We start from the raw sequence: 49,755 nt of genomic DNA, 5'->3' as shown, positions 1-49,755 counted from the left end.
GTCAGTTGACCTGACGCTCCCGCCCCTCCCAGTACGGCGCGCGCAGCTTGAACTTCTGCAGCTTGCCCGTCGCCGTCCGGGCCAGCTCGTCGCGGAACTCCACCGAGGTCGGCGCCTTGAACCCGGCAGCCCGCTCCTTGCACCAGGCGATGAGCTCGGCCTCCGAGACCGACTCGCCGGGCGCGAGGACGACGAGCGCCTTGATCGTCTCGCCCCACTTCTCGTCGGGGACGCCGATGACGGCGACCTCGGTGACCGCCGGATGGCTGAAGATGACGTCCTCGACCTCGATCGAGGACACGTTCTCGCCGCCGGTGATGATGACGTCCTTCTTGCGGTCCGAGATCGTCAGGTAGCCGTCGTCGCCGATGCTCCCGCCGTCGCCGGTGTGGAACCAGCCGTCCTCGAGGGCGCGCGCCGACTCCTCGGGCTGCTCCCAGTACCCCTCGAGGACGACGTTGGAGCGCGCCAGCACCTCGTGGTCCGGAGACAGCGAGAGGGTCACCCCGAGCGCGGGCGCCCCGGCCCGCACGAGCTTCTCGGCCCGCTCCTCCACCGAGAGACCGTCCCACTCCGCGCGCCGCCGGTTGATGGTGAGCAGCGGCGAGGTCTCGGTCAGCCCGTAGATCTGGATGAACTCCCAGCCGAGCTCGGCCTCCACCCGGGCGACGGTCTTGGTCGGGGGCGGCGCGCCGGCGACGATGATGCGCACCCGGTCGCGGCCGGGGACCTCGCCCTCCCACGACTGCGCGGCCTCGAGCACCGCGTTGACGACGGCCGGGGCCGCGCACAGGTAGGTCACGCCGTGGTCACGCACCCGCCGGAGGATCTCGGCGCCGTCGACCTTGCGCAGGACGACCTGCTTGACGCCGAGGCCGGTGGCCACGAACGGCATCCCCCAGCCGTTGGCGTGGAACATCGGCAGCGTGTGCAGGTAGACGTCGCGGTCGGAGACCCCGGCGTGGAGTCCGAAGGTCAGGGCGTTGGTCCAGATGTTGCGGTGGGTGATCTGCACGCCCTTCGGCCGCGCGGTCGTCCCGGAGGTGTAGTTGATGGTCGCCGTCGCGTTCTCGTCCGGCTCCCACGGCCGCGGCGTCGAGCCTTCGGGGGCGTACAGCGCGTCGTCGTCGCCGAGGACGATGCGGTGCTCGGCCGGCACGGACGCCAGCGACGCGTCGACCTCCGGGTCGACGAGGAGGACCCGCGCCCCCGAGTGCTCGACGATGTAGCGGACCTCGTCCGGGCGCAGCCGGAAGTTCACCGGGACGAGCACCCGTCCGGAGCCGCAGACGCCGAAGAACGAGACGAGCATCCGGGCCGCGTTGTGCGAGACGATCGCCACCCGGTCGCCCACCGCGATGCCGAGCTCGTCGAGCCGCGCCGCCTGGCGCTCCGCCAACGTCGCCACCTCGGCGTAGGTGAGGTCCGGCAGCGGGTCGGCCACCTGGCTCGGCTCGTCGACGACGCCCACCCGGTCGCCGTAGACCGTCCTCGCGCGGTCGATGAAGTCGGTCACGGTCATCGGGACGAGCATCGGCGGGCCTCTTTCGTCGTCGGAGGAGTGCTGGGCTCAGTCTCGGTGATCGACGGGGCGATCACCACCGTCTGGTCAGCCGGCGGTCGGCCAGAGGTCCGTCGGGGGCGGTGGGCGGCCGGCCACGCTCGGGTCCGGTGCTTGACCCGCCCGGTGATACTCGGTATACATACCCGGTCGAGCACGCAATACCCGGTATCCGCCCGGGGAGAGAGGGGGGCACCGATGTCGGTCCGGCTCGGGCTCATGGCCCTGCTCGCCGAGGGCGAGTCCTACGGGGCCCGGCTGCGGGGCGAGTTCGAGCAGCGCACCGGCGGCACCTGGCCGCTCAACGTCGGGCAGGTCTACACGACCCTCGACCGGCTGGTCCGCGACGGGCTCGTCGCCCAGGCCGGCGACCCGGACGCCGAGGGACGCATCGCCTACCGGCTCACCGAGGCCGGGCGCGCCGAGCTCGCGTCGTGGTGGACCACGCCGGTCGACCGCACGAGCACCCCGCGGGACGAGCTGACCATCAAGCTCGCCCTCGCGGTGACGGCCCCGGGGGTCGACGTGCACCGCGTGGTCCAGGGCCAGCGCACCGCGACCCTGCGCCACCTGCGCGACCTCACCCGGCTCAAGCGGGACGCCCTCGACCGTGCGGAGGGGACGGCCGAGGGCGCCCGCAGGGCCACGTCCGAGGAGGCGGCGCACGCCGAGCACGGTCTCGCCTGGCTGCTCGTCCTCGAGAACCTCGTCTTCGCCGCCGAGGCGGAGGTCCGCTGGCTGGACCACGTCGAGTCGGTGCTGGCCCGCCATGCCCGGACCAGCACTCCACGCACCACCGCAGCACCGCAGCACGTCGCCGGCGAGGTGCCGGCCCACCGGGAGGGGACCCCCGCATGACCACCGCACCGCACGTCGTCATCTCCGACGTCACCCGCGTCCACGGCCACGACGAGACCCGCGTCGTCGCCCTCGACCACGTCTCGCTCGAGATCCACCCCGGCGAGCTCGTCGCGGTGATGGGCCCGAGCGGATCGGGCAAGTCCACCCTGCTCAACGTCGCCGGCGGCCTCGACAGCCCGACCTCGGGCACCGTGAGCATCGGCGGCGAGACCCTCGGCAGCCTCGCCCCCCGCGACCTCGCGCGGCTGCGCCGCCGCCGGATGGGCTTCGTCTTCCAGGACTACAACCTCATCCCGAGCCTCACCGCGGCCGAGAACGTCGCCCTCCCCCTCGAGCTCGACGGGGTGCGCGCCCGGCAGGCTCGCCGGCAGGCCCGGCACACGCTCGGCCTGATGGACCTCATGCCCCTCTCCGACCGCTATCCCGACCAGATGTCCGGCGGGCAGCAGCAGCGCGTCGCCATCGCCCGCGCGCTCGTCGGCAGCCGGCGGTTCGTCCTCGCCGACGAGCCGACCGGCGCCCTCGACAGCCACACCGGCGAGGAGGTGCTCCGCGTCCTGCGGGAGCGCTGCGACGAAGGCGTGGCCGGACTGCTCGTCACGCACGAGGCGCGGCACGCCGCCTGGGCCGACCGCGTGGTCTTCCTCCGCGACGGCCGGGTCGTCGACTCCACCGGCGACTCCGACCGCGCCGAGGACCTGCTGGCCGCCGGCGGCCCCGCGTGAGCACCATCGCACCCCCGCGGCCCGAGGCCCCGGAGTCCCGTTCCGACGCAGGCGAACCCGGCGCCGGGTCGCGACTCGCGCAGTGGCGGTCGTCGTGGTCGGTGGCCCTGCGGATGGCCCGCCGCGACGTGCGCCGCCATCGGGGACGCAGCGCCCTCGTCGTCGTCATGGTGCTCCTGCCCACCCTGCTCCTGTCGGCCGTCGTCACCATCGCGTACACGAGCCAGGTCTCCGGGGTCGAACGCATCCCCGGCACGATGGGCACCGGACAGGCCTACCTCGAGGGGCCGGACACCAACCGGGTTCTGCAGGGCCCCGACCTCGACACCGGCCAGGGCACGGCTGACGACGCCGCGACGCCGGTCCCGGGCCTCGACCGCGACGGGTCGGCGTTCGCGAACGCCGACGCCGTGGCCCGGCTGGTCGGCGCCGACGTCGCACCGCTCGAGCACTTCAGCGCCCGGTTGACCGACGGCGACCGCCGGCTCACCGTCGAGGGGCTCGCCCTCGACGGCAGCCTCGGCCTCGGCGACAAGCTGCGGCTCACCTCCGGGCACTGGCCGGCGCCGCCGCCCTCCGACACCGGTCGGCCCGCCGAGGCGCTGGTCACCCGCGCGTGGACCGACCGGGGCCTGCCGGACCGCGGCACGGTCGAGGTCACCGTGCGCAGCACCGCGCGCACCCTGCAGCTCGTCGGCACCGCCGACGCGCTCGACGGGTGGTCCACGCCCGGCCTCGTCACCGCCGGACCGGTCGCCGAGGGCGTCCCCGGCGACGGCGGCTGGATCGTCCTCGGCCACGACCCGGTCACCTGGCCCGAGGTGCTCGACCTCAACCGCTCCGGGTTCCGGGTCACCTCGGCCGACGTGCTCCAGCACCCGCCGCCGGCCTCAGCCGTCCCCGCCGAGGTCGCCGAGCGCACCTCGGGCGACCTCCAGCGCACGGGGCTGATGGTCGGGCTCGCCGCGGTGATGCTCCTCGTGTCGACGACGCTCCTCGTCGGGCCGGCCTTCGCGGTGAGCGCGGCCCGGCAGCGGCGCACGCTGGCCCTCGCCGCCACGAACGGGGCGCACACGCCGGTCCTCCGCCGGACCGTGCTCGCCCAGGCCGTCGTGCTCGGCGCCGCCTCGGCGCTCCTCGGGGTCGTCGCGGGGGTCGGCACGGCCTGGCTCGTCATGCGCCTCACCCCGCTGGCCGGCAACCCGCTCTTCACGACCGCGTTCGACGTCCGCTACGGCGTGCTCGCGGCGATCGCGGTGTGCGCCACCGGGTCCACCTTCGTGGCGGCGCTCATCCCGGCTCGCCGGCTCGGCCGCCTCGACATCGTCGGGGTGATGCGGGGCCAGAGCGTGTCGCCCCGGCCGAGCCTCCTCGTCCTCGGCCTGGGAGCCGTGCTCGCCGTGGTCGGTGCGGTGCTCACCCTCGGCGGGACCGGGGTCGTCGACCTCCACGCGATGCTGCCCGGGGAGCTCCAGGCCACCCCCGAGTACCTCGTCGTCGTCGGCGCGGTCGTCCTCATCGTCGGGTCGCTGCTCCTCGTCCCCGTCGTCCTGGCCGGTGTGGGCCGGCTCGGGCGGCACCTCCCGACGTCGCTGCGGATGGCCGCCCGCGACCTCGCCCGGCACCGGGCCCGCAGCGCGCCCTCCGTCGCCGCGGTCCTCGCCGTCGTCGCCGGGCTCACCTTCGGGCTCACCGGGCTCGAGAGCGACACCGAGCAGCGCCGCACGGAGTACCTGCCGACGACGCTGCCCGGGGAGGTCGTCGTCAGCTCGTGGTCGCAGAGCGGGCTGACCGACGACGACGTCGCCGCGGCGGCGCCCGGCCTCACGGTGACCCCGAACGACGCCTTCGCCGGCGACCCCGCGATGACCGAGCCGCAGCCGCCGACCCAGCCGTACGACGCCCACTTCGTCAGCGTCGTGCCGCAGGGGTGCTCGGTCGAGGACACCCTGCCCTGGATCACCGCCTCGCCCCGGGCCGAGCAGTGCGCGACGCACGGCTCGATGAGCAACGGCTCCGGCACCGTCCTCGTCCTGCCCGCCGACGAGCTGCTGCGACGCACCGGGCTGACCGGCGCCGACGCGACCCGGGTGAGGGACGGCGCCGCGGTCCTCCTCGGCGGCCGCGGCGACACGGTCCGGGTCGCCACGGGCACCTACCGGGTCGACCCGGCCGCGGAGGTGCCGGTGCCGCCCGAGGTCGCGGTCACCTCCGACACGGCCGTCCCGGCCGTGCACCTGCCGCTGACCAAGGACTCCGCCGGACGCCTGCTGGGCGGCAACCTCGCCTTCGCCGCCGGCACGCCGCTGACGAAGGACTGGCCGACCCGGGTGCTCTCGTGGACGGTCCGGGACCCCGACGGCGCCGCGGTCTCCGACGCCGTCCGCGACCGGATGTCCGAGCGACTCGGCGACGAGGTCGGCGTGCAGCGCGAGGACGGCTTCCAGCGCGACGACCGGCTCTTCGTCGCGATCCTCCTCGGGGTCTTCGCCGTCCTCATCCTCGTCGTCGTCCTCACCTCGACCGCGCTCACCCTCGCCGAGCAGCAGACCGACCAGGCCACCCTCGCCGCGCTCGGCGCGACCCGGGGCACCCGGCGGGTCATGGCGGCGGCCCAGGCCTTCGTCCTCGCTGCGGTCGGCTGCGTCCTCGGCGTCGCGGTGGGGCTGGTCCCGGGTGTCGCCATCGCCCGCCCGCTGACCGCGCAGGGGTGGGACCCCCTGACCAGCACCTCGCTCGACGGGCAGAGCATCCTCGTCATCCCGTGGGCCGACCTCGCGACGGTCGGGGTGCTCGTGCCGGTCCTCGCGGCGGTGCTCGCGGCGGCGGGTATCCGCCGGGCCCCTCAGGTCACCCGCCGGGCGACCTGAGGGTCCGGGCGGCCGGGGCACCCGCGTGGAGCCGGTAGACTGGGCGGACGCACAGGGTCTTCCGTGCGCCGTGTGAGGTGGGGACGGCGCACACCCGCTCCGCCCTACCCCTTCTCGGGAGGGCGCCCGACCCGAAGGCCCAACCCCCGTGTCACCGATCGCCAGCTACCGGCGGCTGTTCTCCCTCGCCGGTCCCCTCTACGTCCTCGTCGCGTTCATAGGCCGCCTGCCGCTCGCGATGAGCCAGATGGGCACCCTCCTCCTCGTCTCCGGCACGACCGGCTCGTACGGCCTCGGCGGGGCCGCGGCCGGCGCGCTCGCCGTCGCCAACGCGGCCGGGGCCCCGGTGGCCGGTGGCGTCGCCGACCGGGTGGGCCAGCGCCCGGTCGTCCTGGTCCAGTCGGTCGCCGGCGGCCTCGGGCTGCTCGCCCTCGTCGCGCTCGCCCGGGGTGGGGCGGTTCCGGCGGTCGTCGTCGCGGCGGCCGCGATCGCCGGCGCGCTGATGCCGCAGGTCGGGCCGCTGGCCCGGGTGCGGTGGCGGCCGATGACCCGCCACCAGGGCGAGCACCAGCCGCGGCTGATGGAGACCGCGTTCTCGTACGAGGGCGCGGCCGACGAGGCGTCCTTCGTCATGGGTCCGGCCCTGGTCGGCGTCCTCGCCGTCCTCGTGAGCCCGGCGCTGGCGGTGGCGATCGCGGCGGTCGTCCTCCTCGGCTTCGGCACCGCGTTCGCCGTGCACCCGACGGCGCGGCTGGCCCACGCGCACCGCCCGTCGGCGCAGGCCGGCGGGCGCATCCTCACCGCGACCTTCGCCGTCCTCCTCGGCGCCCAGCTGCTCATGGGCGTGATCTTCGGGTCGGTGCAGACCGGGACGACGGTGCTGACCACCCTCGCCGGGCAGGCCGGCCTCGCGGGCATCGTGCACGCGACGCTCGGCGTCGGGTCGGTCGTCGCCGGGCTCGCGATCGCCGGGCTGCCCGCGCGCTTCACGGTGCCCTCGCGGGTCCTCGTCGCGGCGACCGGGCTCGCCGTGCTCTCGGCGCCGCTCCTGCTCACCGACACCGTGCCGCGGCTCTTCCTCGTCGTGCTCGTCCTCGGCTTCGTCGTCGCGCCGTACATGATCAGCGTCTTCGTCCTCGGCGAGCGGGCCGTGCCGCCGGCGCGGGTCGGGACGGCGATGACGCTGCTGGCGTCGGTCACCGGGCTCGGCTACGCCGTCGGGTCGGCGGTCGCCGGGCGCATCGCCGACGGGCACGGGCACACCGGCGCCTTCGCCGTCACCGTCACCGCCGGGGTCGCCGCGGCGGTGCTCGCCCTCGTCGGCCAGCCGCTGCTCCGCCGGCCCGCCCCTTCACCCGACGTCCCTGCGCTTCACCCGGGAACGGTTCCGGGGTGAAGCGCGGCCGTATCGGGTGACCCGATACGCGTGAGGTGCGGGGGCCCGGCGCTGGGCGGTCGGACCGGGTCAGGCGGTCGGCTCGACGGTCAGCACGTCGCCGGGCTGGCAGCCGAGGACGTCGCACACCGCCGTCAGCGTGCTGAACCGGATGGCCTTCGCCCGGTCGTTCTTGAGGACCGAGAGGTTGACGACCGTCACGCCCACCGCCTCGGCGAGGGCCGCGAGGGTCATCCCGCGCTCCTCGAGCAGCCGGTCGAGGTGGCAGACGACGCGGTGCGGCTCGTCGACCGGCATCAGACGAGGCCCGCGACGTCGTCGCGCAGCCGCCCACCGAGCTTGAACGCCTCGGCGAGGAGGGCCACGACGGTGCCCGCGAGGACCGGCACCCACGGCAGGTCGAGGACGAGGACGACGAGGTCCGGCCCGAGCCGGGTCAGGGCCGCCGCGTCGACCGAGGCCCGGCCGAACCACACCGCCGGCAGCGCGATGGCGACGAGGCCGGCGAGCACCCGCAGGCGGGTGACGTTGACCGGGCGGAACGGGTCGCCGGCCGCGACGTCACGCATGACCCGCAGGACGAGCCATCCGGCCCCGAGGACGACCGCGCTGAGCGCGAGCCCGAGGAGGAGGTCGACGACGCGCACGGTCGTCCCGGGGTCGGGGACCAGGGCGGTGACGGACCCGTCCTCGTGCCGCACCCCGAGCGCGTCCAGCGCGGGCACACGGACCCGGCCGGCGTACCCGACCGGCATCGGGTCGCCACCGACCCACCGCGCGGCCGGTTGCACGACCTGGACGACGACGGTGACGACTCCCACGAGGCCGACGAGCAGGGCCAGCCCCCACCGGTCGGACCGCCCGAAGGCGAACAGGTCGCGGCGGTGGTGGGTGGTGGCGCTCATGGCGTCCTCCTCGTATCGAGAGTCGATGTGTTATCGACAGACGATATGCATATCGACTGTCGATGTCAACGCACGGACCGGCGTCGCGCGGGGCAGGATGGGGGCATGAGCGACCAGCCCCGCACCGACCGCGACCCCGCCGACGACGACGCGGGCCGGGCCGTCCCCGCCACCGTCGTCGGCGACCCCGACCGCGTCGTCGTCGTGACCCCCGAGGGGATGGGTGTCGCGCCGCGACCGGCGGAGGGCGAGGAGCACGAGCACGACGAGGCCGCCCGCAACCCCGCCGACCTCGTCGAGCAGCCGGCCAAGGTGATGCGCATCGGGTCGATGGTCAAGCAGCTGCTCGAGGAGGTCCGCAGCGCCCCCCTCGACGAACGCGGCCGGGCCCGCCTCGCCGCCATCCACGACCGTTCGATCGCCGAGCTCAAGGACGGCCTCGCCCCTGAGCTCGTCGCCGAGCTGGAACGGATCGCTTTGCCGTTCAAGGACGCCGAGCCGTCGGACGCCGAGCTGCGCATCGCCCAGGCCCAGCTCGTCGGCTGGCTCGAGGGCCTCTTCCACGGCATCCAGACCGCGCTCGTCGCCCAGCAGATGGCCGCCCAGGCCCAGCTGCAGCAGATGCGCGCCCTGCCGCCCGGGATGCAGCCCGGGCGCGGGCACGGCCCGGCCGGGCCCGGTGGGATGCCGGTGCCGCAGCAGCACCCGGGGGAGCCGGGTCACGCCGAGGGCACCGGCCAGTACCTCTAGGCCGGGTCCTCGCGGCGCGGCAGCCGCAGCGCGAGCCACAGCCCCGGCAGGGCCGCCAGGGCGACCACACCGAGCGCGAGGCGGGGCATCCCGACGAACGGCTGGACCGCGAGGACGAGCAGCACCCCGCCGAGGTTGCCGGCGAGGAGGAGGAACGCCGTCGCTGTGCCGGAGCGGGCGACCCCCACGTGCGCCTCGGACCACTCGAGCGCCACCGGGAGCCCGGCGAGGAGGACGAACCCGAGCACGGCGAGCAACACCCCCGCGACGACGGGCGTGTTCAGGAACACGAGCAGGACGAACACCACACCGGTGCAGGCGGTCGCGACGGCGAGGAGGGTCCGCCGGTGTCCGCGTGCGGCGGCCGGCCCGGGGAGCACGGCCGCCCCGAGGATGCCGGCGACCGTGGTGACGGCGATCAGCGGGCCGCCCACCCCCGGGTGCCCCAGGCCGGCCATCACCGGGTCGAGCCAGGTGGCGACGGCGTTGAAGACCCCGACGCCGACGAGGAGGAGCCCGGCGAGCCGCCAGAGCAGCGGTTCGTGCCGGAGCCAACGCAGCCCGTGGGCGTCGCGGTGCGCCACCGGGGCGACGACGGCGACCCGCAGCATGACGAGGAGGAGGACCGAGCCGACGACCGCGAGGACGGCGTGGGCGGTGAGCAGCCGCGGCAGCCCGCCGGCCGCGACGAGGGGGGCGCCGCCGAGGGCGCCGACGAGCACCCCGACGAACTGTGCCGCGCTGCCGACGGCGATGGCCACGGTGCGCTCGCGCGGCGGGAAGCAGCGGGCGGCGAGCGTCGTCGTCGCCGTGAGGACGAGCGGCTGGGCCACCGAGGCGAGGAGCTGACCGGCCAGCTGCCACCCGTACGACGAGGTGTCGACGAGCCGGACGAGGGCGCCGGCGACGGTGCACAGGGCACCGGCGGTGAGCGTCGCGTGCAGGCCGCGGTCGACGAACCGCCCTGCTGGGAGGGCGAGCACGACGAAGAGCAGCGGGTTGACGACGGCGAGGTCGCCGACGAGGCCCTCCGACACCCCGAGCGCGCGGGCCGACTCGACGGTCACCGGCGCGAAGGTCAGCCAGAGCACCTGGGTCGTGGCGACGACGAGCGAGAACGCGGCGAGCAGCCCCCACCGGCTCGCCGTGAAGCGGGTCGGCACGGCGTCGACGACCTCGACCTCGGTCACGTCGGGTCCTCCTCGGGGTGCGGGTCCGCGCCCAGCGTCCGGAGCGGGGAGAGCCAGCCGAAGCCCGCGGCGAGCACCCCGACCGACACCACGCCGACGATGGCTCCGCGGGTGCCGACGAGGGCCGCGAGCGCACCGGCACCCAGCGCGCCGACCGTCCACCCGACGCCGAACGAGAGCATCCGCCCGGCCGTGTTGACCCGTCCGAGCAGCGGCTCGGGCGTGGCCATCTGCCGGTAGGTCATCGAGGTGAGGAGGACCGACTGGTAGCCGATGCCCCACAGCACCATCGCGACGACCGACACCGTCCAGGACGCGGTCGTGGCCACGACGAGCCCCGCGGCCGCCGCCAGCGGGAGGGCGAGCAGGGTCGCCCGGCTCGTCGAGACCCGACGGTGGAGGCGTGGCGTGAGCGTCGCGGCGAGGATCCCGCCGATCCCCCAGGCGGCGAAGACGGCACCGAACCGCCATCCGCTCGTGCCGACCCCGAGGAGCCGGTCGGCGTACGGCACCGAGAGGGCCATGAACCCGGCGCCGGAGAGCGAGAGGAGGAAGCCGACGACGGTCTGCGAGCGCACGCCCGCGTGCGCGACGAGGAACCGCAGCCCGGTGGCCACCTCGTCGACGAGGGCGCGGGGCCGCAGCGGCGGCAGGTCGCGGGCGGCGCTCAGCCGGGTGGCGATGCCGACGACGGCGGCTGCCGAGGCGAGGAAGCTCAGGGCGTCGACCCCGAGCAGCATCGCCGGGTGCACCGCCGCGAGGAGGACGCCGGCGAGCATCGGCATCCCGAGGTCCAGCAGCGAGCCGAAGCCCCAGATCGCCGCGTTCGCCGCGCCGAGCCGCGAGCGGCCGACGATGGCCGGCAACGCACCGAACGCCGCGCCCTCGAAGAAGACGAAGCTCGCCTGGGCGAGGAAGCCGGCGACGAGCGCGTGCCAGACGGTGAGCACACCGAGCTCGTGCGCGACCGGCACCGAGCCGATGGCGAGGGCGCTGACGACGTCGGCGGCGACCATGACCCGGCGCCGGTCGAGCCGGTCGGCGAGCGCTCCGGCGAAGAGGCCGAGGAGGAGGTACGGCAGGCCCTCGACGAGGGTGACGAGGGCGGTGAGCGACGCACTGCCACTCAGCCGGTAGACGAGGACCGGCAGGGCGACCGCGGTGACGAGGGTGCCGGCGACGGAGACCTGTCGCGCGAGCCAGAAGCGGCGGAAGTCGGTGTGCCGGTGGAGAGGGCGCCCGACCTCGGCCGGGATGCGGGTCGTCGGCGGCACCCGGCGAGTCTAACGAGGCGTGGGCGGGGCCTGTCGTCGGTCGGTCCGGTCCGCTAGGAAGGTGAATGTGTCCGATGCCGCGCCCGCTCCCGGTTCCCCCGCCGCCACCGCCGCCACCGACGCCACGATGCGGGCGGTCGTCTACGACGCGCCGCGGTCGCTCACCGTCCGCGAGGTGCCGCGACCGGTCGCCGGGCCGGGCGAGGTGGTCGTCGACGTCGACCTCGCGGGGGTCTGCGGCACCGACCTGCACCTGCACGAGGGCGGCTTCTTCGCCGCCTTCCCGCTGACGCCCGGGCACGAGGCGACGGGCACGGTGCGCGCGGTCGGCGCGGGCGTGACGCACGTCGAGCCCGGGCAGCGGGTCGCCGTCGACAACGCGTCGGCGTGCGGGCGCTGCCCCGAGTGCTCCCGCGGGAACCACCTGTTCTGCGAGCACTTCCACTCGCTCGGGGTCAACGCGCCCGGTGGCTTCGCCGAGTCGCTGCTCAGCCCCGCGCACAAGGTCTACCCGGCGGACGACCTGCCACCGGAGGTCGCCGTGCTCGCCGAGCCCCTCGCGTGCGCCGTGCACGGGATGGACGTCCTCGGGCTGCGTCCCGGGGCCGACGTCCTCGTCGTCGGGGCGGGGACGACGGGGCTGCTCCTCGCGCAGCTGCTGCTCCACGGCGGCGCCGGCCGGGTGACGGTCGCCGCCCCGACCCGCTTCAAGCTGGACCTCGCGACGGCCTACGGCGTCGACCGCGTCGTCGAGGTGACCCGGGAGGCCGCCGAGACGGCACGGACGCTGCGCGACCTCCAGCCGGGCGGCTTCGACGTGACCGTCGACGTCACCGGCGCCGCGTCGGTCGTCGAGACCCTCCCGTGGCTCACCGCGACGAACGGCACGGTCTTCGTCTACGGGATGTGCCGCGAGGACGCCCGCATCCCGCTCAGCCCCTACGACGTGTTCCGGCGGCAGCTGACCGTCAAGGGCTCCTTCGCGCAGGTCGACTGCCTCGACCGGTCGCTGGCCCTGCTGCGGTCCGGGCGGGTGCGGACCGACGGGCTCGTCACCCACCGGTTCGGGCTGTCCGAGTACGCGCAGGCGCTCGAGACGCTGCGCTCGGACCCGACGAGCCTCAAGGTCCTGCTCGAGCCGGGCCGCTGAGTCAGAGTGCGGCGGCGATGGCTCGTCCGGCCTGCCGGCCGCTGAAGAGGCAGCCCCCGACGAAGGTGCCCTCGAGCGCGCGGTACCCGTGCACCCCACCGCCGCCGAAGCCCGACACCTCCCCCGCCGCGTACAGCCCCGGCACCGGCGTCCCGTCCGCGCCGAGGACCCGACCACCGAGGTCGGTGTGCAGGCCGCCGAGCGTCTTGCGGGACAGGACCCGCAGCCGGACGGCCACGAGGGGTCCGTGCCTCGGGTCGAGGATGCGGTGGGGCGGGAAGGCGCGCTTGGTCAGCCGGTCCCCGCGGTAGCGGCGCGCGACGCGGATGGCCGCGACCTGGGCGTCCTTGGTGAACGGGTTGTCGACCTGGCGGTCACGCTCGACGACCTGCCGCTCGAGGTGCGCCGGGTCGATGGGGGTGTCCGGCTCGAGCTCGTTCATCCGCGCGACGAGCCCGCCGATGGTGTCGGCGGTCAGCCAGTCCTCGCCGTGGTCGAGGAACGCCTGCACGGCCGGCGGCACCGCCGTGACCGGGCGCCGCAGGACGTCGCGGTACCGACGCTCGGTGAGGTCGAGGTTCTGCTCCGACCCCGACAACGCGAACTCCTTGCCGACGAGCGAGCGGTTGAGGACGAACCACGAGTGGTCGAACCCGGTGTGCCGCAGGTGGTCCAGCGTGCCGAGGGTGTCGAAGCCGGGCAGGTAGGGGCTGGGCAGCCGGTCGCCGCGGGCGTCGAACCAGAGCGAGCTCGGGCCGGGGAGGATACGGATGGCGTGCCCCGGCCACACCGGGTCCCAGTTGCGCACGCCCTCGACGTAGTGCCACATCCGGTCGCGGTTCACGACCGTGCCCCCGGCCGCCTCGGTGATGCCGAGCATCCGGCCGTCGACGTACGCGGGGACGCCGGTGAGCATCGTCGCCGGCGGCGTGCCGAGCCGCTCCGGCCAGTTCGCACGCACCAGGTCGTGGTTGCCGCCGATGCCTCCGGAGGCCACGAGCACGGCCTGCGCGCCGTACTCGAACGGCCCGACGACCTCCCGGCTGCTCGCCACTCCTCGAGGCGAGTCGTCCTCGGCGAGAACGGAACCGCCCACGCCGCTGACGACGCCGCCGGTCGTGACCAGCTCGTCGACCCGGTGCCGCGGCAGGTAGACGACGCGGCCGCCGGCCATGTGCTCGCGGATCCGCCGCTCGAACGGTGCGACGACCCCCGTGCCGGTGCCCCACGGGATGTGGAACCGCGGGACGGAGTTGCCGTGGCCCCCGCTCGTCCCGTCGCCCCGCTCGGCCCAGCCGACGACCGGGAAGAACGAGACGCCCTGCGCCCGGAGCCAGTCGCGTTTCTCGCCGGCCGCCCAGTCGACGTAGCTGCGGGCCCACTCGCGCCCCCAGTGGTCCGGACCGGGCCCGCCGTCGGGGGCGGTCAGCCGGTCCCAGCCGGCGGTGCCCTGCCAGTCCTGCCACGCGAGGTCGACCGAGTCGCGGATCCCCATCCGCCGCTGCTCGGGCGAGTCGACGAGGAACAGCCCGCCGAAGCTCCACCACGCCTGACCGCCGAGGTCGGCCTCCGACTCCTGGTCGAGGAGCACGACCGCACCACCCCGGTCGGCGACCTCGCACGCGGCGACGAGGCCGGCCAGCCCGGCTCCCACGACCACGACGTCGGCATCCACGAGGTGCACCCTAGGCGGTGGGCGGCCCACCCGGGGAGGTCCCGGCGGCGCCGGTGAGACGGGCCTGCCCTCCGGAGAGGTCGACCCGCAGGTCGGCGACCGAGCTGACGACGAGGTCCGCGACCTCCGCGAGGTCGGCGCGGTCGGTCGTCGTCGTGACGGCGACGAGGCCACCACACCCCGCGTCACGGGCCGCCCGCAGCCCCGCCACGGCGTCCTCGACGACGAGGCAGTCGGCCGGGGCGACCCCGAGCCGCTCGGCCCCGAGCAGCCACGGGTCGGGGAAGGGCTTGCCGCGCACGACGTCGTCGGCGGTCACGACGACCTCCGGGTGCGGCAGCGCGGTGGCGCCGAGCCGGGCCTCGGCCAGCGGGCCGCTCGAGGAGGTGACGATGGCCGTCGGCACGCCGGCGTCGCGGAGGGCGACGAGCAGGTCGTGCGCGCCCGGCAGGAGGGTCGTGCCCTCGACGTCCTCGACCTCGAGCCGCTCGATCCGCCGGAAGGCCTCCTCGCCCTGCTCGGCCGGCAGCAGCCCGGCGATGAGGTTGCGCGCGGTGACGCCGTGCTGGCCGGCCAGCCGGGCCGGGTCGACGCCGTACTCCTCGCACCAGCGCAGCCACGAGCGGACGACCGAGGGCGTGGAGTCGACGAGGGTGCCGTCCATGTCGAGCAGCACCGCGGCGAACGGGCGGGCGAGGACGTCCGGGAGCGAAGGGGTGCCGGGCACACTGCCACCCTAGGTCGTGGGACCCGGCCCGGGCCCGCAGGTGCCCGACCTAGGGTGGTCGCCATGGCCCGCCCCGCCGGACACCCCCGGACCGCCGTCGCCAGCGCCGCCGCGACGCTGGTCGCGCTGGTCGGCGGGTGGAGCTGGGCGGCGAACCTCGTCGGGCCGGGCTTCGACGAGCGGGCCGAGTCGATCAGCGCGCTCGCCTCGCTCGCCACGCCGCACCGCTGGGTGATGACCACCGCGCTCGTCCTCACCGGGGTCGGCCACCTCGTCACCGCCTGGGCGCTCGGGGCGGCCCGCCGGTGGGGTCGGGTCGCCCTCGGCCTCGGCGGCCTGGCCACCGTGGCCGTCGCCTGCGTCCCGCTGCCGTCCCGCGACGAGTCCTCGCTCGTGCACACGGCCGTCGCGTCGCTCTCCTTCCTCCTCCTCGCGGTGTGGCCGGCCCTCGCCGCCGGGCCGGACCGGCCCCCGGTCCTCCGCCCGCGCGTCGCGTGGCCTGCCGCCGCCGTGCTGCTCGCCGCCGTCGCCTCGCTCGGCGTCGGGATCGGGGGGAGCGCGTTCGGGCTCCACGAGCGGCTCGTCGCCGGGGCCACCGCCCTCTGGCCGCTCGTCACCGCGGTCGGGCTCTGGTGGAGCGCCGGCCACCGCATCGGGTCGCACCGCCTGCGCCACGCCCTCGGCACCGTGCTGCTCGTCGGGGCCTGCTTCGCCGCGGGCATCGCCGCCACGACCGTCGCCCCCGCCACCGCCGAGACGCGCACCTACCGGGCCTCCGTCACCCTCGACGCCGCCCCCGCCCGGCTCGGCGAGCTCGCCGCCGAGACGACCTTCGGCGACGTGCGGGTCACGTTCTCGGGCCTCGCCCCCGGGGTGCGCACGGTGCCCCAGGTCAAGGCGAGCATCACCGACGTCCTCTCGCGTCCGACGGTGAGCCTCGCGAGCCTGCGCCCCGGGCCCGAGGAGCTGAACTCGGCCATCCGCGACGTCGCCCTCGACGTCGTCCTGCGCTTCGGGATCGGCGCCCTGGTCCTCGTCCTGCTCGTCCTCGGGGTCTACGTGATGGCCCGCCGCCGCCGGCCACCGCACGTGCTCGTCGTCGCGTCGGTGGTGGCCTGGACCGTCGCCACGGTCGGCACCGCCGCCTCGCTGTGGACGACCTACCAGCCGAGCCGGCAGACCTCGCTGCGCGCCACCGACGTCCTCGGCACCTTCCAGCGCAACGCCGGCCTGCTCGACGACGTCGAGAGCCGGGCGAGCCAGGTCACCCCGTACGTCCGCAACCTGCTGGCGCTCTCGACGGCCCTCCAGCAGAAGTACGCCGCCGGGTCGCTCGAGTCGACCCCCGCGCTGCGCGTCCTCTTCGTCAGCGACATCCACGGCGGCAACCAGTACTCGCTCATGAAGTCGGTCATCGAGACCGAGAGCATCGACCTCGTCATCGACTCCGGCGACCTCGTGAACTTCGGCACCGTGCAGGAGGGCGAGGCCGCCGGGATGTTCGCCGGCATCCAGTCGCTCGGCGTGCCGTACGTGTTCGTGCGCGGCAACCACGACGCCATGAGCGCCACGGACACGGCCGTGCTGAGCCGGATGGGGAAGATCCCCAACGTCGTGCTGCTCCAGCCGCCCGGCGACGCGGGGTACCGCGAGGTGACCGTCGCGGGCGTGACCATCGCCGGGTTCAACGACCCGCGCTGGTTCGGCGACTCCGGCACCGGCTCGCGGGCCAAGCAGCTGCCGGCGCGCGACGCCTTCGAGAAGGCGTTCGAGGGTCGCACACCGCCCGACGTCGTCGTCAGCCACGAGCCGTGGGCCGTCTCCGGGCTCGCCGGCGGGATCCTGCTCAACGGGCACATGCACTCGACCGACCTCGAGGGCAACCGGATCCAGGTCGGCACGTTCACCGGCGGCGGCCCGTTCAGCCACTTCCTCAGCGCCGGGGACGGCGAGGAGCTGGTCGGCCAGCCCTCCTCGTTCGACGTGCTGACCTTCGGCACCGACTGCCGGCTGTCGTCCCTCACGCGCTACCGCTTCCGCGACGTCATCGAGGGACGGCCGGCCTACGACGACGTGTCGATCATCAACGGCAGCCGGATCGACACCCGGGCGGCGGACCCGAAGCGCACCTGCGAGAAGACCGCCGACACCCGTGTCGAGCCGTCCATCGAGGACGTGCCCTCCTCGTCCGCGTCGTCGTCCTGACCGGGGTCATCGCGCGTCGAGGACCTCGGTGCGTCGCACGACGGCGGGTTTCGGTCCGGCACCGCAGCTGAGGCTCCAGTCCGAGACCTGCTCGGAACGGACCTCGACGAGGACGCGGTCGGGGACCGGCCCGGAGCCGAGCACCTCGACGCGGGTCACGTCGCCCTCGGAGTCCACACGGCCGGGGACGACGTCGGCGAGCCCGGCCGGTCCGTGGTCGGCGAGCACGCGGGCCAGCGCGGCCTGCACGGCGGGCTCCCAGCGGGTGACCCCCCGCAGGTGGCGGCCGTCGACCCGGCCGGCCAGGTGGTCGGCGACGAGCGGCGTCACGGTCTCGGCGTCGAGGTAGCCGTAGCAGGCGCCGTCGGGGAGGGCGAGCAGCGTGCCCGAGAACCGGTGGCCCCCGAGGTGGGTGCACTCCCAGACCTCCTCGGGCCACTCGCGCGCGAGGCCGGCGACGATCGGCCGCCCCCGCACGGCACAGCACGCGTCGCGGGTGCCCTGGGTGCACACGAGCAGCATCGGCTCGGCGTCGGTGTCGCTGGCGCTCAACGGTGTCCCGAGGGCTCGGGCGGCCGCCAGGACGTCCTCGGCGGTGCGCCAGGTGCCGCGCAGCCAGGTGCGGCGCACCGTGTCGACGGCGAACCAGTGGCGCTCCCCTGGGTCGGTCCCGCGCCGGCCCTGGCGGCGTACGAGGAGGGCGCGGCCGCCGAAGGAGGCGCAGGTGGACTCGATCTCCTCGCCCAGCCGGCCGAGGAACGGCGGGGTCTCGAGCGGCTGCCTGGCCCAGGGCCCGGGGTGCTCGACGAGGAGCCAGCGGCTCGCGACCGGAGCGGACCCCCCGAGGGGCTCGCGCCGGTGCCGGGCCGCCGCCGAGCAGCGGGAGAGGTCGGTGAGGGCCATTCGGGCGATGCTACGCGGCGGGCCGCGCGCACCGGCCCGGGGAGTGCTGCCCCGGCCGGGCGACCCGCCCGGGAGGCGCGCGACCGCTCCCCGCCCTAGCGTGAGCCGCACCCACCCCACCACGTCCACCCAGGAGGAACACCCATGTCCCGACGACGTGCCATGGCCACCGCCGCGCTCGGATCGGCCGCCGCACTCGCGCTCACCGCCCTGCCCGCCCAGGCGGCGGCGCCCTCCTACGTCGCCCTCGGGGACAGCTACTCCTCCGGTACCGGCACCCGCGACTACATCGCGGACGGCACCTCCTGCCTGCGTTCCGTGTACGCCTACCCGTCGCTCATCGCGTCGGCCAAGGGGTACGCCCTCACCTTCCGCGCCTGCTCCGGCGCGACCGTCGCCGACGTGACGCGCACCCAGCTCTCCGCGCTGTCGGCGTCGACCTCGTACGTCTCGATCTCGATCGGCGGCAACGACGCCGGCTTCGCGGACGTGCTGACCGAGTGCGCGCAGCCGGGGTGGATGAGCGACTGCAACGGCGCGGTCGACGACGCCCAGGCGTTCATCAGCGGCACCCTGAAGACCCGTCTGTCGACGCTGTACTCGAGCATCCGGGCCAGGGCGCCGAAGGCCCGGGTGACGGTCGTCGGCTACCCGCGGATCTTCAACGGGGAGGACTGCAACGCGCTGACGTGGTTCTCCCCCGCCGAGGAGAAGCGCCTCAACGCCACCGCCGACCTCATCAACTCGGTCACCGCGCAGCGGGCCGCGGCGGCCGGCTTCTCGTTCGCCAACCCCACCTCGCGCTTCGTCGGGCACGCCGTGTGCGACAGCCCGGAGTGGATCAACGGCCTGTCCAACCCGATCGAGAACAGCTACCACCCGAAGAAGGAGGGGCACGCGAACGGGTACACCCCGGCGGTCAGCCCCTACCTGACCGGCGCGACCGTGACCGTGACCGCCGCGCTGCGGAGCACCGCGGCGGCGTCGGCCGACACCCTCGCGACCCGGGAGAGCCGGTGGGCCGCCGCGGACCGCAGCATCCGGCCCGAGCGCGTCCTGCTCCCCGACCTGCACAGCCCGCGAGCCCTCGCGGCGGCGCAGCGGGCCGGGGTCGACGTGGACGACCGGGCGAGCGTCGACGCCGCCGACCGTCTCTGGTCGGCCCGTCAGGCCGCCGAGCACCGGGCGCGGGTGGCCGGGCGCTGACCGGTGGCGCGGGGACGGGTGGCCGGCGCCCGGGCCGTCAGGCGCCGGCCGCGCGCACCAGCACGGTCGCGAGCGAGCGGTCGGTGACGAGGGTGTCCACCCAGCCCCCGAGGAGGAAGGCCCGGACCGCCGCGGCCTTCGCCGCTCCGGTGGCGAGCGCGACGGTCTCGGGGATGCGGCGCAGCTGCTCGTGACCGATCGTGACCATCCGGGTCTCGAGCTCGGGGTGCACGGCCCGGCCCTCGGCGTCGACGAAGACCCCGAGGGCCTCGCCCACGGCCCCGGTGGCCGCGACGTCGGCGCGCACGGCCGGGTCCACGGCGTCGTGGATGGTCGAGTGGCCGGGGACCCACGCGCCGATGCTCACGACGGTGACGGTGACCCGCGCGACCTCGTCCATGGCGCGCGCGACGGCCGCCTGGCGTCGCATCGCCGCGGCGCTCTCGGCGTCGTCGAGGATGAACGGCGCGTAGTACACGTGCGCCTCGCCGCCGGCCAGGCCGGCCGCGGCCCGCACCATGTCGACGGGGCTGTGCTCCCCGGGGATGACCATCGAGCCGCTCAGCTGGACGACCGGCACCGGCGGGAGCGCGGGCAGCGCGTCGAGGAGCGCGCTGACCGTGCGGGCCCACGGCAGCCCGAGGACGTCGTCCGGGCCGACGAGGTCGAGGAGCACGTCGGCGCCGGCCGACCCGACCTGGGCCCGGAGCCGAGGGGCGTCGTCGGCGCAGTCCACGACGAGGCAGCGACGCAGCCCGTAGGCCGCCCGCAGCCGGGCCGACAGCTCGCCGTCGACGCCGCCGGGCTCGACGATCTCGATGCGGACGATGCCCGCGGCCCGCGCGGCCTCGAGCAGCCGGGCCACCTTGAACCGGCTCACCCCCATGGCCGCGGCGATCTCGACCTTGCTCTCGCCGCCGAGGTAGTGGCGCCGGGCCGCCTCGGACGCCAGGGCCGCCTCGACGGCACGCAACGGCTCGGGCGCCCGCCCGACCTCGGGCGGCCCGACCGGCTCGGTCTCGGCCACGGGATGCGTCCTCTCCGCTCTCACGTGAGCGGATTATCGTTCACGTGAGCACACCGGACCAAGAATCCCTCCGAAAGGTTCGCCCGATGACCGACCGTCCGCTCGTCGCCGGCGTCGACACCTCCACCCAGTCGTGCAAGGTCGCCGTGTGCGACGCCGAGACCGGAGAGGTGGTCCGCCTCGGACGCGGCACCCACCCCGACGCCACCGAGGTCGACCCGGTGCACTGGTGGCAGGCCTGGGAGGAGGCGACCGCGGGCGGCCTGCTCGAGGGGGTGTCGGCGCTCGCCGTCGGAGGTCAGCAGCACGGGATGGTGCTGCTCGACGACGCCGACGAGGTCGTGCGGCCCGCCCTGCTGTGGAACGACACGCGCTCCGCCGGCACCGCGCGCGACCTCGTCGACGAGCTCGGCGGCGCCCACGCGTGGGCGGAGGCGGTCGGCGTCGTGCCGCTCGCCGCCATCACCGCGGCCAAGCTGCGCTGGGTGCGCGACCACGAGCCGGAGTCGATGAGCCGGGCCGCACGCGTCGTCCTCCCCCACGACTGGCTGACCGGCCGGATCCTCTCCGCCGCAGGCGGTTTCGAGGAGTGGACCACCGATGCCGGCGATGCCTCGGGCACGGGGTACTTCTCTGCGGCCACCCGCGAGTACCGACCCGACCTGCTCCGGATGGCCGCCGGGCGCGACCTCGCCGTGCCGCGGGTCGCCGACCCGGCCGAGGTCGTCGGGCGCACCCGCGAGGGGATGGCCGTCGCGCCGGGGACCGGCGACAACATGGGCGCCGCCCTGGGGCTCGGGCTCCGCCGCGGCGACGTCGTGGTCTCCCTCGGCACCAGCGGCACCGCCTTCGCCCGCCACGACCGCCCGACTGCCGACGCGCGCGGCTTCGTCCAGTCCTTCGCCGACGCCGAGGACGCCTTCCTCCCGCTCGTGTGCACACTGAACGCGGCCCGGGTGCTCACCGCCGGCGCCGCGACCCTCGGGGTCGACCTGGCCGAGCTCGACCGGCTGGCCCTCGCGGCCGAGCCCGGGGCCGGCGGGATGACCCTGCTGCCGTTCCTCGACGGCGAGCGCACCCCGAACCTGCCGACCGCCACCGGCAGCCTGCACGGGCTGACCCGCTCGAACGCGACACCGGCCAACCTCGCCCGCGCCGTCGTCGAGGGGATGCTCCTCGGGCTCGCGGACGCCGTCGACGCCGTCCGCGACGCCGGCTGCCCGGTCGAGCGCGTGCTGCTCATCGGCGGCGCCGCGAAGTCCGCCGCGGTGCAGCGCATCGCCCCGGACCTCCTCGGGGCGCCGGTGGCGGTGCCCGCGCCCGGTGAGTACGTGGCCGTCGGCGCCGCCCGGCAGGCGGCCTGGGCGCTGTCCGGCGCGGCGAGCGCCCCCGAGTGGGCGGTCGCGGTCGAGGCGACGTCCGCGCCCGTCGCGCCGGGTGCCGGGGCCGAGGCCCGCGAGCGCTACGCCGCCGCCCTCGCGACGACCTACCCGGGGGCCGCGGGCTGACCGCCTTCGGACGGGTCGGGCGCCGGTAGGTTGACGGGATGACCGACGCAGCGCGCGAGCTCGACATCGTCCTCTTCGGCGCGACCGGGTTCGTCGGGCGGTTGACCGCCCACCACCTCGCCGAGCACGCCCCGGGCGAGGTCCGCATCGGGCTCGCCGGTCGCTCGCGCGAGCGCCTCGGGGAGGTCCGGCGCGGCCTCGGCGAGCGCGCCGCCGAGTGGCCGCTGCTCGTCCTCGACGCCCTCGACGAGGACGCCGTCGCCGACCTGGCCGCCCGCACCCGCGTCGTCGTCACGACCGTCGGGCCGTACGCGAAGTTCGGGATGCCGCTCGCCGCGGCCTGCGCGGAGGCCGGGACCCACTACTGCGACCTCACGGGGGAGGTCCTCTTCGTCCACCGCAGCGTCGGGCGCAACCACGAGCCGGCGATGCTCTCCGGCGCCCGGGTGGTCCACGCCTGCGGATTCGACTCGATCCCCAGCGACCTCGGGGTGATGCTCTGCGCCGACGCCGCCCGCGCCGACGGCGCCGAGCTCGGCCGCACCCGGCTGGCCGTCCGCAGCATGAAGGGCGGCTTCAGCGGCGGCACCATCGACTCCGCCCGCACCCAGGCCCTCGAGATGCGCGCCGACCCCTCGACCCGTCGCATCGCCGCGGACCCGTGGGCGCTCGCCGAGGGGGGCCGTCCGCCACGGACCGGTGGAGCCGGGTCGCCGCGTCCGGGCGGCGTCGCCGGTGTCCTCGACCGGGCCGTCAAGGCCTCCCCGGTGCGACGCGACCCCGACAACGGGCACTTCACCGGTCCCTTCGTCATGGCTGCCTTCAACACCCGGATCGTGGCGCGATCGGCGTCACTCCTGCACTACGGCAAGGGGTTCCGCTACACCGAGTACTCCGACTACGGAGCCGGGCCGCGGGGCGCGGTCACGGCGTCCGTCGTCTCCGCGGGGCTGCTCGGCGCGGTCGCCGGAATGGCCTTCGGCCCCACCCGCGCGGTGCTCGACCGCGTGCTGCCCGCGCCCGGCGAGGGCCCGAGCGAGGAGGCGATGGCGAGCGGTCGCTTCCGGATGGAGGTCATGGCCGAGGCGAGCAACGGCGCCCGCTACCGCTCGGTCGTGGCCGCTCCCTACGACCCCGGCTACTCCGGCACCGCCGTGATGCTCGGCCAGGCGGCCCTCGCGCTCGCCGAGTCGAACGCCGGGCTGCCGGACTCCTCGGGCGTGCTGACGCCGGCGACCGGCATCGGCCCACCGCTCGTCGAGCGGCTGCGCGCACACGGCTTCACCCTCGAGGTCGAGCGACTGCCCTGACGGTCAGCGGTCCCGGGTGATGGCCCGGGCGATGCGCTCGGCGTCGATCCGCAGCTCCCGGAGCATCCCGGAGATCGGGTTCGTGTAGCCGGTGAACCACAGGCCCGGCGCGTTCGGTGACTGCTCGCGGCCGTGCGTGCGAGGCAGCCCACGGTCGCCGAGCACCCCGAGGTGGCCGACGAGCGGCTCGAGCCCGGCCCGGTAGCCGGTGGCGACGACGACGGCGTCCGGGGTGAGGCGGGTGCCGTCGGCGAGGACCACCTCGTCGCCGTCGAAGGACTCGACCGCTGCGACCGGCTCGACCCGCCCGGCCCGGATGGCGGCCACGACGCCGACGTCCTGGACGGGGATGCGTCCCTCGAGCACGCGCGAGTAGAGGTCCTTGCCCGCGCGCGGCATCCCGTGCTCGGTGAGGTCGGGCTCCTGGACGGCGGCGAGCACGCCGGCGACGCGGTCGACGACCGGTGGCGGGAGCCGGCGCACGGCGATCCCGGTGGCCTGCGCCGGGACGCCGAAGCGGGTGCGGGACAGGATGTGCGGCGGGGTCCGCACCGACAGCCAGACCCGGGTGGCCCCGTGCTCGGCGAGGTCGGTGGCCACCTCGGTGCCGGTGTTGCCGGTGCCGACGACGAGGACGTCTCGCCCGGCCCACCGGCGGCCGTTGCGGTAGTCGCGGGCGAGGACGACCTCGCCGGTGAAGCCGTCGAGGCCGGGCCACGAGGGTTCGACCGGGGTGTGGTTGTACCCGGTCGCGACGACGACGTGGCGGGCGGTGACGACGTCGCCACCGCCGAGCCGGACGGCCCAGCGCGCGGACCCGTCCGCCGCCGGGTCGACCCGCTCGACGGCCTCGCCGAAGCGGGTGCGGAGGCGGTGGTGCTCGGCGTACTCCTCGAGGTAGCGGACGACGTCGTCGCGCGCCACCCAGCGGCCGAAGCGCCGCGGGATCTGGTAGCCGGGCAGGTGCGACCAGCCGCGGGGGGTGTGCAGGTGGAGGCGGTCGTAGTGGTTGCGCCAGGACTCGCCGACGCCGGACGCGCGCTCGACGACCAGTGGGTCGACCCCTCGCTCGCGCAGTGCGGCCGCGACCGCGAGCCCCCCGGGGCCTGCCCCCACGACGACGACGTCCTCGACCCGCGACCCGGTGTCCACCACGTCCCGGAGACTACGCCCACGTCACACCCGTCCGGGCGGACAACGGACGAGATATCCACTACACTGCGTAGTAGTCCCTTCCGGCTCGTTCGAGGAGGCCGCCGTGACCGAGGCACCGATCAGCACTCTCTCCACAGAGGACGCGTGGGAGCTGCTGCGCAGCAACGAGTTCGGCCGGCTGGCCTTCCACCTGGCCGACGAGGTGCACATCACCCCGATCAACTACGCCATCGACGCCAAGGACCGCATCGTCGTCCGCACCGCCGAGGGGAGCAAGCTGCTCGGGCTGACGATGAACGCCGACGTCGCCTTCGAGGTGGACGAGGTGGACGAGCACGAGGCGCGCAGCGTCGTCGTCCGCGGACGCGCCCGAGCCCTCGAGGGCCACGAGGCCGACGAGACCGAGGAGCTGCCGTTGCGCCCCTGGGTCGACACGGTCAAGCTCAACGTCGTCGCGATCACGGTCGACGAGGTGAGCGCCCGGCGGTTCTCGCTGACCCGGCCGTGGATGCACATGCGCCCCGAGCCCGACTGAGCCGCGACGCGCCCGGCGAGAATCCCGAGGAAGGGCGGGGGAGGGTGGTCTCAGCCGACCGGCGTGAGCGGCACCCCGCCGTCGAGGACCGCGAGCACGTTGTCGACGGCCAGGTCGGCCATCGCCGTGCGCGTCTCGACCGTGGCCGACCCGATGTGCGGCAGGAGCACGACGTCGTCGCGCCCGAGCAGGCCCGGGTGCACCCGCGGCTCGTCCTCGAACACGTCGAGCCCGGCCCCGGCCAGCCGCCCGGCCTCGAGCGCCGCCACGAGGGCCGCCTCGTCGACGACCGGTCCGCGCGCGGTGTTGACGAGAAAGGCGCTCGGCTTCATCCGGGCCAGCGCCGCGGCGTCGACGAGGTGCCGGGTCGCCGGCGACAGCGGCACGTGGACGGAGACGACGTCGGACCGGTCGAGGAGCTCCTCGAACCCCACGACCTCGGCCTCCAGCTCGCCGACCACGTCCGCGGACGGGCGGGAGCGCCCGGACAGCAGCACCGTCATCCCGAAGGCCCGTGCCCGACGCGCCGTCGCCAACCCGATCGCCCCCGGGCCGAGGATGCCGATCACCTTCCCCTGCACCGAGGTCCCGAGCAGGTGGAACAGCCCGAACTCCCAGGGCGCGCCACCGCGCACCTCGCGCTCGGCCTCTGCGAGCCGGCGCGTCACCATGAGGACGAGCGCGAACGCGATGTCCGCCGTGGCGTCGGTGAGCACCCCCGGGGTGTTCGTCACGAGCACCCTCCGCGACCGGCAGGCCTCGACGTCGACGTTGTCGTAGCCGACCGCGACGTTCGCCACGACCTTCAGCGACGGGCCGGCGGCGTCGAGGAAGGCGGTGTCGACCCGGTGTCCGAGGGTGACGACGACCGCCTCGGCGCCGGCCAGCAGCACCGGCAGCTCGGCCGGCGGGACCGGCGCGTCGTCGTCCCGGTAGCGCACCTCGTGCACCTCCCGGAGCCGTTCGACGGCGTTCCCGGGCAGCCGGCTCGTGACGACGACGCCCGCCACGTCACATGATCTTCCGCACGACCGGCAGCGGCAGGTGGCGCATCGCCTTGCCGACCGGCACCCAGGGCCACGGTGGCACGAGCGCGTGCGCCTTCTCCTTCTCGATCGCGTCGACCATCGCCGCGACCCCCGGCACGGTGTCGACGATGAACGGCGTGTGCGAGACCCGCTCGTTCATCTCGGAACGGATGTAGCCGGGGTAGATGACCGAGACGCGGATGTCGAGGTCGGGCTCGCCGAGCATCTCGTTGCGGATGCCCTCGGCGAGCGCGGCGACGCCGGCCTTGGTCGCCGCGTACGTCGTCACCGTCTTGCGCATCCCGCGCATGGCCGAGACCGAGGAGATCATCACGAGGTGCCCGCGCCTCTGGTCGCGGAAGATCTCCATCGCGGCCTCGGTCTGGGCGAGGGCGGCGACGAAGTTGACCATCGCGGTCTGCCGGTTGGCGTCGTAGCGGCCGGTACCGAGCGGGGCGCCCTTCCCGAGCCCGGCGTTGACGACGACCCGGTCGATGGTGCCGAACGCCTCGCGGAAGGAGCGGAAGGTCTCGAACACGGCGTCGTCGTCGGTGACGTCGAGCGCTCGGACCTCGACGCGGCGGCCGGTGCGCTCGACGATCTCGTCGCGCAGCTCCTCGAGCCGGTCGAGCCGCCGGGCGGCGAGCCCGAGGTCCCACCCGCGGGCGGCGAGCTGGCGGGCCATCTCGGCGCCGAGCCCCGAGCTGGCTCCGGTGATGATCGTCGTGGGCACGAGGGGTCCTTCCGATGGGGGTCAGGCGCGGTCGGCGAGGAGCCGGGTGCACCGCTGGTCGAGATGGGCGACGACGTCCCGGAAGGCGCCGTACGCGGGGTTCGTGGTCTGGCCGTGGTGGAAGCGGTAGTAGATCTGCTGGGCGATGACGGCGAGCCGGAAGAGACCGAACACCTCGTAGAACAGGAGGTCGCGCGGGCTCACCTCGACGCCGCGGGCCGCGCAGTAGCGCGCGACCAGCTCGTCGCGGGTCAGCATGCCCGGGGTGTGCGTCGGCTGCAGCCGGAGCGCGACGAAGGTCGGGTCGTCGTCGGCCTGCACCCAGTAGGCGAGGGAGGAGCCGAGGTCCATCAACGGGTCGCCGACCGTGGCGAGCTCCCAGTCGAGGACGCCCACGACCCGCGTGGCGTCGTGGGGGTCGAGGACGAGGTTGTCGAAGCGGAAGTCGTTGTGGATGAGGACGTGCGGACGGTCCGGGGGTCGGTGCGCCTCGAGCCAGGCCATCGTCGCCTCGTGGTCGGGGACGTCGGGGGTGTGCGCCCGCCGCATCCGGCCGGCCCAGCCGCCGACCTGGCGCTCGACGTACCCGTCACCGCGGTCGAGGGCGCACAGCCCCGCGGCGTCGACGTCGACGTCGTGCAGGGCGACGAGGACGTCGACCGCGTTCTCGCACAACGTGCGCACGCCCTCGGCGTCGAGCCCGAGTGACTCCGGGACGTCCTTGCGGAGGATGGTCCCGGGGATGCGCTCCATGACGTAGAACTCGGAGCCGATGACCGACTCGTCACCGCAGTACCCGACCATCGTCGGGACGAGCGGGAAGGCCGTGGCGAGCCCGGCCTGGAGGTCGTGCTCGCGACGCATGTCGTGGGCCCCCTTGGCCTTGGTGCCGCCCGGCGGGCGTCGGAGCACGAGGTCGCGACCCGGCCAGCGCATCAGGTAGGTGAGGTTGCTCGCCCCGCCGGCGAACTGCCGGACCTCGGGCTCGCCGTCGAGGCCCCGCGCGTCGGAGGCGTTCTCGCGCAGCCACGCCGACGCGGCGACGACGTCGAAGGCGTCCTCGCCGCGGACGGCGGACGCACCGGGGACCTCGCTCACGGCAGGTACTCCTCGGGGTCGGCACCTGCCTTGCGCGCGAGCCGCTTCGCCTGCGCGACCATCATCCGGTCGTAGAGCGGGCGGACGAACCGCTTGCCGTAGTAGGCCTGCTTCCCCATCCGGTCGGTGAGGATGACCCGCTTGCGGGCGTCGATGCCGGCCAGGACGACCTTCGCGATGTCGGCGGCGTCGACCGAGGCCTTGGTGATGAGCCGGATGCCGGCCTCCTGCATCGCAGTGTCCTTGCCGGCGAACGACTCGTGGAGGTTGGTGCGGAAGAAGGCCGGGCAGACGACCGAGACGTCGATGCCCCACGGGCCGAGCTCGAAACCCAAGGTCTCCGAGAGGGCCACGACGCCGGCCTTGGTCGCGTTGTAGCTCGACATCCCCGGGCCGTGGACCAGTCCGGCGAGCGAGGCGACGTTGACGATGTGGCCGGCACGCTGCTCCTTGAGCAGCGGCGTGACCGTGTGGCAGCCGCGGGCGACGCCGAGCAGGTTGATCGAGACGACGCGCTCCCAGTCGGCCATCGCCTCGACGTCGATGCGGCCGCCGGTGGCGATGCCGGCGTTGTTGACGAGGAGGTCGAGCCCGCCCCACTCCTCGCGGACCCACGCGAGCGCGGCGTCCCAGTCCTGCTGGCTGCGCACGTCCAGCCGGCGGTACTCGGCGCCGGCCGGCACGGAGTCGGGCCGGTCGTCGGCGAGGTCGACGGCGAGCACCCGGTCACCGCGGGCGACGAGCAGCTCGACGAGGGCGCGGCCGAGCCCCGAGGCCCCGCCGGTGACGAGGGCGCGGCGGCTCATCGGCCGGCCTCCTGCGCGCGGGCGGCGTAGGGCCGCAGGAGGTGCCGGGCCACCACCCCCAGGTGCACCTCGTCGGGACCGTCGGCCAGCCGGAGGCTGCGCGCCCCGGCGTACGCGGCGGCGAGCGGGAAGTCCTCGCTCATCCCGGCGCCGCCGTGCAGCTGGATGGCGAGGTCGATGACGTCGCAGGCCATCTGCGGCACCGCGGCCTTGATCTCGCTCACCTCCGAAAGCGCTCCCTCGATACCCACGGTGTCGAGCTTCCACGCCGCATGGAGCACGAGCAACCGGGCCTGGTTGATCGCGATCCGGGCCCGGGCCAGCCGTTCCCGGTTCCCGCCGAGGTTGGCGATCGGCTTGCCGAAGGCGACGCGCGTCGTCGAGCGCTCGCAGGCCAGCTCCAGGGCCTTCTCGGCGAGCCCGACGAGCCGCATGCAGTGGTGCACGCGTCCCGGGCCGAGCCGGCCCTGGGCGATCTCGAACGCGCGACCCGGTCCGAGGAGGACGTTGCCGGCCGGGACGCGCACCGCGTCGAGGCTGACCTCGCCGTGGCCGAGCGGCTCGTCGTACTGGCCGAGCGCGGTGAGCATCCGCTCGACCGTGACGCCCGGGGCATCCATCGGGACGAGGACCATCGAGTGCTGGCGGTGCCGGTGGGCCTCGGGGTCGGTGAGCCCCATGAAGATGCCGACGCGGCTGTCCGGGTGCCCCGCACCGGTGCTCCACCACTTGCGGCCGTCGAGGACGACCTCGTCGCCGTCGAGCCGAGCGGTCGCGGCCATCGTCGTGGCGTCCGAGCTCGCGACCCCCGGCTCGGTCATGAGGAAGACGCTGCGGATGCGCCCGTCGAGGAGGGGGACGAGCCACTCCTCCTGCTGCTCGGGCGTGCCGTAGCGCAGGAGGACCTCCATGTTGCCGGTGTCCGGGGCGTTGCAGTTGAGGACGAGCGGCGCGAGGGTCGAGCGACCGGTCTGCTCGGCGACGCTCGCGTAGTCGACGTTGGTCAGTCCGGTGCCGCCGTCGGTGCCGAAGCGGCCGGCCCACTCGTCACCCTCGCCCGCCGGCAGGAAGAGGTTCCAGAGACCCTGGTCGCGGGCGCTGCGCTTGAGCGCCTCGACCTCGGCGGTGGGCGGCCAGGCGTCCTCGCCGCGGGCCCGGCGGGCGGCGAGGTCGGCGAGGAGTCGCTGCTCGACGGGGGCCACCTCGGTGTCGACGAAGGCGCGGACGCGGGCGGCGAGCTCGGCGGCGCGGGCGGACGGGGCGAAGTCCATGCCCTTGACCCTAACCCTCTGTTGAGCAATGCTCAATAGCGTGGGAACGGCGGCACGGGTGCGGATGACCCCGCAGGAGCGGCGCCGGCAGCTCGTCGGCATCGGGCTGCGGATGTTCGTCGAGCGACCGGTGGGGGACCTCTCCGTCGACGAGGTGGCGGCCGCCGCCGGCGTCTCGCGCGGGCTGCTCTTCCACTACTTCCCCACCAAGACCGACTACCACCGCGCGGTCGTCGCGGCGGCCGGTCGCCGGGTGCGGCGCAACGTGACCCCGGACGAGGGGGTGAGCGGCGAGGCGGCGGTCCGGCAGGTCGTCGAGCGGTTCCTCGACCAGGTGGAGCGGCGGCGCGAGTGGTACGTCGCGCTGGTCCGGGGGCGGACCGAGCTGTCCCGGGCCGCCCCGGACGACCCGATGGAGACGGTGACCGAGTTCGTCGCCGACCTCGCCTGTCGCGAGCTCGCGCTGCCCGCGTCCGCCCGACCCGCCGCGCGGGGATGGGTCGCCTACCTCGAGGATCGCGCGCTCCAGTGGTCGGCGCTGCCGGAGCGGGAACGGTCGGCGGGGCGCGCCGAGCTCGTGACCCACTGCGTCCGCGCCCTCGCGGTCCTGACCGCGACGGACGGGATACGGGGTGGGGTATCGTGAGCGGATGCTCGCCGCCCTCCGCCTCTGGTCAGCCCGGCAGTGGTGGTCCACCGGCGCCGCCGCGGTGACGACGGCCGTCGTCATCGCCGTCCCCACCGCCATGGTGCCGACGCCGGTCTTCGACCGCGCCGTCCCGACCACCTGGTGGGCGTGGCCCGCCCTCGTCGCCACCTCGGTGCTCGGCGGTCTCCTCGTCGCGACCTACGTGCGTCGGCCGGACGGTCCGCGCGCCGAGCGCCTCGACCGTCGCGGCACCGCCGGCGGGCTGCTCACGTTCTTCGCCGTGGGGTGCCCGGTGTGCAACAAGGTGGCCCTCCTCGCGCTCGGCTACACGGGAGCCCTGCAGTGGTTCGCGCCGGTCCAGCCCGTCCTCGCGGTGGGTGGGGTGGCCCTCCTCGGATGGGCCCTGCGCTCTCGGCTGCGCGGCCAGCTCGCGTGTCCCGTCGTGCCCCCGGCTGGACCGACGGCGGTCCGAGAACCGCTCAGCCGGCCTTCTCGAGGGTGACCGGGACGCCGTTGAGGACCGCGTTGCCGCTCAGCGGGTCGACGACCGCCGGGTCGGTGACGTCGTTGACGGATGCCCCGGGCAGCGTCGTCGCGGTCCGCATCCGGACCCCGTCGCGCGCGTGCCCGTAGCCGTGCGGCAGCGACACGACGCCCCGCATCACGTCCTCGCTCGCCGCGACCTCCACCTCGAGCTCGCCCGCGGCCGACCGTAGCCGGACGCGGTCGCCGTCCGACACCCCGCGCGCGGCGAGGTCGTCCGGATGGGCCAGCAGCGCGTGCCGGGGGCGTCCCTTCGTGAGGACGCCGGCGTTGTGCAGCCACGAGTTGTTGTCGCGCTGGTGGCGGCGCCCGACGAGCAGCAGCTCACCCTCGGGCCGGTCCACCGAGAGCGCCTCCAGCACGGTGGGCAGCGCGTCGAGGACGAGTGGTGTCGCGAGGTCGATGCGCCGGTCCGCCGTGCGCAGGCGGCCCGGGAGGCGCGGGCGCAGCGGGCCGAGGTCGAGCCCGCCGGGGCCGGCCGCAAGGAGCTTCCGGACCGAGAGCCCGGCCCCGCCGGTGCGCAGCAGGAGGTCGAGCTGGCGGGTCGGCGAGGTGCGCAGGCGTGCCTCGAGGGCGAGTGCGGCCCGGGAGAGCCGGCGCCGCGTCGAGGTTCCGCGGGCCTGCAGGTACGCGAGCCCGAGGTCGCGCGCGATCTCCCAGTCGTGCCGCCCTCCGGGGTCCTTCGGCAGCAGCGCCGGAGAGAAGCGGGCGGCGTCGCGGACGGCGAGCAGGTGGAAGACGAGGTCGTAGTGGTCGCGCTCCAGCGGACCGGTCGGCGGGAGGACGACGTCGGCGTGTCGGGTCGTCTCGTTGAGGTAGAGGTCGACGCAGACGAGGGCGTCGAGGTCGCGGAGCGCGGCGTCGAGCCGGTGGCCGCCGGGCGTCGACGACACCGGGTTGCCGGCGATGGTGAGGAGTGCCCGCACCTGCCCCTCCCCCGGTGTCGTCATCTCCTCGGCCAGTGCGGAGACCGGCAGCTCGCCGCCGAAACCGGGCAGGCCGCGGACCCGGGACCGCCTGCGGGAGAAGCCACCCGGCCCCAGGACCCCGCGGCCCACGAGGTCGACGGCCGGGGTCGTGAGCATCGTCCCGCCCGGCCGGTCGAGGTTGCCGGTGAGGATGTTGAGCAGCTGCGTCGCCCACTGGCAGACGACGCCGTGGGCCTGGGTCGACGCCCCCATCCGGGCGTGCACGGCGGCGGAGGGGGCGTCCAGGAGGGCGGTCGCGAGCGCGCGGACGGCGTCGGCCGGCATCCCGCTCGCCCGCTCGGCGACCTCGGGGGTGAACGGCTCGACGGCCGTCCGCACCGCCTCGACGCCGTCGACGTAGGCCGCGGGCGCTGCCCGACCGGAGGCGAGGACCTCGCGGACGAGCGCGAGGAGGACGGTGGCGTCCGACCCCGGACGGACGAAGTGGTGCTCGTCGGCGACCTTGGCGGTCTCCGTGCGGCGCGGGTCGAGGACGACGAGCCGGCCTCCGCGGGAGGCCAGCTCGCGTCGACGTCCCGGGAAGTCGGGCACGGTCCAGAGCGAGCCGTTCGAGGCCATCGGGTTGTGGCCGACGAGGACGAGGAGGTCGGTGCGGTCGATGTCGGGGACCGGGAGGAGGAACTGGTGGCCGTAGAGGGCGTGCGCCACGACGTGGTGCGGCAGCTGGTCGACCGAGGTGGCGGAGTACCGGTTCCTCGTGCGGAGCAGCCGGACGAGCGACGGGTGGTGGGTCAGCGCCCCGAGGCTGTGCACGTTGGGGTTCCCGAGGTACACGGCGAGGGCGTCGTCGCCGTGCTCGCGCTGCACGCCGGCCATCAGCGCGGCGGCCCGTCGGATCGCGACGTCCCACGTCGCCTCGTGCAGCTCGCCGTCGGTACCGCGGACCAGCGGGCGGCGCAGCCGGTCGGGGTCGTCCTGGATCTCGGGGAGCGCGAAGGCCTTGGGGCACAGGTGTCCCCGGGAGAGCGGGTCGGCCTCGTCACCCCGGATGCGGCCCACCTTCCCGTGCTCGTCGAGGTCGACGACCAGCCCGCACATCGCTTCGCAGAGCGTGCACGAGGTGCGGTGGACCGCCGCGGCCGTCATCGGGACCGGGGCCCGAACGAGGGGGACTCGCGGCGCAGTGCGGCCTCCCGAGCGGTCTTCGTGTTGCGGCGGCCGAGGAGCCTCGCCTGCTCGAGCCGCTCGCGGGCGAAGGTGCGGCGTGGACCGGACGACCACGTGCGCTCGAAGAGGCGCTTCGTCGCGGCGACCGAGTCCGGCGACCGGGTGGCGACCTCCTCGAGGAAGCGGGTGGCCGCGACGAACGGCTCGTCGTGCACCTCGCTGGCCAGTCCGAGCTCGACGGCGCGCGTGCCGCTGACCACCTCGCCGGTCATCGTCAGGCGCTTCGCGACGTCGAGGTGCACCTGCTGCGAGAGCGCCTGGACGCCGCTCATGTCGGGGACGAGCCCCCACCGTGCCTCGAGGACCGACCACTGCGCGTCAGGGGTGGTCATCCGCAGGTCGGCGGCGAGCGCGATCTGGAGCCCGCCGCCGTAGCAGTGGCCGTGCACCGCGGCGACGACAGGGACCGGCAGGCGGCGCCAGGCCCAGCACGCCTCCTGGAAGAGGTTGGTGCCCCGCCACGGGCGGGAGACGAAGGCGCGCGCGACCCGGGGCGGCTCGCGCAGCACGGTGGCGAAGTCGAGTCCGGCACAGAACGAGTCACCCGCGCCACCGAGGACAACGCCCCGGAGGGTGCGGTCGGTCCGGAGCGAGCGCGCCGTGTCCACGAGCGCCTCGAGGGTGTCGAGGGTCAGGGCGTTGAGCTTCTCGGGGCGGTCGAGGCGGACCTGGGCGATACCGCCCTCGACGGTGCAGGAGACCGGCGCGGACATGCGGCCAGCGTACGGGCGCGGACAACCCCGCGGTCGAGGGCGGCGGTGACGACCGGGCCGAGGGGGTCCGGATGCCTGCTCGAGCCGTCTGTCAATCCGCGGTAACACTTTGTCCCACAGGCGAATTTATCACCTCGAACACTTGTGCGAGGACGTCTGGGAGGGTAGGATCGATTCACGAGGGGAGGGGGAGCCGATGACCACCAGCGCAGGACCGCAGGACGTCGTCGACCTCGCGCGCCGAGCCGCCGAGCTGCTCGGTCCCGCCCTCGAGTCGTCACCCACGACCGGGTCCCGCGAGGACTGGGCAGCGGCCCTCACAGGACTCGGGGCCCTCGCGGCTCGCGTCGAGGCGGCTCGCGACGTGGCGCTCGTCCGGCTGGCGGCGATCGAGCCCGAGGTGCTCGACGACGGCGAGCTGGTCGAGACCCACCGCACCCCGGGCCATGTCGCCCTCGACGCACCCGCCATCGCATCAGGGGCGCTCTGCGTCGGCGCCGTCCAGGCCGAGCGTCTCGTCCGCGAGGCCGTGCGCCGGGCCGCCGACGGTCCCGAGGGCAGCGACACGAGCACCGGCCTGGGCGGGCTGCACGCGGCGATGGCGGCCGGCCGGCTCGACGCCTACCGCGCGTCCGTCGTGGCATCCGAGCTCGAGGAGGCATCCCCCGCCCTGGCGGCCGCGATCGTCGCGGGCCTCGACGAGCACCTCGAGCGGGAGGATGCCACGCGCCTGCGGCGTCGGGTCCGCCGGATGCTCGCCCGGGTCGGCCCCGAGGTCCTCCGCCGGGCGGCCGACCGTGCCCGAGAGGGCTGCTCGCTGCGGCGGTGGGCCGCCGAGCCGGGCGTCGACACGTGGCTCGGGACCTTCCCCGCCGAGGACGCCGCCCGCGCCTGGGCCGCCGTCGACGCCCTCGCCCAGCAGCACGTCGCCGACGGCACCTGTGCCACCGTCGAGCGTGCCAGGGCGCAGGCCCTCATCGACCTCGTGACGGGCAACGCGACCATCGACCTGCGCGTGGTCCTCACCACTCCCGTCGAGAGCGCTGCCGGCCCCACGCCTCCGACCACGCCCGCAGCTCCCGGCGACCTCGTCGAGGTTGGCGTCTCCCGCACCACGCAACCCGTCCTCGTCCCGCGCGAGTGGCTCGCTCGTACGGTGTCGGCCGCGCCGACCAGCTGCTCGCCCTGCCACCCCGACTCGGGCGCGCTCGTCGACCCCGACGGCGAGCTCGCCACCGAGGCCTACCGCGCCGGCTCCCGGCTCACGGACCTGGTGCGCACCCGCGACGGTCGGTGCCGCTTCCCCGGATGCCATGTCGCGGCCCGCTTCTGCGACCTCGACCACGTCGTCCCGTGGCCCGTCGGCCCGACCGCCGCCGCAAACCTCGCCTGCCTCTGCCGCCGGCACCACCGGGTCAAGCAGCGTCCGGGATGGTCAGCGGTTCTGGCCCCCGACGGGTCGATGACCTGGACCGACCCGACCGGCCGCACCCGCACCACCCACCCGCTCGACGCCCTCGACCCCGTCGTCCTCCCCGACGCCGGGACCGACGAGGACGGTCGGGTGCAGTCCCCCTCGCGGCACGACGACGAGGCACCGCACAGCGCGCTCGAGTTCCGGCTCGAGCACGCCCTCGCCGGACAGGGGCTCCCGCCGCCGGGCTGTCGGTTCGACCACCCGTATCCCCAACGCACGGTGACGGTCAGCTCGTGCCACACCCGTGCCCACGGCAAGCCCCCACCACCGACGGCGCCCCCGTTCTGATCTGTCCGTTTGCCGATGGGCGTCCGGACTGCCGATGAGCGCCCGTCGCCTCTGCCGCTGTTGGACACGCACCGCGGGTGGCTAGGGTCTGGATCGTGAACCACATCGAGCAATGACGGCCCCAGCCCGGGGCCGTCCCTTCTCGTGGAGCTCGACATGAACGTTCGCCCTCTCTGGACTCCCGTGTGCCGCGCCGTTCTCCAGGCGTCGGGCCACCGCTTCTGCTGCCACATCCCGGGTTGGCTGGCGGGGTCGCGGTGGGAGCCCGTCGACATCAAGCCGTGGAACCCCTACAACATCGCATGGCGCGTTGGGCAGTTCCTGATGCGCCACGGCGAGAGCTGAGCGAGGAAGTCGTCCGTGCCCGTGTGCTTGGCGTGGGAGGGTCGGCTCGTCCCGAGGAGGAGCAGATGTCCCAGTTCGGCATGGTGGTCCGGTTCACGCTCAAGCCCGGGCGGGCCGAGGCGTTCGACGCGTTGATGCGCGACACGGTGGCGGGCATCGCCGCCCACGAGCCGCACACCTTGGCGTACGCGGTGCACGCGCTCGACGGCGAGCCCGACGTCCGCATCTTCTACGAGCTCTACGCGAGCGAGGACGCCCTCGCCGAGCACGAGTCGCAGGCCACCACGCGGGCGTTCCTCGACCGCGTCGACGACTTCGTCACGAGCGTCGAGGTCCAGCGACTGCGGTTGGTCACCGCGACCGGCATCGTGGGCGTCACCGACCCCGAAGCGCCGGCGCCGGGCTGAGCGCGCGCGAGCGGCGGACCCGGGTCAGGCGACCGGAGCGGCCGGCGCGGCCACGGCACGCCGGGTCGTGACGTCGCGACGGTGCAGCAGGACCGAAACGCCGAGCACCGCGAGGCCGAGGACGGCGAGCCCGACCCCCACCCACGACGGCGCCGTGTAGCCGTACCCCCGCGCGATGACGACGCCGCCGAGCCAGGCGCCCAATGCGTTGGCGAGGTTGAGCGCCGCGTGGTTGCCCGCCGCCGCCAACGTCTGTGCCGCCCCGGCGACCTGCATCAGCCGCAGCTGGAGGTTGATGACGAGGACCGAGGCGAGGACCGACGTCAGCGCCAGGACGACGAGCGCCGGCACCACCCAGCGGGCCACGAGCGCGAACAGCCCGAGGGCGACGCCGAGCCCGACCATGCCGATGACGACCGAGCGGAGCACCGACCAGTCCCCCATCCGCCCGGCGAGGAGGTTGCCGACGAACCCGGACGCGCCGAAGACGAGGAGGAACACGGGCACCCACGACGCCGACAGCCCGGTCACCTCGGTGACCGTCGGGGCGATGTAGGAGTACATCGCGAACATCCCGCCGAAGCCGACGGCGCCGACCGCGAGGGTGAGGAGCACCTGGAGGTTGGAGAGGGCGCCGAGCTCCGAGCGCACGGTGCGCGAGCGGTCGCCCGGCAGGCGGGGCACCTGCGCGGCGACCAGCGCCACGGTGGCGAGCCCGAGGACCGCGACCAGCCAGTACGCCGAGCGCCAGCCGAGGTTCTGCCCGAGCCACGTCGCGCCGGGAACGCCGAGGACGTTGGCCACCGGGATGCCGAGCATCACCGTGCCGACCGCTCGCCCGGCCCGCCCGGAGGGTGCGAGGTCGACGGCGACGAGGGCCGCGACGCCGAAGTACGCGCCGTGCGGCAGCCCGGAGAGGAACCGCGCGCCCACGAGCGTCCCGTACCCCGGGGCGACGGCGCTCAGGGCGTTGCCCACCGCGAACGCCACCATGAGCACGACGAGCAGGCCCTTGCGCGGCAGCGTCGCCCCGAGGGCCGCGATGAGGGGCGCCCCGACGACCACGCCGGCCGCGTACGCGGAGATGGCGTGCCCCGCCACCGGGATCGTCACCGCCACCCCGTCCGCGATCTGCGGCAGCAGGCCCATCGTCACGAACTCGGTCGTCCCGATGGCGACGCCGCCGAGGATGAGGGCGAACGTGGCGAGCGAGGGATGGCGGGGCTGGGGCACGAGGAGTGCAAGAGCGCCGCCCCGGCCGCGCATTCCCGAACGGCTCGGTTCCTAGGATGGCGGGATGCGCGCAGCCCAGGTGACCCGGCTCGACGGACCCGAGGCCGTCGAGGTCGTCGAGCTCCCCGACCCCGCGGAGACGGACGCCGCCGAGCGGACGGTGGTCGTCGACGTCGCCGCCGCCGGCGTCTGCTTCCCCGACGTCCTGCTGACCCGTGGGCTCTACCAGATGCGCCCCGACCCGCCCTTCGTCCCGGGCTCCGAGGTGGCCGGTCTCGTCCGCAGCGCCCCGAGCGGCAGCGGGTTCGCACCCGGCGACCGGGTCGCGGCCTTCACCGTGCTCGGCGGCTTCGCCGAGGCGGTCGCCGTCGACCCCGCGATGGTCTTCCCGCTGCCGGACGACACGACGTGGTCACAGGCCGCTGCCCTGCCGATGAACTACCTCACCTGCGACTTCGCGCTGCGCGAGCGTGGCCGCCTCGCGGCGGGCGAGACGGTCCTCGTCCACGGCGCGGCCGGCGGGGTGGGCACCGCCGCCGTCCAGCTCGCGAAGGCCTGGGGCGCGCGCGTCCTCGCCGTGGTCTCCACCGACGCCAAGGCCGAAATCGCCCGCACGGCGGGCGCCGACGAGGTCGTGCCCGCCGACGGCTTCCGCGAGGCCGTGGCCGCCCTCACCTCCGGCCGCGGCGTCGACCTCGTCGTCGACCCGGTCGGCGGCGACCGGCTCACCGACTCGCTGCGCTGCCTCGCCCCCGGCGGACGGCACCTCGTCATCGGGTTCACCGCCGGCTCGATCCCCGAGGTCCGGGTCAACCGGCTCCTCCTCAACAACGTCTCGCTCGTCGGCGTCGGCTGGGGCGCCTGGTGGACCCACCCGGCCGGCCCGGGCGCCGCGTACCTCCGGCAGCAGTGGGACCACCTGCTGCCGCTGCTTGGCGACGGGTCGGTCGACCCCGTCGTCGGCGAGGTGCGGGCCCTGGACGAGGTCGTCGACGCCCTCCTCGCCGTCGAGCAGCGCCGCGCCACGGGCAAGGTCCTCCTCACCCCCTGACGGCGCCAGTGGACCTCCGGACCGCGGACGAAGGTCACAGGAGGTCTTGACGCTCTCTTGACGGTCCGGGCCTCCCCGACCCGGCAGAGTGGCCGGGTCCGGTGCCCACGCACCACGCCCCGTCCCGGGAGGAAGTCCCTTGCTCGACACCATCTTCGGCATCCCCGTGCACGCCCTCGTGGTGCACGCGGTCGTCGTCCTCACCCCCCTCCTGGCGCTGATGATCCTGGCCTTCTCGGTCAGCGCCCGGTTCCGTGCCTGGAGCGGCTGGCTCACCGTGGCCGTCGGGGCGCTCGCGACGGTCTTCTCGTTCCTCGCCTCGTCCTCCGGGGAGTCGCTGGAGGAACGGGTCGGACGCAGCGACCTCGTGCACGAGCACGCGGAGATGGGTGACGTGCTCCCCTGGGTCGTCCTGCTCGCCACGCTCGTCGCCGCCGTGCTCTGGTGGGTGTGGCGCCGCGACCGGGCCACGACCCCGGAGGACGGGCGCACCGGCGCGTCGGGCCTCTTCCGCATTCTCGCGGTCGTCGGCGTCGTCGCCGCCGTCGGCCTCGCGGTCGACGTCACGCTCGTCGGCCACTCGGGCGCCAAGGCGGTGTGGAGCGACGTCGGCTCCAAGCCCGCCCCCGCCGGCGGCGAGGGCGACGACTGACCCTCCCGCCGACCGACGTCAGGCGGCGAGCTCGGGCTTGACCCGGGCCGCCGTCCACGTCCCGGCCCGCCGGGCGGCGAGCGCCCCGAGGACCAGTGCCCCGACGCCCCACGCCCCGATGACGGCGACGTCGAGCGCGAGCTGCGCGGTCGGCCCGCCGTACATGAGCCGGCGCACGCCGTCGACCGCGTACGACATCGGCAGCACGTGGTGCAGCGGGTGCAGCGGTCCCGGAAGCGTCTGCCATGGGAAGGTCCCTCCGGCGGAAACGAGCTGGAGCACCATGAGGACGAGGGCCATGAACTGCCCGACCACCCCGAAGCGGGCCATGAGCAGGTGGATGACGGCGAGGAACGCCGCTGAGACGAGCACCATGAACAGCCCGAGGAGCACCGGGTGCGCGACGTCGATGCCGACGCCGAGCGCGACGACCCCGAAGGCGACGACGGCCTGTGCCCCGCCGAGCAGTGCCGGGCCGAGCCAGCCGCCGAGCGACACCCGCCACGCCGGCTGCCCGGCCGCGAGGGCGCGCGCCGACAGGGCCCGCATCCGGGTGAAGAGGACGAACCCGCCGATCCACAGGGCGAGGCTCATGAAGAACGGGGCGAGACCGGCGCCGTAGCTGCCGGCGGCGGCCTCGGCGTCGCGGGAGACCGCGACCGGGCTGCCGATCGTCTCGGCCATCGCCTTCCGCTGCGCCTCCGAGGGGTCGGGGATGGAGTCCGCGCCCTTCGCCAGGCCGTCCGAGAGCTTCGTCGCCCCGGTCGACAGCGTGCCGAGGCCGGAGTCGAGGTCGTGCGCGCCGGATGCGAGCTGCCGCGAGCCGTCGAGCGCGTCGTGCTCGCCCGCCGCCAGGCGCTGCGCACCCGAGGACAGCTGCGCGCTGCCGTCCGCCGCCTGCGCGATGCCGCTGCTCAGCGCGGGCGCGGCCGTCGCGAGCTGCTCGGCACCGTCGGCGACCTGGTTCGCGCCGGAGGCGAGACGGCCGAGGTCGGCCGACGTGGACTGCACCTTCGCGTTGGCGTCGGTCACCGGACCGGAGAGCGTGTCGAGCCGGGCGAGCACGGTCTGCACCTGCGCGTCGGTGAACCCGGCGGCCCGCAGGTCGTCGGCGAGGCGGCCGCGGGTCGTCGTCAGGTCGCCGAGCAGGCCGTCGGCGGCCGCGGCGACCTGCCGGCCGGCAGCGGCCACCTGCGCGTTCCCGTCCGCGACCTGCCGGGCCCCGGTGGCCAGCCGGCGTGTCTGGGTCGGCAGCGACGCGGTCTTCGAGCGCAGCGTCCCGAGCCCGTCAGCCAGGTCACCCGCACCCGAGGCGAGGTCGTCCGCGCCCGAAGCCAGCTGCTGCTGGCCGGCGAGCAGCCGGTCGGCGCCGTCGGCGAGGTCCGACGCACCGGCGGCGGCCGTGGACGCCCCGGAGGCGAGCTGCTTCGCGCCGTCCGCGGCGTCCACGACCTGGGCGCGGATGTCGGCGAAGCCCTCGAGGAAGCGGCTCGCGGCGGTGCTGCTCACCTGCTCGGCCACCGACGCCGTGACCTGGCTGACGAGCGTGTTGGCGATCGTCCGGGCGAGGTAGTTGTTCGCGTCGTTCGTGCGGATCTCGAGCGTCGCCTGCCGCGGATGGTTCGTGGCACTGCTCGCGAGGTCGGTGGAGAACGACCGCGGCAGCACGAGGACGAGGTCGTAGTCGCCGTCGCGCAGACCGGACTCCGCGCGGCCCCGAGAGACGCGCGACCAGTCGAACGTGTGCTTGTCGAGCAGCGTCGTCGCCACCTGGTCGCCGACCCGGAGCCGCTCGCCGCCGGAGAGCGTCGTGCCCGCGTCCTCGACGACGAGGGCCGCGGGCACCTCGCTGAGCCGGCCGTACGGGTCGTCGTTCGCGTAGAGGTAGAGCCCGCCGTAGATGGACGGCACGAGGACCATGGCGACGAGCGCGAGCCGGCCGACCCGGCTCGCGCCGATGCGGCGGAGCTCGGTGAGGGCGAGGCGGAGCGCGGTCATGCCGCCACCTCCTCGACCGAGCCGAGCTCGGCCCGGACCGGCAGCGCGAGCTGGCGCATCGTCGCATGCGTCAGCTGGACGACGACGGTGAGGCCCGAGGCCGCGTGCGCCCCGAGTAGCGGCCACCAGAGCCGCGGGTCGCCGCCTCGCCGGTCCGGGTTGGTCACGACGAGCACCCGGGTGGCCGCCCGCTCGGCCGCGGCGGAGGTGAGCACGCGGACGCGCTCCTCGGGAGCGAGGCTCTCGAACGGCGCGTCCGCGGCGGCCAGCACGCCGTGCCGCTCGAGGAACGCGGCCACCGCGCGACGCCCCGACGGGCGCCCGGCGAACGCGAGCTCCTCGGCGACGACGTGGTGCACGGCGAGGCCGTCCTCCGGTGCCGACACCTCGGGGACGTCGACCAGGGCGACGTGCCGCTGCAGCGACGGCGTGTCCTCGACGCCGTCGAGCAGCACCCGCCCGGAGGCGAGGGGCATCCGGCCGGCGAGGGCCAGGGCCAGGGCGACCTGGCCGTAGCCGGGGTCGCCGGCCACGGCGGTGACGCGGGCGGGAGGCGCGGTGAAGGAGGTCGGACGGACCAGTGGGCTGCGCGTCCCGGCGACGGCGACGGCGTCGGCGGTGAGCTGCACGATGACTCCTCGGGGCTGACGTTCGGTTCTGCGCGAAGCGGTACCGTTCGGTACCAGCACAGTGGTACGGTACAGTACCAGCCATGGACACCGCCAATCCCACACTCGAGCGACCGACCGACCGCACGCAGCCGGTGCGCGAGCGGCTCGAGACCGGCCTCGCGACGGCGGTCGCGGAGAAGGGACTGGCCGCCACCACGATCGCGGACGTCGCCCGCCTCGCCGGCACCTCGAAGCGCACCTTCTACGAGCACTTCGCCGACAAGGAGGAGTGCTTCCTCGCGCTCTACCGCACCCGCAGCGCCGAGCTGATGGCCGCCGTCGACGCCGCCCTCTCCCCCGGCGCCACCCCGGCGACCGTGCAGCTGCACGACGCCGCCCGCGCCTTCCTCACCTTCCTCACCGAGGACCGCGCCCTCGGGCGGGCGCACGTCGTCGACGTCCAGACCCTCGGCGAGCGCGGGGTGCGGGCCCGCCGCGAGGTCGTCGACCGGCACGCGGACACCCTGCTCCGGATGCTCGAGCAGGCGCGCGACGCCGGCACCGCGGTGCGCCGGCTGACCCACCTCGAGGCGGTCTGCGTCGTCGGGGGCCTCAACGAGGTCGCCCTGCGTGCTCTCGAGGCATCGCCGGAGGAGCCGATCGACGACCTCGTCGAGGAGGCCACCCGGTTCATGCAGGCCGTCGTCCTCGCCGACTGACCGACCCCGGCACCACCTCGCCACCCCCGCCCGGCCACTAGCCTCGGGGTCATGGAGTTCCGGAACGCCTACGCCCACGGCTTCGCCCGGGTCGCGGCGTGCACCCTGCCCGTCGCCCTCGCCGACCCCGCCGAGAACGCCCGGCGCATCGTCGAGCAGGTCCGGGCCTGCCACGACGACGGCGTCGCCGTCGCCCTCTTCCCCGAGCTCTCCCTCTCCGGGTACGCGATCGACGACCTGCTCCTCCAGGACGTCCTCCTCGACGCCGTCGACCGCGCGGTCGTCACCGTCGCCGAGGCCACGGCCGGCCTCACCCCGCTGTTCCTCGTCGGCGCCCCGCTGCGGCACGGCAACCGGCTCTACAACTGCGCCGTCGCCATCCACCGCGGTGAGGTCCTCGGTGTCGCCCCCAAGTCGTACCTGCCGACCTACCGCGAGTTCTACGAGAAGCGCTGGTTCGCCTCCGGCGCAAGGCAGCAGGGGCAGTTCCTCGTCCGTCCGCAGTGGCCGGGCTCGGACGCCGACGGTGAGGTCCCGTTCGGGCCCGACCTCCTCTTCTCCGCCGAGGACCTGCCCGACCTCGTCGTCCACGCCGAGGTCTGCGAGGACGTCTGGGTGCCGGTGCCGCCGAGCCACGAGGCCGCGCTCGCCGGCGCCACCGTGCTGCTCAACCTCTCGGCGTCCCCCATCACCGTGGGTCGCGCGGACGACCGCCACCTGCTGGCCCGCAGCGCCAGCGCCCGCTGCGACGCCGCCTACCTCTACGCCGCCGCGAGCGCGGGCGAGTCGAGCACCGACCTGTCCTGGGACGGCATGACGATGGTCTACGAGCTCGGCGACCTGCTCGGTGAGTCCGAGCGCTTCCCCGACGGCCCGCGCCGCACCGTCGTCGACGTCGACCTCGGCCGGCTGCGCCAGGAACGCCTGCGCCAGGGCTCGTTCGGCGACAACGCGGACGCCTACTCCGCCGACGACGCCGGCTTCCGGGTGGTCCCGTTCCGCCTCCGCCCGCCGAGCGGCGACCTCGGCCTGCGCCGCACCGTCGACCGCTTCCCGTTCGTCCCGGACGACGAGTCCCGCCTCGCCCAGGACTGCTACGAGGCGTACAACATCCAGGTGTCCGGGCTCGAGCAGCGGATGCGGGCCATCGGCGGCGGCGACCCGGAACGGATGCCGCGCATCGTCATCGGCGTCTCCGGCGGGCTCGACTCGACCCACGCGCTCATCGTCGCGGTCAAGGCCTGCGACCGCCTCGGGCTCCCGCGCACGCACGTCCTCGGCCTGACCATGCCCGGGTTCGCGACGAGCAATGCGACGAAGGCCAACGCCGTCCACCTCATGGAGTCGCTCGGGATCGAGTGGGAGGAGGTGGACATCCGGCCGCTCGCCACCCAGATGCTCCGCGACCTCGGCCACCCGGCGGGCGACGGCGAGGAGGTCTACGACGTGACCTTCGAGAACGTCCAGGCCGGCCTGCGCACCGACCTGCTGTTCCGCACCTCCAACCACCGCGGCGGCATCGTGCTCGGCACGGGCGACCTCTCCGAGCTCGCGCTCGGCTGGTGCACCTACGGTGTGGGAGACCAGATGTCGCACTACGGCATCAACGCCGGGGTGCCGAAGACCCTCATCCAGCACCTGATCCGCTGGGTGGTGTCGCACGGCGAGCTCAGCGACCCCGAGGCCGACCGGACCCTCCTCGCGATCCTCGACACCGAGATCTCCCCCGAGCTCGTGCCGGCCCGCGAGGGGGAGAAGATCCAGTCGACCCAGGACACCATCGGGCCGTACGCGCTGCACGACTTCACGCTCTTCCACGTGCTGCGCCGCGGCGACCGGCCGAGCAAGATCGCGTTCCTCGCCGAGCACGCGTGGGCCGACGCGTCCACCGGCGCGTGGCCGGCCGGCTACCCCGAGCGCGACCGCGTCGCCCACGACCTGCCCGCCATCCGGCACTGGATGGGCGTCTTCCTGCGCCGGTTCTTCCAGAACCAGTTCAAGCGTTCGGCGATCCCCAACGGCCCCAAGGTCGTCGCCGGTGGGTCGCTCAGCCCGCGCGGCGACTGGCGGATGCCCTCGGACGCGAGCGCGGCCGCGTGGCTCGCCGAGCTCGAGGAGAACGTCCCCGAGGCCTGAGCCGTCCGGCGCCTCGGCCCGGGTCAGCCCGCGAGGGCCGCCAGCGCGTCGCCGTCCAGCCGGAAGCGGGTCCACTCGTCCTGCGGGCGGGCCCCGATCGACTCGTAGAAGCCGATGCTCGGTGCGTTCCAGTCGAGCACCCACCACTCGAGCCGGTGGTACCCGCGCTCGACGCACACCCGGGCGAGGGTGCGCAGCAGGTCCTGGCCGAGGCCGCTGCCCCGGTGCGCGGGGTCGACGTAGAGGTCCTCGAGCCAGACCCCGTTGGTCCCGGTCCACGTCGAGTACGACAGGAACCAGACCGCCATCCCGACGACGTCGCCGTCGACCTCGGCGACGTGCGCGAACGTCGTCGTCGCCCCGCCGTCCGGGAAGAGCGCCGCGTGGACGTGCTCCTCGGTGGCGTCGACCTCGTGGAGGGCTTTCTCGTACTCGGCGAGGTCGCGGACCATCCGGACGAGGTCGGGGACGTCCGCGGGGGTCGCGAGGCGGATGCGCTCGGTCACCCCGCGACCCTATGCCGCAGCCGGTCTCAGCTGTAGAAGCCGCCCGAGTACCGGTGGATGAAGCACCGGCACGAGGAGGCGACGGCGCCGTAATAGTCGTAGTGGCTGTCCTCGTACGCGGTGGCGAGCGACGCGCACTTGCGCTGGCCGGGGCCCACCGAGAGGTTGATCGTCGGACCGCGGCCGGCGACCGTCGGCTCGGCGGTGAGGCTGGCGCGGTACGAGCCGCTGCTCACGTACCAGAGGCAGAGCGTGTCCGTCCCGTCGTTGTAGCTGAGGTGCGCCCCGGCGCCGAGGTAGCGGTCGGAGAAGCTGTTCGCGGACGCGACCGGTGCGGCGCCGAGCGCCAGGCCGAACGCCGCCGCGAGGACGGCGAGGATGCGGATCTTCATCAGGAAACCCCCCATGGGTCGTCGTGGGTCGTGCCCGCCGTTCCCCCGACCGGCACCGCCGGCGACGTTACCGACGGGCCTCGGGCCGCGCCACCGGGGACCCGTCGGCCAGACTGGGCCGGTGCACCCCGACCCTCTCTTCCACGTGGCCGACGCCGTCGAGTGGGCGGACGCCCTCACCGCCGGCCGGTACGAGCGCTCCACCCGCGGGCTGTCGCTCGCCGAGGTCGGGTTCGTCCACCTCTCGACGCCCGCGCAGTGGCCCGGTGTGCTCGAGCGCTTCTACGCCGACCACGACGGCGACCTGCTGCTCCTGACCATCGACCCGACCCGCCTCGGGGACTCCGAGCTGCGTTGGGAGACAGGGCATCCCGGCTCCGATGAGCTCTTTCCGCACCTCTACGGCCCACTCGACGTCGAGGCCGTCACCGAGGTGCGGGCCCTTCCCCGCTAGGGCGCGACGACGGCGCCCTCCGGGAGGTCGAACCAGCGCAGGTGCTCGAAGTCGGCCGAGACGTGGGTGTCCGCGTGGTCGAGCTCGGGCGGGGTGGCAGCGGCCAGCACCGCCGCCGCGTCGCGCAGGTGCTCGGCCAGCATCTCCTCCCCGCCGCGCAGGTCGCTCGAGGGCATCGTCACCGAGCCGTCGTCGCCGTAGCGGACGTCGGCCAGCCGCAGCGGCGGCTCGACGACGCCCTGCCGGTGGCGCCACAGCCCCGTCTCCGGGCAGAACGTGTAGTCGCCGAGGAGACGCCAGCCGTCGCGGGCGACCATCCGGACGGCCTCCACGACGTAGTCGGCGACGGTGTCGGAGATGAAGTAGTTGAAGTTCACCCGGACCCAGCCGGGTTTGATGCCCTCGCAGCCGCCGGTGATCTCGCGCTCGAACTCGTGGCTGCGCTCGAGGTCGATGCCGAGCAACCGGTGCCCGTACGGGCCGGCGCACGAGCAGCCGCCGCGGGACTGGATGCCGAAGAGGTCGTGGAGCAGCGCGACGACGTAGTTGTGGTGCAGGTGCCGGCCGGCCGGCGAGCGGACGACGAAGGAGACGATCGAGAGCCGGGGTGCGTCGAGGTTGCCCAGGATCTCGATGGCCGGCTCCTCGCGCCAGGCCCGCACGGCCCGCTCGAGGAAGCGCTCCTCGCGGGCCCGGATGGTCGAGGTGCCGACCGCCTCCTTGAGCTGGAAGACGAGCCCGGCGCGGATCGACTCGATGATCGCCGGCGTGCCGCCCTCCTCACGGTGTGCGGGGTCGGGCAGGTAGGCGTGGTCCTCGGGGTTGACGTAGGCGACGGTGCCGCCACCCGGTGTCACCGGCACCCGGTTGGCGAACAGCTCGCGACGGGCGACGAGGACGCCGGGGGTCGAGGGACCGCCGATGAACTTGTGCGGCGAGAGGAAGATCGCGTCCTTGTAGGACAGCGGGTCCCCGCCGGCCGGCGCGCTCATCTCGATCTCGACGTACGGTGCCGCCGCCGCGAAGTCCCAGAACGCGAGGGCGCCGTGCCGGTGCAGCAGCGCCGAGATGCCGTGCGTGTCGCTGACGATGCCGGTGACGTTGCTCGCCGCGCTGAAGGACCCGATGAGCAGGGGCCGGCCGGCGTGCTCCTCCAGCCGGGCCTCGAGGTCGGCCTGGTCGATCCGGCCGTCGGGGTCCTCGCGGATGGTCACGACGTCGGCGATCGTCTCGCGCCACGGGAGCTCGTTGCTGTGGTGCTCGTAGGGCCCGATGAACACGACCGGTCGCTGGTCGGCGGGGATGACGTCGGTGAGGTGCCACCGGTCCTCCAGGGCGCTGGGGACGCGCAGCCCGAGCACCCCGACGAGCTTGTCGATCGCGCCGGTGCACCCCGACCCGGCGAAGACGACGACCGTGTCGTCGTCCCCGCCGACGGCGTCGTGGACGATCCGGCGGGCCTCCTCACGCAGCCGGGTCGTCTGCAGGCCGGTGCCGCTCGACTCGGTGTGCGTGTTCGCGTACGCCGGCAGCACCTCGTCGCGCACGAAGTCCTCGATGAACGACAGCGCCCGCCCGCTCGCGGTGTAGTCGGCGTAGGTGACCCGCCGCCGCCCGTACGGCGTCTCCATCACGTGGTCCTCGCCGATGACCGACTCCCGGATGTGCCGCAGCAGCGCCTCGGCGCGGCCGTCGGCGGCAGTGCTCGAACCCATACCCCTCAGCGTCCCACGTCCGTTCGCGGCGCCGCGCCCGCTAGCGTTGACCGACGGGCGACAGCGCGTGTCCCGGGGTGTCGACGAGGAGGGTGCGGTGGGCCAGGACGACCTCGACGCCGAGCTCCAGCACCGCCGCTCCGGAGAGGGCGAGCACCGGCTTCCGCCGTCGATCGCGGTGCTCGTGGCCATCGTCACCTACGCCCTCCTGCCCCAGCCGCTCCTCGTCGGCCCCCGGTTGGCGATCCCGGCGCTCGAGGTGCTCCTGCTCGTCGCCCTCGTCGCGGTGAACCCCGTGCGCCTCGTCCGGCAGACCCGCTGGTCGCGCTGGGCGTCGGTGGGACTGGCCGCCGTGGTCATCGGGACCAACCTCGTCGCCCTGGGGATGCTCGTCGCGACGCTCAACTCCGACGAGGACCCGAACCGCCTGCTCGTCGGCGCGGTCCAGGTGTGGCTGACCAACGTCATCGGGTTCGCGCTCCTGTACTGGGAGCTCGACCGGGGCGGCCCGGTCTCGCGCCATCGCGAGCGCCGCGACCGCCTCCCGCCGGCCGAGTGGCGCTTCTCCCAGGACGAGAACGCGCAGACCGTGCGGGAGGTGAAGGCGACCTCGAGCGAGCAGAGCGGCTGGGTCCCGGTGTTCGTCGACTACCTCTACGTGTCCGTGACGAACTCGAGCGCGTTCAGCCCCACCGACACGATGCCGCTCAGCTCGCGGGCCAAGCTGCTCATGGCGCTGCAGGCCACCGCGGCCCTCGTCGTCTCGCTCCTCATCGTCGCCCGCGCGGTCGGGGCCCTCGGGAGCTGACCGCGGGTCCGCCGGCTACTCGCAGACGATGCCGTCGGAGTCGGCGTCGCGGTACCAGCCGTACTCGGGGTCGACGCCACGCCGGTACGGCCCGTACCCCGCGGCCTTGGCCGCCTTGCACGTGGGAAACCGCGGGTCGGTCGTGGTGGCCGGCGGCGTCGTGGTCCGGGGCCTCGTCGTCGGGGTCGGCGTGCCGGTGACCACCCGCCCGCCCCCCAGGGGCACCGCCCGGGCGGTGGGCAGCGGCTGGGCGGGGCAGGTGAGGAGGATGCGCCGGATCGCGTCGCGCTCGGCCGCCGTGACCCACAGGTGGTACTTGCGCTTGACCGCGACCTGGCGCGCGACGTACGCGCAGCGGGAGGCCTTGAGCGGTGGCAGCCAGGTGGCGGCGTCGCCGTCCCCCTTGGACTGGTTGACCGAGCCCTCGACGGCGAGCAGGTTGAGCGGGTCGTTCGCGAACGCCGTGCGGACCGTGCCCCCCAGCTGCTGCGCGCCCTTCTGCCAAGCGTCCGACAGGGCGACGACGTGGTCGATCTGGACCGCGCTCGAGGTGCCCTGCCCGCGCACGAAGGACCGCCTCTGCCCGGTGTACGGGCTGGTGAGCGTGCCGGTGAGGACCACGCAGCCGTGGGTGCCCGCCTTGAGCGTCAGCGCGCGCAGGTCGCGGCGCAGGACGTCGTTGCGGGTGTCGCAGCCGTTGCGGTCGACGTCGGTCCACGCCGGCCCGAAGAGGGCACGGTCGTAGCCGGTGCGGGGCGCCCGGCCCTTGACCGGGAGCGCGGCGAGGGCCGCGAGGGCGGTGCCGGGCGCGGGGCGGGCGGTCGGCGTCGGTGTCGCGGTGGCGGTCGGCGTCGCCGTGGCGGTCGGCGTGGGAGCCCTCGTCGCACTCGCCGTCGACGAGGGCGTCGCCGCGCCGTCCGTGGCGGTGGTCCCGGACGAGGCGGCCGGGGAGCCCGACGCCAGGTCGGAGGGGGGCGGGGCGGGATCGGCCGTTGCCCCGCCGACGCCGGCGAGGACGACGGCGGCGGCGAGG

General features: G+C 74.8%; 45 protein-coding genes. 21 read left to right on the top strand and 24 right to left on the bottom strand.

Going from position 1 to position 49,755, the window contains the following annotated elements; all coding sequences use genetic code 11:
• Position 1 precedes the first annotated feature (1 nt).
• Positions 2–1,522, bottom strand: a complete 1,521-nt coding sequence (locus PKA89_RS15845) for an AMP-binding protein (RefSeq protein WP_324421149.1) — start codon at positions 1,520–1,522, stop codon at positions 2–4.
• A 237-nt stretch (positions 1,523–1,759) separates the two neighbouring features.
• On the opposite strand from PKA89_RS15845, the gene PKA89_RS15840 reads away from it, so the two are divergent.
• From PKA89_RS15840 to PKA89_RS15825, 4 genes are all read left to right on the top strand, one after another.
• On the top strand, positions 1,760–2,419 hold the full coding sequence (locus tag PKA89_RS15840; RefSeq protein WP_324421148.1) for a PadR family transcriptional regulator: 660 nt from the start codon (positions 1,760–1,762) through the stop codon (positions 2,417–2,419).
• A complete protein-coding gene (locus tag PKA89_RS15835) occupies positions 2,416–3,147 on the top strand; it encodes an ABC transporter ATP-binding protein (protein WP_324421147.1) in 732 nt (243 codons plus the stop codon). The genes PKA89_RS15840 and PKA89_RS15835 overlap by 4 nt, the downstream gene beginning before the upstream one ends.
• Complete coding sequence (locus tag PKA89_RS15830) at positions 3,144–6,017, top strand: FtsX-like permease family protein (RefSeq protein WP_324421146.1); 2,874 nt, start codon at positions 3,144–3,146, stop codon at positions 6,015–6,017. Before PKA89_RS15835 ends, PKA89_RS15830 begins: the two co-directional genes overlap by 4 nt.
• A gap of 148 nt (positions 6,018–6,165) precedes the next feature.
• Entirely contained in the window at positions 6,166–7,413 is a 1,248-nt protein-coding gene (locus tag PKA89_RS15825) for an MFS transporter (RefSeq protein ID WP_324421145.1), read from the top strand.
• 69 nt (positions 7,414–7,482) lie between these two features.
• Here PKA89_RS15825 and PKA89_RS15820 read toward each other — a convergent pair whose 3' ends face one another.
• Both PKA89_RS15820 and PKA89_RS15815 read right to left on the bottom strand, forming a co-directional pair.
• Positions 7,483–7,710, bottom strand: a complete 228-nt coding sequence (locus PKA89_RS15820; RefSeq protein WP_324421144.1) for a helix-turn-helix transcriptional regulator — start codon at positions 7,708–7,710, stop codon at positions 7,483–7,485.
• Positions 7,710–8,318, bottom strand: a complete 609-nt coding sequence (locus PKA89_RS15815) for a DUF2975 domain-containing protein (RefSeq protein WP_324421143.1) — start codon at positions 8,316–8,318, stop codon at positions 7,710–7,712. The genes PKA89_RS15820 and PKA89_RS15815 overlap by 1 nt, the downstream gene beginning before the upstream one ends.
• 105 nt (positions 8,319–8,423) lie before the next feature.
• Between PKA89_RS15815 and PKA89_RS15810 the strand changes: the two genes are divergently transcribed.
• Positions 8,424–9,068: a proteasome activator gene (locus tag PKA89_RS15810; protein ID WP_324421142.1), complete on the top strand. Its 645-nt coding sequence runs from the start codon at positions 8,424–8,426 to the stop codon at positions 9,066–9,068.
• On the opposite strand, the gene PKA89_RS15805 is transcribed toward PKA89_RS15810, so the two are convergent.
• Both PKA89_RS15805 and PKA89_RS15800 read right to left on the bottom strand, forming a co-directional pair.
• Positions 9,065–10,258, bottom strand: a complete 1,194-nt coding sequence (locus tag PKA89_RS15805) for an MFS transporter (RefSeq protein WP_324421141.1) — start codon at positions 10,256–10,258, stop codon at positions 9,065–9,067. The two genes, PKA89_RS15810 and PKA89_RS15805, sit on opposite strands and share 4 nt — an antisense overlap.
• Positions 10,255–11,532 (bottom strand): MFS transporter, encoded by a 1,278-nt coding sequence (locus PKA89_RS15800; RefSeq protein ID WP_324421140.1) that lies wholly within the window; start codon positions 11,530–11,532, stop codon positions 10,255–10,257. Before PKA89_RS15800 ends, PKA89_RS15805 begins: the two co-directional genes overlap by 4 nt.
• Before the next feature lie 67 nt (positions 11,533–11,599).
• On the opposite strand from PKA89_RS15800, the gene PKA89_RS15795 reads away from it, so the two are divergent.
• On the top strand, positions 11,600–12,682 hold the full coding sequence (locus PKA89_RS15795; RefSeq protein WP_324421139.1) for a zinc-dependent alcohol dehydrogenase family protein: 1,083 nt from the start codon (positions 11,600–11,602) through the stop codon (positions 12,680–12,682).
• 1 nt (position 12,683) lies between these two features.
• Here the strand turns inward: PKA89_RS15795 and PKA89_RS15790 are convergent, their stop codons facing one another.
• A complete protein-coding gene (locus tag PKA89_RS15790) occupies positions 12,684–14,357 on the bottom strand; it encodes an FAD-binding dehydrogenase (RefSeq protein ID WP_324421138.1) in 1,674 nt (557 codons plus the stop codon).
• 10 nt (positions 14,358–14,367) lie between these two features.
• A complete protein-coding gene (locus PKA89_RS15785) occupies positions 14,368–15,084 on the bottom strand; it encodes an HAD-IA family hydrolase (protein ID WP_324421137.1) in 717 nt (238 codons plus the stop codon).
• A 63-nt stretch (positions 15,085–15,147) separates the two neighbouring features.
• On the opposite strand from PKA89_RS15785, the gene PKA89_RS15780 reads away from it, so the two are divergent.
• Positions 15,148–17,289: a DUF998 domain-containing protein gene (locus PKA89_RS15780; RefSeq protein WP_324421135.1), complete on the top strand. Its 2,142-nt coding sequence runs from the start codon at positions 15,148–15,150 to the stop codon at positions 17,287–17,289.
• Between the two features lie 6 nt (positions 17,290–17,295).
• On the opposite strand, the gene PKA89_RS15775 is transcribed toward PKA89_RS15780, so the two are convergent.
• Positions 17,296–18,192, bottom strand: a complete 897-nt coding sequence (locus PKA89_RS15775; RefSeq protein ID WP_324421133.1) for a sucrase ferredoxin — start codon at positions 18,190–18,192, stop codon at positions 17,296–17,298.
• Positions 18,193–18,336: 144 nt separating this feature from the next.
• On the opposite strand from PKA89_RS15775, the gene PKA89_RS15770 reads away from it, so the two are divergent.
• Entirely contained in the window at positions 18,337–19,398 is a 1,062-nt protein-coding gene (locus PKA89_RS15770) for an SGNH/GDSL hydrolase family protein (RefSeq protein WP_324421131.1), read from the top strand.
• Between the two features lie 37 nt (positions 19,399–19,435).
• Here the strand turns inward: PKA89_RS15770 and PKA89_RS15765 are convergent, their stop codons facing one another.
• On the bottom strand, positions 19,436–20,425 hold the full coding sequence (locus tag PKA89_RS15765; RefSeq protein ID WP_324421129.1) for a sugar-binding domain-containing protein: 990 nt from the start codon (positions 20,423–20,425) through the stop codon (positions 19,436–19,438).
• An 86-nt stretch (positions 20,426–20,511) separates the two neighbouring features.
• Between PKA89_RS15765 and xylB the strand changes: the two genes are divergently transcribed.
• Entirely contained in the window at positions 20,512–21,933 is a 1,422-nt protein-coding gene (xylB, locus tag PKA89_RS15760; RefSeq protein ID WP_324421127.1) for a xylulokinase, read from the top strand.
• Positions 21,934–21,971: 38 nt separating this feature from the next.
• The gene (locus PKA89_RS15755) at positions 21,972–23,243 is read left to right on the top strand and encodes a saccharopine dehydrogenase NADP-binding domain-containing protein (protein ID WP_324421126.1); all 1,272 of its coding nucleotides are present in this window, start codon (positions 21,972–21,974) and stop codon (positions 23,241–23,243) included.
• A gap of 3 nt (positions 23,244–23,246) precedes the next feature.
• Here PKA89_RS15755 and PKA89_RS15750 read toward each other — a convergent pair whose 3' ends face one another.
• Positions 23,247–24,398 (bottom strand): NAD(P)/FAD-dependent oxidoreductase, encoded by a 1,152-nt coding sequence (locus PKA89_RS15750; protein WP_324421125.1) that lies wholly within the window; start codon positions 24,396–24,398, stop codon positions 23,247–23,249.
• A 103-nt stretch (positions 24,399–24,501) separates the two neighbouring features.
• On the opposite strand from PKA89_RS15750, the gene PKA89_RS15745 reads away from it, so the two are divergent.
• Entirely contained in the window at positions 24,502–24,933 is a 432-nt protein-coding gene (locus PKA89_RS15745; protein WP_324421124.1) for a pyridoxamine 5'-phosphate oxidase family protein, read from the top strand.
• A gap of 50 nt (positions 24,934–24,983) precedes the next feature.
• Here PKA89_RS15745 and PKA89_RS15740 read toward each other — a convergent pair whose 3' ends face one another.
• Genes PKA89_RS15740 through PKA89_RS15720 form a run of 5 tightly spaced genes read right to left on the bottom strand, consistent with a single transcriptional unit; the run spans position 24,984 to position 29,869 of the window.
• Entirely contained in the window at positions 24,984–25,943 is a 960-nt protein-coding gene (locus PKA89_RS15740; protein WP_324421123.1) for a D-glycerate dehydrogenase, read from the bottom strand.
• A gap of 1 nt (position 25,944) precedes the next feature.
• Entirely contained in the window at positions 25,945–26,694 is a 750-nt protein-coding gene (locus tag PKA89_RS15735) for an SDR family oxidoreductase (RefSeq protein ID WP_324421122.1), read from the bottom strand.
• 21 nt (positions 26,695–26,715) lie between these two features.
• Positions 26,716–27,792 (bottom strand): phosphotransferase family protein, encoded by a 1,077-nt coding sequence (locus PKA89_RS15730; RefSeq protein ID WP_324421120.1) that lies wholly within the window; start codon positions 27,790–27,792, stop codon positions 26,716–26,718.
• Positions 27,789–28,598 carry an SDR family NAD(P)-dependent oxidoreductase gene (locus tag PKA89_RS15725; protein WP_324421118.1) on the bottom strand — a complete coding sequence of 270 codons (810 nt, stop codon included), beginning with the start codon at positions 28,596–28,598 and terminating at the stop codon, positions 27,789–27,791. Before PKA89_RS15725 ends, PKA89_RS15730 begins: the two co-directional genes overlap by 4 nt.
• Positions 28,595–29,869 (bottom strand): acyl-CoA dehydrogenase family protein, encoded by a 1,275-nt coding sequence (locus PKA89_RS15720; RefSeq protein WP_324421116.1) that lies wholly within the window; start codon positions 29,867–29,869, stop codon positions 28,595–28,597. The genes PKA89_RS15725 and PKA89_RS15720 overlap by 4 nt, the downstream gene beginning before the upstream one ends.
• A gap of 40 nt (positions 29,870–29,909) precedes the next feature.
• Between PKA89_RS15720 and PKA89_RS15715 the strand changes: the two genes are divergently transcribed.
• Both PKA89_RS15715 and PKA89_RS15710 read left to right on the top strand, forming a co-directional pair.
• A complete protein-coding gene (locus tag PKA89_RS15715; protein ID WP_324421115.1) occupies positions 29,910–30,515 on the top strand; it encodes a TetR/AcrR family transcriptional regulator in 606 nt (201 codons plus the stop codon).
• Between the two features lie 4 nt (positions 30,516–30,519).
• Complete coding sequence (locus tag PKA89_RS15710; RefSeq protein ID WP_324421113.1) at positions 30,520–31,020, top strand: hypothetical protein; 501 nt, start codon at positions 30,520–30,522, stop codon at positions 31,018–31,020.
• Here the strand turns inward: PKA89_RS15710 and PKA89_RS15705 are convergent.
• On the bottom strand, positions 30,998–33,136 hold the full coding sequence (locus PKA89_RS15705; protein WP_324421111.1) for a molybdopterin-dependent oxidoreductase: 2,139 nt from the start codon (positions 33,134–33,136) through the stop codon (positions 30,998–31,000). The two genes, PKA89_RS15710 and PKA89_RS15705, sit on opposite strands and share 23 nt — an antisense overlap.
• A complete protein-coding gene (locus PKA89_RS15700; RefSeq protein WP_324421109.1) occupies positions 33,133–33,930 on the bottom strand; it encodes a crotonase/enoyl-CoA hydratase family protein in 798 nt (265 codons plus the stop codon). Before PKA89_RS15700 ends, PKA89_RS15705 begins: the two co-directional genes overlap by 4 nt.
• A gap of 196 nt (positions 33,931–34,126) precedes the next feature.
• Here PKA89_RS15700 and PKA89_RS15695 point away from each other — a divergent pair, with 196 nt between their 5' ends.
• Both PKA89_RS15695 and PKA89_RS15690 read left to right on the top strand, forming a co-directional pair.
• On the top strand, positions 34,127–35,695 hold the full coding sequence (locus tag PKA89_RS15695) for an HNH endonuclease signature motif containing protein (protein ID WP_324421107.1): 1,569 nt from the start codon (positions 34,127–34,129) through the stop codon (positions 35,693–35,695).
• Positions 35,696–36,105: 410 nt separating this feature from the next.
• A complete protein-coding gene (locus PKA89_RS15690; protein WP_324421105.1) occupies positions 36,106–36,447 on the top strand; it encodes an antibiotic biosynthesis monooxygenase in 342 nt (113 codons plus the stop codon).
• A 24-nt stretch (positions 36,448–36,471) separates the two neighbouring features.
• On the opposite strand, the gene PKA89_RS15685 is transcribed toward PKA89_RS15690, so the two are convergent.
• Positions 36,472–37,680, bottom strand: coding sequence for an MFS transporter (locus tag PKA89_RS15685; RefSeq protein ID WP_324421103.1), 1,209 nt, complete (start codon positions 37,678–37,680; stop codon positions 36,472–36,474).
• Positions 37,681–37,744: 64 nt separating this feature from the next.
• Here PKA89_RS15685 and PKA89_RS15680 point away from each other — a divergent pair, with 64 nt between their 5' ends.
• Positions 37,745–38,731, top strand: a complete 987-nt coding sequence (locus PKA89_RS15680) for an NADPH:quinone oxidoreductase family protein (RefSeq protein WP_324421101.1) — start codon at positions 37,745–37,747, stop codon at positions 38,729–38,731.
• 139 nt (positions 38,732–38,870) lie between these two features.
• A complete protein-coding gene (locus PKA89_RS15675; protein WP_324421099.1) occupies positions 38,871–39,383 on the top strand; it encodes a DUF2231 domain-containing protein in 513 nt (170 codons plus the stop codon).
• An 18-nt stretch (positions 39,384–39,401) separates the two neighbouring features.
• Here the strand turns inward: PKA89_RS15675 and PKA89_RS15670 are convergent, their stop codons facing one another.
• Both PKA89_RS15670 and PKA89_RS15665 read right to left on the bottom strand, forming a co-directional pair.
• Positions 39,402–41,381 (bottom strand): YhgE/Pip domain-containing protein, encoded by a 1,980-nt coding sequence (locus tag PKA89_RS15670; protein ID WP_324421097.1) that lies wholly within the window; start codon positions 41,379–41,381, stop codon positions 39,402–39,404.
• Complete coding sequence (locus tag PKA89_RS15665) at positions 41,378–42,010, bottom strand: hypothetical protein (protein WP_324421095.1); 633 nt, start codon at positions 42,008–42,010, stop codon at positions 41,378–41,380. Before PKA89_RS15665 ends, PKA89_RS15670 begins: the two co-directional genes overlap by 4 nt.
• An 83-nt stretch (positions 42,011–42,093) precedes the next feature.
• Between PKA89_RS15665 and PKA89_RS15660 the strand changes: the two genes are divergently transcribed.
• Both PKA89_RS15660 and PKA89_RS15655 read left to right on the top strand, forming a co-directional pair.
• Positions 42,094–42,711, top strand: coding sequence for a TetR/AcrR family transcriptional regulator (locus tag PKA89_RS15660; protein ID WP_324421093.1), 618 nt, complete (start codon positions 42,094–42,096; stop codon positions 42,709–42,711).
• Positions 42,712–42,762: 51 nt separating this feature from the next.
• Complete coding sequence (locus PKA89_RS15655) at positions 42,763–44,847, top strand: NAD(+) synthase (RefSeq protein ID WP_324421091.1); 2,085 nt, start codon at positions 42,763–42,765, stop codon at positions 44,845–44,847.
• Positions 44,848–44,870: 23 nt separating this feature from the next.
• On the opposite strand, the gene PKA89_RS15650 is transcribed toward PKA89_RS15655, so the two are convergent.
• On the bottom strand, positions 44,871–45,353 hold the full coding sequence (locus PKA89_RS15650; RefSeq protein ID WP_324421090.1) for a GNAT family N-acetyltransferase: 483 nt from the start codon (positions 45,351–45,353) through the stop codon (positions 44,871–44,873).
• Between the two features lie 26 nt (positions 45,354–45,379).
• A complete protein-coding gene (locus tag PKA89_RS15645) occupies positions 45,380–45,760 on the bottom strand; it encodes a hypothetical protein (protein ID WP_324421088.1) in 381 nt (126 codons plus the stop codon).
• Between the two features lie 106 nt (positions 45,761–45,866).
• Between PKA89_RS15645 and PKA89_RS15640 the strand changes: the two genes are divergently transcribed.
• Positions 45,867–46,199: a DUF952 domain-containing protein gene (locus tag PKA89_RS15640; RefSeq protein ID WP_324421086.1), complete on the top strand. Its 333-nt coding sequence runs from the start codon at positions 45,867–45,869 to the stop codon at positions 46,197–46,199.
• Here the strand turns inward: PKA89_RS15640 and PKA89_RS15635 are convergent.
• Positions 46,196–47,914: an aminotransferase class V-fold PLP-dependent enzyme gene (locus PKA89_RS15635; RefSeq protein WP_324421085.1), complete on the bottom strand. Its 1,719-nt coding sequence runs from the start codon at positions 47,912–47,914 to the stop codon at positions 46,196–46,198. The two genes, PKA89_RS15640 and PKA89_RS15635, sit on opposite strands and share 4 nt — an antisense overlap.
• A 97-nt stretch (positions 47,915–48,011) precedes the next feature.
• Here PKA89_RS15635 and PKA89_RS15630 point away from each other — a divergent pair, with 97 nt between their 5' ends.
• Positions 48,012–48,722: a hypothetical protein gene (locus PKA89_RS15630; protein ID WP_324421083.1), complete on the top strand. Its 711-nt coding sequence runs from the start codon at positions 48,012–48,014 to the stop codon at positions 48,720–48,722.
• A 15-nt stretch (positions 48,723–48,737) separates the two neighbouring features.
• On the opposite strand, the gene PKA89_RS15625 is transcribed toward PKA89_RS15630, so the two are convergent.
• Positions 48,738–49,755 (bottom strand): DUF1524 domain-containing protein (locus PKA89_RS15625; protein ID WP_324421081.1); only part of this gene is annotated, 1,018 nt, incomplete at its 5' end.

This window comes from Phycicoccus sp. (assembly GCF_035325325.1).
Lineage (GTDB): Bacteria > Actinomycetota > Actinomycetes > Actinomycetales > Dermatophilaceae > Phycicoccus.
This window is presented reverse-complemented; position numbering and strand designations above follow the sequence as displayed.

Coding starts and splice junctions, on each gene's coding strand:
- PKA89_RS15690 (WP_324421105.1), top strand. CDS start 36,106: ATGTCCCAGTTCGGCATGGTGGTCCGGTTCACGCTCAAGCCCGGGCGG.
- PKA89_RS15775 (WP_324421133.1), bottom strand. CDS start 18,192: ATGGCCCTCACCGACCTCTCCCGCTGCTCGGCGGCGGCCCGGCACCGG.
- PKA89_RS15660 (WP_324421093.1), top strand. CDS start 42,094: ATGGACACCGCCAATCCCACACTCGAGCGACCGACCGACCGCACGCAG.
- PKA89_RS15780 (WP_324421135.1), top strand. CDS start 15,148: ATGGCCCGCCCCGCCGGACACCCCCGGACCGCCGTCGCCAGCGCCGCC.
- PKA89_RS15755 (WP_324421126.1), top strand. CDS start 21,972: ATGACCGACGCAGCGCGCGAGCTCGACATCGTCCTCTTCGGCGCGACC.
- PKA89_RS15695 (WP_324421107.1), top strand. CDS start 34,127: ATGACCACCAGCGCAGGACCGCAGGACGTCGTCGACCTCGCGCGCCGA.
- xylB (WP_324421127.1), top strand. CDS start 20,512: ATGACCGACCGTCCGCTCGTCGCCGGCGTCGACACCTCCACCCAGTCG.
- PKA89_RS15835 (WP_324421147.1), top strand. CDS start 2,416: ATGACCACCGCACCGCACGTCGTCATCTCCGACGTCACCCGCGTCCAC.
- PKA89_RS15670 (WP_324421097.1), bottom strand. CDS start 41,381: ATGACCGCGCTCCGCCTCGCCCTCACCGAGCTCCGCCGCATCGGCGCG.
- PKA89_RS15645 (WP_324421088.1), bottom strand. CDS start 45,760: ATGGGGGGTTTCCTGATGAAGATCCGCATCCTCGCCGTCCTCGCGGCG.
- PKA89_RS15845 (WP_324421149.1), bottom strand. CDS start 1,522: ATGACCGTGACCGACTTCATCGACCGCGCGAGGACGGTCTACGGCGAC.
- PKA89_RS15815 (WP_324421143.1), bottom strand. CDS start 8,318: ATGAGCGCCACCACCCACCACCGCCGCGACCTGTTCGCCTTCGGGCGG.
- PKA89_RS15820 (WP_324421144.1), bottom strand. CDS start 7,710: ATGCCGGTCGACGAGCCGCACCGCGTCGTCTGCCACCTCGACCGGCTG.
- PKA89_RS15655 (WP_324421091.1), top strand. CDS start 42,763: ATGGAGTTCCGGAACGCCTACGCCCACGGCTTCGCCCGGGTCGCGGCG.
- PKA89_RS15705 (WP_324421111.1), bottom strand. CDS start 33,136: ATGACGGCCGCGGCGGTCCACCGCACCTCGTGCACGCTCTGCGAAGCG.
- PKA89_RS15635 (WP_324421085.1), bottom strand. CDS start 47,914: ATGGGTTCGAGCACTGCCGCCGACGGCCGCGCCGAGGCGCTGCTGCGG.
- PKA89_RS15725 (WP_324421118.1), bottom strand. CDS start 28,598: ATGAGCCGCCGCGCCCTCGTCACCGGCGGGGCCTCGGGGCTCGGCCGC.
- PKA89_RS15680 (WP_324421101.1), top strand. CDS start 37,745: ATGCGCGCAGCCCAGGTGACCCGGCTCGACGGACCCGAGGCCGTCGAG.
- PKA89_RS15720 (WP_324421116.1), bottom strand. CDS start 29,869: ATGGACTTCGCCCCGTCCGCCCGCGCCGCCGAGCTCGCCGCCCGCGTC.
- PKA89_RS15770 (WP_324421131.1), top strand. CDS start 18,337: ATGTCCCGACGACGTGCCATGGCCACCGCCGCGCTCGGATCGGCCGCC.
- PKA89_RS15700 (WP_324421109.1), bottom strand. CDS start 33,930: ATGTCCGCGCCGGTCTCCTGCACCGTCGAGGGCGGTATCGCCCAGGTC.
- PKA89_RS15840 (WP_324421148.1), top strand. CDS start 1,760: ATGTCGGTCCGGCTCGGGCTCATGGCCCTGCTCGCCGAGGGCGAGTCC.
- PKA89_RS15810 (WP_324421142.1), top strand. CDS start 8,424: ATGAGCGACCAGCCCCGCACCGACCGCGACCCCGCCGACGACGACGCG.
- PKA89_RS15710 (WP_324421113.1), top strand. CDS start 30,520: ATGCTCGCCGCCCTCCGCCTCTGGTCAGCCCGGCAGTGGTGGTCCACC.